Origin of the sequence: Streptomyces sp. NPDC001848, assembly GCF_042891915.1 — a bacterium.
Classification (GTDB): domain Bacteria; phylum Actinomycetota; class Actinomycetes; order Streptomycetales; family Streptomycetaceae; genus Streptomyces.
In genome coordinates this window covers 504,900-558,709 of record NZ_JBIATP010000003.1, presented here as the reverse complement: position 1 = coordinate 558,709, position 53,810 = coordinate 504,900, and the positions used below count along the sequence as shown (strand labels likewise).

Annotated in this window: 60 protein-coding genes and 1 pseudogene (1 of these 61 only partly in view); 34 read left to right on the top strand and 27 right to left on the bottom strand. The window is 71.3% G+C overall.

Going from position 1 to position 53,810, the window contains the following annotated elements:
* Positions 1-56: 56 nt before the first annotated feature.
* Positions 57-1,574 carry a glutamate--cysteine ligase gene (locus ACFYZJ_RS08925; RefSeq protein WP_388564474.1) on the top strand — a complete coding sequence of 506 codons (1,518 nt, stop codon included), beginning with the start codon at positions 57-59 and terminating at the stop codon, positions 1,572-1,574.
* A gap of 144 nt (positions 1,575-1,718) precedes the next feature.
* Positions 1,719-2,519 (top strand): CPBP family intramembrane glutamic endopeptidase, encoded by an 801-nt coding sequence (locus tag ACFYZJ_RS08920; RefSeq protein WP_388564471.1) that lies wholly within the window; start codon positions 1,719-1,721, stop codon positions 2,517-2,519.
* 49 nt (positions 2,520-2,568) lie between these two features.
* Here the strand turns inward: ACFYZJ_RS08920 and ACFYZJ_RS08915 are convergent, their stop codons facing one another.
* Positions 2,569-3,378, bottom strand: a complete 810-nt coding sequence (locus ACFYZJ_RS08915; RefSeq protein WP_388564469.1) for a PhzF family phenazine biosynthesis protein — start codon at positions 3,376-3,378, stop codon at positions 2,569-2,571.
* Positions 3,379-3,594: 216 nt separating this feature from the next.
* Here ACFYZJ_RS08915 and ACFYZJ_RS08910 point away from each other — a divergent pair, with 216 nt between their 5' ends.
* On the top strand, positions 3,595-3,978 hold the full coding sequence (locus tag ACFYZJ_RS08910) for a hypothetical protein (protein ID WP_388564467.1): 384 nt from the start codon (positions 3,595-3,597) through the stop codon (positions 3,976-3,978).
* Positions 3,979-4,069: 91 nt separating this feature from the next.
* Here ACFYZJ_RS08910 and ACFYZJ_RS08905 read toward each other — a convergent pair.
* Positions 4,070-4,219: pseudogene (locus ACFYZJ_RS08905) on the bottom strand (SAM-dependent methyltransferase); the annotation flags it as partial.
* A 720-nt stretch (positions 4,220-4,939) separates the two neighbouring features.
* On the opposite strand from ACFYZJ_RS08905, the gene ACFYZJ_RS08900 reads away from it, so the two are divergent.
* Positions 4,940-5,596: a PadR family transcriptional regulator gene (locus ACFYZJ_RS08900; protein WP_388564466.1), complete on the top strand. Its 657-nt coding sequence runs from the start codon at positions 4,940-4,942 to the stop codon at positions 5,594-5,596.
* Between the two features lie 69 nt (positions 5,597-5,665).
* On the opposite strand, the gene ACFYZJ_RS08895 is transcribed toward ACFYZJ_RS08900, so the two are convergent.
* Positions 5,666-6,094, bottom strand: coding sequence for an SRPBCC family protein (locus ACFYZJ_RS08895; protein WP_388564464.1), 429 nt, complete (start codon positions 6,092-6,094; stop codon positions 5,666-5,668).
* A gap of 271 nt (positions 6,095-6,365) precedes the next feature.
* On the opposite strand from ACFYZJ_RS08895, the gene ACFYZJ_RS08890 reads away from it, so the two are divergent.
* Together ACFYZJ_RS08890 and ACFYZJ_RS08885 are read left to right on the top strand one after the other, a co-directional pair.
* Positions 6,366-6,908, top strand: a complete 543-nt coding sequence (locus tag ACFYZJ_RS08890) for a Clp protease N-terminal domain-containing protein (RefSeq protein WP_388564461.1) — start codon at positions 6,366-6,368, stop codon at positions 6,906-6,908.
* Positions 6,909-6,954: 46 nt separating this feature from the next.
* On the top strand, positions 6,955-7,959 hold the full coding sequence (locus tag ACFYZJ_RS08885) for a DMT family transporter (RefSeq protein WP_388564458.1): 1,005 nt from the start codon (positions 6,955-6,957) through the stop codon (positions 7,957-7,959).
* On the opposite strand, the gene ACFYZJ_RS08880 is transcribed toward ACFYZJ_RS08885, so the two are convergent.
* Together ACFYZJ_RS08880 and ACFYZJ_RS08875 are read right to left on the bottom strand one after the other, a co-directional pair.
* Positions 7,956-8,084 (bottom strand): hypothetical protein, encoded by a 129-nt coding sequence (locus tag ACFYZJ_RS08880; RefSeq protein WP_388564456.1) that lies wholly within the window; start codon positions 8,082-8,084, stop codon positions 7,956-7,958. The genes ACFYZJ_RS08885 and ACFYZJ_RS08880 overlap by 4 nt on opposite strands.
* Before the next feature lie 155 nt (positions 8,085-8,239).
* Positions 8,240-8,920: a pyridoxamine 5'-phosphate oxidase family protein gene (locus tag ACFYZJ_RS08875; protein WP_388564453.1), complete on the bottom strand. Its 681-nt coding sequence runs from the start codon at positions 8,918-8,920 to the stop codon at positions 8,240-8,242.
* A gap of 36 nt (positions 8,921-8,956) precedes the next feature.
* On the opposite strand from ACFYZJ_RS08875, the gene ACFYZJ_RS08870 reads away from it, so the two are divergent.
* Positions 8,957-10,288, top strand: a complete 1,332-nt coding sequence (locus tag ACFYZJ_RS08870; RefSeq protein WP_388564450.1) for an aminotransferase class I/II-fold pyridoxal phosphate-dependent enzyme — start codon at positions 8,957-8,959, stop codon at positions 10,286-10,288.
* Here ACFYZJ_RS08870 and ACFYZJ_RS08865 read toward each other — a convergent pair.
* Positions 10,285-11,283 (bottom strand): DMT family transporter, encoded by a 999-nt coding sequence (locus ACFYZJ_RS08865; protein ID WP_388564447.1) that lies wholly within the window; start codon positions 11,281-11,283, stop codon positions 10,285-10,287. The genes ACFYZJ_RS08870 and ACFYZJ_RS08865 overlap by 4 nt on opposite strands.
* Positions 11,284-11,357: 74 nt before the next feature.
* Between ACFYZJ_RS08865 and ACFYZJ_RS08860 the strand changes: the two genes are divergently transcribed.
* Positions 11,358-12,266 (top strand): LysR substrate-binding domain-containing protein, encoded by a 909-nt coding sequence (locus tag ACFYZJ_RS08860; RefSeq protein WP_388564444.1) that lies wholly within the window; start codon positions 11,358-11,360, stop codon positions 12,264-12,266.
* 13 nt (positions 12,267-12,279) lie between these two features.
* Here ACFYZJ_RS08860 and ACFYZJ_RS08855 read toward each other — a convergent pair whose 3' ends face one another.
* Positions 12,280-12,747, bottom strand: coding sequence for a pyridoxamine 5'-phosphate oxidase family protein (locus tag ACFYZJ_RS08855; RefSeq protein WP_388564441.1), 468 nt, complete (start codon positions 12,745-12,747; stop codon positions 12,280-12,282).
* A gap of 135 nt (positions 12,748-12,882) precedes the next feature.
* On the opposite strand from ACFYZJ_RS08855, the gene ACFYZJ_RS08850 reads away from it, so the two are divergent.
* The gene (locus ACFYZJ_RS08850) at positions 12,883-13,536 is read left to right on the top strand and encodes a cysteine hydrolase (RefSeq protein WP_388564438.1); all 654 of its coding nucleotides are present in this window, start codon (positions 12,883-12,885) and stop codon (positions 13,534-13,536) included.
* A gap of 6 nt (positions 13,537-13,542) precedes the next feature.
* Here the strand turns inward: ACFYZJ_RS08850 and ACFYZJ_RS08845 are convergent, their stop codons facing one another.
* Both ACFYZJ_RS08845 and ACFYZJ_RS08840 read right to left on the bottom strand, forming a co-directional pair.
* Positions 13,543-14,043: a Rieske (2Fe-2S) protein gene (locus ACFYZJ_RS08845; protein ID WP_388564435.1), complete on the bottom strand. Its 501-nt coding sequence runs from the start codon at positions 14,041-14,043 to the stop codon at positions 13,543-13,545.
* Complete coding sequence (locus ACFYZJ_RS08840; protein WP_388564433.1) at positions 14,040-14,525, bottom strand: MarR family winged helix-turn-helix transcriptional regulator; 486 nt, start codon at positions 14,523-14,525, stop codon at positions 14,040-14,042. Before ACFYZJ_RS08840 ends, ACFYZJ_RS08845 begins: the two co-directional genes overlap by 4 nt.
* Positions 14,526-14,596: 71 nt before the next feature.
* Here ACFYZJ_RS08840 and ACFYZJ_RS08835 point away from each other — a divergent pair, with 71 nt between their 5' ends.
* Complete coding sequence (locus tag ACFYZJ_RS08835) at positions 14,597-14,824, top strand: CBS domain-containing protein (protein ID WP_388564430.1); 228 nt, start codon at positions 14,597-14,599, stop codon at positions 14,822-14,824.
* A 407-nt stretch (positions 14,825-15,231) separates the two neighbouring features.
* Here the strand turns inward: ACFYZJ_RS08835 and ACFYZJ_RS08830 are convergent, their stop codons facing one another.
* Both ACFYZJ_RS08830 and ACFYZJ_RS08825 read right to left on the bottom strand, forming a co-directional pair.
* Positions 15,232-15,792, bottom strand: coding sequence for a hemerythrin domain-containing protein (locus ACFYZJ_RS08830; protein WP_388564428.1), 561 nt, complete (start codon positions 15,790-15,792; stop codon positions 15,232-15,234).
* An 87-nt stretch (positions 15,793-15,879) separates the two neighbouring features.
* Entirely contained in the window at positions 15,880-16,683 is an 804-nt protein-coding gene (locus ACFYZJ_RS08825) for an acetate uptake transporter family protein (RefSeq protein WP_388564425.1), read from the bottom strand.
* Between the two features lie 332 nt (positions 16,684-17,015).
* Between ACFYZJ_RS08825 and ACFYZJ_RS08820 the strand changes: the two genes are divergently transcribed.
* Positions 17,016-18,656 (top strand): cytochrome bc complex cytochrome b subunit, encoded by a 1,641-nt coding sequence (locus tag ACFYZJ_RS08820; RefSeq protein WP_388564423.1) that lies wholly within the window; start codon positions 17,016-17,018, stop codon positions 18,654-18,656.
* A gap of 38 nt (positions 18,657-18,694) precedes the next feature.
* Here ACFYZJ_RS08820 and ACFYZJ_RS08815 read toward each other — a convergent pair whose 3' ends face one another.
* A complete protein-coding gene (locus ACFYZJ_RS08815) occupies positions 18,695-19,087 on the bottom strand; it encodes a cytochrome c oxidase subunit 4 (RefSeq protein ID WP_388564420.1) in 393 nt (130 codons plus the stop codon).
* Positions 19,084-20,802 carry a cytochrome c oxidase subunit I gene (ctaD, locus tag ACFYZJ_RS08810; RefSeq protein WP_388564417.1) on the bottom strand — a complete coding sequence of 573 codons (1,719 nt, stop codon included), beginning with the start codon at positions 20,800-20,802 and terminating at the stop codon, positions 19,084-19,086. Before ctaD ends, ACFYZJ_RS08815 begins: the two co-directional genes overlap by 4 nt.
* A 467-nt stretch (positions 20,803-21,269) precedes the next feature.
* Between ctaD and ACFYZJ_RS08805 the strand changes: the two genes are divergently transcribed.
* From ACFYZJ_RS08805 to ACFYZJ_RS08775, 7 genes are all read left to right on the top strand, one after another.
* Entirely contained in the window at positions 21,270-22,043 is a 774-nt protein-coding gene (locus tag ACFYZJ_RS08805; protein ID WP_388564562.1) for a HipA family kinase, read from the top strand.
* A complete protein-coding gene (locus tag ACFYZJ_RS08800; RefSeq protein ID WP_388564415.1) occupies positions 22,040-22,423 on the top strand; it encodes a DUF3037 domain-containing protein in 384 nt (127 codons plus the stop codon). Before ACFYZJ_RS08805 ends, ACFYZJ_RS08800 begins: the two co-directional genes overlap by 4 nt.
* A gap of 171 nt (positions 22,424-22,594) precedes the next feature.
* Entirely contained in the window at positions 22,595-23,356 is a 762-nt protein-coding gene (gene fabG / locus ACFYZJ_RS08795) for a 3-oxoacyl-ACP reductase FabG (protein WP_388564412.1), read from the top strand.
* Positions 23,357-23,374: 18 nt separating this feature from the next.
* A complete protein-coding gene (locus ACFYZJ_RS08790) occupies positions 23,375-24,133 on the top strand; it encodes an SDR family oxidoreductase (RefSeq protein WP_388564410.1) in 759 nt (252 codons plus the stop codon).
* 240 nt (positions 24,134-24,373) lie between these two features.
* Positions 24,374-25,957 carry an ABC transporter substrate-binding protein gene (locus ACFYZJ_RS08785; RefSeq protein WP_388564409.1) on the top strand — a complete coding sequence of 528 codons (1,584 nt, stop codon included), beginning with the start codon at positions 24,374-24,376 and terminating at the stop codon, positions 25,955-25,957.
* A 90-nt stretch (positions 25,958-26,047) separates the two neighbouring features.
* A complete protein-coding gene (locus tag ACFYZJ_RS08780; RefSeq protein ID WP_388564407.1) occupies positions 26,048-26,731 on the top strand; it encodes a uracil-DNA glycosylase in 684 nt (227 codons plus the stop codon).
* Positions 26,732-27,021: 290 nt separating this feature from the next.
* Positions 27,022-27,615, top strand: a complete 594-nt coding sequence (locus tag ACFYZJ_RS08775; RefSeq protein WP_388564405.1) for a hypothetical protein — start codon at positions 27,022-27,024, stop codon at positions 27,613-27,615.
* 3 nt (positions 27,616-27,618) lie between these two features.
* Here the strand turns inward: ACFYZJ_RS08775 and ACFYZJ_RS08770 are convergent, their stop codons facing one another.
* From ACFYZJ_RS08770 to ACFYZJ_RS08760, 3 genes are all read right to left on the bottom strand, one after another.
* Positions 27,619-28,074: a hypothetical protein gene (locus ACFYZJ_RS08770; RefSeq protein ID WP_388564404.1), complete on the bottom strand. Its 456-nt coding sequence runs from the start codon at positions 28,072-28,074 to the stop codon at positions 27,619-27,621.
* 112 nt (positions 28,075-28,186) lie between these two features.
* On the bottom strand, positions 28,187-28,699 hold the full coding sequence (locus ACFYZJ_RS08765) for a DinB family protein (protein ID WP_388564402.1): 513 nt from the start codon (positions 28,697-28,699) through the stop codon (positions 28,187-28,189).
* Positions 28,700-28,763: 64 nt separating this feature from the next.
* Positions 28,764-29,354: a TetR/AcrR family transcriptional regulator gene (locus tag ACFYZJ_RS08760; RefSeq protein WP_388564399.1), complete on the bottom strand. Its 591-nt coding sequence runs from the start codon at positions 29,352-29,354 to the stop codon at positions 28,764-28,766.
* Between the two features lie 103 nt (positions 29,355-29,457).
* Here ACFYZJ_RS08760 and ACFYZJ_RS08755 point away from each other — a divergent pair, with 103 nt between their 5' ends.
* Together ACFYZJ_RS08755 and ACFYZJ_RS08750 are read left to right on the top strand one after the other, a co-directional pair.
* Positions 29,458-30,654 (top strand): FAD-dependent monooxygenase, encoded by a 1,197-nt coding sequence (locus tag ACFYZJ_RS08755; protein ID WP_388564397.1) that lies wholly within the window; start codon positions 29,458-29,460, stop codon positions 30,652-30,654.
* Positions 30,651-31,562, top strand: a complete 912-nt coding sequence (locus tag ACFYZJ_RS08750; protein ID WP_388564394.1) for a Gfo/Idh/MocA family protein — start codon at positions 30,651-30,653, stop codon at positions 31,560-31,562. Before ACFYZJ_RS08755 ends, ACFYZJ_RS08750 begins: the two co-directional genes overlap by 4 nt.
* On the opposite strand, the gene lnt is transcribed toward ACFYZJ_RS08750, so the two are convergent.
* The 3 genes from lnt to ACFYZJ_RS08735 form a co-directional block, all read right to left on the bottom strand.
* Complete coding sequence (gene lnt / locus ACFYZJ_RS08745) at positions 31,480-33,078, bottom strand: apolipoprotein N-acyltransferase (RefSeq protein ID WP_388564392.1); 1,599 nt, start codon at positions 33,076-33,078, stop codon at positions 31,480-31,482. The two genes, ACFYZJ_RS08750 and lnt, sit on opposite strands and share 83 nt — an antisense overlap.
* Positions 33,079-33,153: 75 nt before the next feature.
* Positions 33,154-33,636: a nuclear transport factor 2 family protein gene (locus tag ACFYZJ_RS08740; protein ID WP_388564389.1), complete on the bottom strand. Its 483-nt coding sequence runs from the start codon at positions 33,634-33,636 to the stop codon at positions 33,154-33,156.
* A gap of 120 nt (positions 33,637-33,756) precedes the next feature.
* The gene (locus tag ACFYZJ_RS08735; protein ID WP_388564386.1) at positions 33,757-34,416 is read right to left on the bottom strand and encodes a hypothetical protein; all 660 of its coding nucleotides are present in this window, start codon (positions 34,414-34,416) and stop codon (positions 33,757-33,759) included.
* A gap of 283 nt (positions 34,417-34,699) precedes the next feature.
* Here ACFYZJ_RS08735 and ACFYZJ_RS08730 point away from each other — a divergent pair, with 283 nt between their 5' ends.
* Positions 34,700-35,440 carry an SDR family oxidoreductase gene (locus ACFYZJ_RS08730; RefSeq protein ID WP_388564384.1) on the top strand — a complete coding sequence of 247 codons (741 nt, stop codon included), beginning with the start codon at positions 34,700-34,702 and terminating at the stop codon, positions 35,438-35,440.
* 44 nt (positions 35,441-35,484) lie between these two features.
* On the opposite strand, the gene ACFYZJ_RS08725 is transcribed toward ACFYZJ_RS08730, so the two are convergent.
* A complete protein-coding gene (locus tag ACFYZJ_RS08725; protein WP_388564381.1) occupies positions 35,485-35,664 on the bottom strand; it encodes a hypothetical protein in 180 nt (59 codons plus the stop codon).
* 178 nt (positions 35,665-35,842) lie between these two features.
* Positions 35,843-37,105, bottom strand: a complete 1,263-nt coding sequence (locus tag ACFYZJ_RS08720) for a beta-ketoacyl-[acyl-carrier-protein] synthase family protein (protein ID WP_388564378.1) — start codon at positions 37,103-37,105, stop codon at positions 35,843-35,845.
* A gap of 66 nt (positions 37,106-37,171) precedes the next feature.
* Between ACFYZJ_RS08720 and ACFYZJ_RS08715 the strand changes: the two genes are divergently transcribed.
* Positions 37,172-37,789, top strand: a complete 618-nt coding sequence (locus ACFYZJ_RS08715; protein WP_388564376.1) for a TetR/AcrR family transcriptional regulator C-terminal domain-containing protein — start codon at positions 37,172-37,174, stop codon at positions 37,787-37,789.
* 243 nt (positions 37,790-38,032) lie between these two features.
* On the opposite strand, the gene ACFYZJ_RS08710 is transcribed toward ACFYZJ_RS08715, so the two are convergent.
* Complete coding sequence (locus ACFYZJ_RS08710; protein ID WP_388564373.1) at positions 38,033-38,908, bottom strand: undecaprenyl-diphosphate phosphatase; 876 nt, start codon at positions 38,906-38,908, stop codon at positions 38,033-38,035.
* A 351-nt stretch (positions 38,909-39,259) separates the two neighbouring features.
* On the opposite strand from ACFYZJ_RS08710, the gene ACFYZJ_RS08705 reads away from it, so the two are divergent.
* Genes ACFYZJ_RS08705 through ACFYZJ_RS08695 form a run of 3 tightly spaced genes read left to right on the top strand, consistent with a single transcriptional unit; the run spans position 39,260 to position 42,170 of the window.
* Positions 39,260-40,528 (top strand): Gfo/Idh/MocA family protein, encoded by a 1,269-nt coding sequence (locus tag ACFYZJ_RS08705; protein ID WP_388564370.1) that lies wholly within the window; start codon positions 39,260-39,262, stop codon positions 40,526-40,528.
* Positions 40,525-41,454 carry a PmoA family protein gene (locus tag ACFYZJ_RS08700; protein WP_388564367.1) on the top strand — a complete coding sequence of 310 codons (930 nt, stop codon included), beginning with the start codon at positions 40,525-40,527 and terminating at the stop codon, positions 41,452-41,454. The genes ACFYZJ_RS08705 and ACFYZJ_RS08700 overlap by 4 nt, the downstream gene beginning before the upstream one ends.
* Positions 41,448-42,170, top strand: a complete 723-nt coding sequence (locus tag ACFYZJ_RS08695; RefSeq protein WP_388564365.1) for a cupin domain-containing protein — start codon at positions 41,448-41,450, stop codon at positions 42,168-42,170. Before ACFYZJ_RS08700 ends, ACFYZJ_RS08695 begins: the two co-directional genes overlap by 7 nt.
* Before the next feature lie 6 nt (positions 42,171-42,176).
* Here ACFYZJ_RS08695 and ACFYZJ_RS08690 read toward each other — a convergent pair whose 3' ends face one another.
* Complete coding sequence (locus tag ACFYZJ_RS08690) at positions 42,177-42,647, bottom strand: winged helix-turn-helix transcriptional regulator (RefSeq protein WP_388564363.1); 471 nt, start codon at positions 42,645-42,647, stop codon at positions 42,177-42,179.
* Between the two features lie 115 nt (positions 42,648-42,762).
* Here ACFYZJ_RS08690 and ACFYZJ_RS08685 point away from each other — a divergent pair, with 115 nt between their 5' ends.
* Positions 42,763-43,932 (top strand): thiolase family protein, encoded by a 1,170-nt coding sequence (locus ACFYZJ_RS08685; RefSeq protein WP_388564360.1) that lies wholly within the window; start codon positions 42,763-42,765, stop codon positions 43,930-43,932.
* 50 nt (positions 43,933-43,982) lie between these two features.
* Here the strand turns inward: ACFYZJ_RS08685 and ACFYZJ_RS08680 are convergent, their stop codons facing one another.
* Complete coding sequence (locus ACFYZJ_RS08680) at positions 43,983-44,765, bottom strand: TVP38/TMEM64 family protein (protein ID WP_388564357.1); 783 nt, start codon at positions 44,763-44,765, stop codon at positions 43,983-43,985.
* Between the two features lie 340 nt (positions 44,766-45,105).
* On the opposite strand from ACFYZJ_RS08680, the gene tuf reads away from it, so the two are divergent.
* The 4 genes from tuf (at position 45,106) to ACFYZJ_RS08660 (ending at position 48,635) form a co-directional block, all read left to right on the top strand.
* A complete protein-coding gene (gene tuf / locus ACFYZJ_RS08675; protein ID WP_388564354.1) occupies positions 45,106-46,284 on the top strand; it encodes an elongation factor Tu in 1,179 nt (392 codons plus the stop codon).
* 60 nt (positions 46,285-46,344) lie between these two features.
* On the top strand, positions 46,345-47,190 hold the full coding sequence (locus tag ACFYZJ_RS08670) for a spermidine synthase (protein ID WP_388564351.1): 846 nt from the start codon (positions 46,345-46,347) through the stop codon (positions 47,188-47,190).
* A gap of 107 nt (positions 47,191-47,297) precedes the next feature.
* Entirely contained in the window at positions 47,298-47,735 is a 438-nt protein-coding gene (locus tag ACFYZJ_RS08665) for a DUF4442 domain-containing protein (RefSeq protein WP_388564559.1), read from the top strand.
* A 240-nt stretch (positions 47,736-47,975) separates the two neighbouring features.
* A complete protein-coding gene (locus ACFYZJ_RS08660; RefSeq protein ID WP_388564557.1) occupies positions 47,976-48,635 on the top strand; it encodes a DedA family protein in 660 nt (219 codons plus the stop codon).
* Positions 48,636-48,638: 3 nt separating this feature from the next.
* On the opposite strand, the gene ACFYZJ_RS08655 is transcribed toward ACFYZJ_RS08660, so the two are convergent.
* The gene (locus tag ACFYZJ_RS08655) at positions 48,639-49,172 is read right to left on the bottom strand and encodes a gamma carbonic anhydrase family protein (RefSeq protein ID WP_388564348.1); all 534 of its coding nucleotides are present in this window, start codon (positions 49,170-49,172) and stop codon (positions 48,639-48,641) included.
* 106 nt (positions 49,173-49,278) lie between these two features.
* Between ACFYZJ_RS08655 and ACFYZJ_RS08650 the strand changes: the two genes are divergently transcribed.
* Complete coding sequence (locus tag ACFYZJ_RS08650) at positions 49,279-50,043, top strand: acyltransferase (RefSeq protein ID WP_388564345.1); 765 nt, start codon at positions 49,279-49,281, stop codon at positions 50,041-50,043.
* 26 nt (positions 50,044-50,069) lie between these two features.
* Here ACFYZJ_RS08650 and ACFYZJ_RS08645 read toward each other — a convergent pair whose 3' ends face one another.
* Positions 50,070-50,927: an EamA family transporter gene (locus ACFYZJ_RS08645; RefSeq protein ID WP_388564343.1), complete on the bottom strand. Its 858-nt coding sequence runs from the start codon at positions 50,925-50,927 to the stop codon at positions 50,070-50,072.
* A gap of 93 nt (positions 50,928-51,020) precedes the next feature.
* On the opposite strand from ACFYZJ_RS08645, the gene ACFYZJ_RS08640 reads away from it, so the two are divergent.
* Positions 51,021-51,593 carry a helix-turn-helix domain-containing protein gene (locus ACFYZJ_RS08640; protein ID WP_388564340.1) on the top strand — a complete coding sequence of 191 codons (573 nt, stop codon included), beginning with the start codon at positions 51,021-51,023 and terminating at the stop codon, positions 51,591-51,593.
* A gap of 44 nt (positions 51,594-51,637) precedes the next feature.
* Positions 51,638-52,192, top strand: a complete 555-nt coding sequence (locus ACFYZJ_RS08635; RefSeq protein WP_388564337.1) for a YbaK/EbsC family protein — start codon at positions 51,638-51,640, stop codon at positions 52,190-52,192.
* Positions 52,193-52,204: 12 nt separating this feature from the next.
* Here the strand turns inward: ACFYZJ_RS08635 and ACFYZJ_RS08630 are convergent, their stop codons facing one another.
* Positions 52,205-53,335, bottom strand: a complete 1,131-nt coding sequence (locus ACFYZJ_RS08630) for a cation diffusion facilitator family transporter (protein WP_388564554.1) — start codon at positions 53,333-53,335, stop codon at positions 52,205-52,207.
* Positions 53,336-53,472: 137 nt separating this feature from the next.
* Here ACFYZJ_RS08630 and ACFYZJ_RS08625 point away from each other — a divergent pair, with 137 nt between their 5' ends.
* A protein-coding gene (locus ACFYZJ_RS08625; protein ID WP_388564334.1) for an ArsR/SmtB family transcription factor crosses the window boundary here: on the top strand, positions 53,473-53,810 show its 5' portion. The gene runs 52 nt beyond the window's last position; 338 of the gene's 390 nt are visible here — the first part of the coding sequence; the start codon lies at positions 53,473-53,475; its stop codon lies off the right edge, out of view.

Genomic DNA, 53,810 nt, shown 5'->3' with positions numbered 1-53,810 from the left:
ACCCCGGACAGCAGCGGCCGTAACGTCGGCCTGCCCATCTCAGGAGGGACGCTTCGATGGGAGAGAAGGTCGTGGCAGGGCCGTTCGACCTGTCCGATCGCCAGCACTACCGCGATAAGCTCAGGCAGTGCCTCGCGGGACTCGCGCGACTGCTGGAGGAGAAGCGGTTCGATCGCCCCAAGAACCTGATGGGTCTCGAGATCGAGTTGAATCTCGTCGGGCATGACGGGACTCCGAGAATGATGAACGCCCAAGTTCTGGAAAGGATTGCCAGCCGAGATTTCCAAACAGAACTCGCCAGGTTCAACCTCGAAGTCAACATAGCTCCACACAGGTTGGGCGGCCGCGTTTTCGACCGGCTCGCCGAGGAGCTGCGGATCTCGCTCGCTTATGCCGACCGCAAAGCGAACGAGCTGGATGCCTCGATCCTGATGATTGGGATTCTGCCGACGCTCGACCGGGACGACCTGGTCTCCTCGAACCTCTCCGCGGTCGACCGCTACACCCTGCTCAACGACCAGATCGTGGCCGCGCGCGGCGAGGACTTCCGGCTCGACATCGAGGGCGTCGAACGGCTCGAGTGCAGCGCGCGGTCCATCACGCCCGAGGCCGCCTGCACCTCCGTCCAGCTGCACCTCCAGGTCACCCCGAACCGTTTCGCCGACCTGTGGAACGCGGCCCAGGCGATCGCGGCGGCGCAGGTCGCACTCGGTGCCAACTCCCCGTTCCTGTTCGGACGTGAGCTGTGGCGCGAGTCCCGGCCGCCACTGTTCCAGCAGTCCACCGACACCCGGCCGCCGGAACTCCAGGCTCAGGGTGTGCGGCCGCGCACCTGGTTCGGGGAGCGCTGGATCACCTCGGCCCAGGACCTGTTCGAGGAGAACCTGCGCTACTTCCCCGCCCTGCTGCCGATCTGCGACGAAGAGGAACCCCTGCGCGTCCTGGACGACGGAGGCGTCCCGAAGCTCTCCGAACTCGTCCTGCACAACGGCACCATCTACCGCTGGAACCGCCCCGTCTACGGCATCGCGGACGGCGTCCCGCATCTGCGGGTGGAGAACCGGGTGCTGCCCGCGGGACCCACCGTCACCGATGTGATCGCCAACGCGGCCTTCTACTACGGCGTGGTGCGCGCCCTCGCCGAGGAGTCGCGGCCGGTGTGGACCAGGCTGCCGTTCGAGGCCGCCGCCGCCAACTTCGACGCGGCCTGCCGGTACGGCATCGAGGCACGCCTGCGGTGGCCGAAGCGCGGTCGGTACGGCGGAATCACCGAGGTGGCGGCCGTGGACCTGGTGCGGGAGGAACTGCTGCCGCTCGCCGAGGCGGGGCTGGACGCGTGGGGAGTCGAACCCGCCGACCGGGACTTCTACCTGGGAGTGATCGAGGAGCGCTGCCGGCGGCGGGTCAACGGCGCGAGCTGGCAGGCCGCCATGTTCCACCGGGCCCTGGAGCGGGGGCTCGACCGGGACGCCGCGCTGGCCGCGACGACCGTGCGGTACCGCGAGCTGATGCACGCCGGAGAACCGGTCCACACCTGGCCGGTCGGCTTACCGGAACCGGCGGGCGTGAGCTGAGGAGTCCGTTGCGGCCGGACCGACCGGCCGCACGGTCACCCTTCTCCGTCTCCCCACCACCAGGTCCCCGTGTTGAGCCCGTGCCGAGAGACAGCCGTATGGCAGAAGATGGGGACGAGGCGGGATCGCTCAACTGGAGGCGGAGTGCGGGTGGAGGCAGGGTCGGTGGCCGATTCCTATACGGCGGAACGGCCGACGCGATGGATGTTCCGTGCCGAGACGCTGCTGGTGCTGGGGCTCTCGCTCGGCGCGAGCGGGGTCTCCGCGCTGATCAGCTTTGTCGGATCGGTCACCAAACCGGGCGGGCTCAAGGACCAGGCGGCCACCATGAACGCCTCCGCCGCGCCCGGCCGCCCCTGGCTCGATCTCGCCTGGCAGCTCTTCGGGATCGCCACCGCGCTGGTCCCGGTCGCGCTGGTGGCGCACTTCCTGCTGCGGGAGGGCGCGTCCCTGCGCACGCTCGGCTTCGACCGCAGAAGGCCCTGGCCGGACCTCGGGCGCGGGGCTGCGATCGCAGCGGTGATCGGCTCGACGGGCATCGCTTTCTACCTGGCCGCGCGAGGGCTCGGCGCCAACCTCACGGTGGTGCCCGAGGCGCTGCCGAACGTGTGGTGGAAGTTCCCCGTACTGATCCTGTCGGCGATCCAGAACGCCGTCCTGGAGGAGGTCATCGTCGTCGGCTACCTGCTGCGCCGGCTGGGCCAGTTGGGCTGGACCCCCGGCACCGCCCTGGTGGCCAGCTCGGTGCTGCGCGGCTCCTACCACCTCTACCAGGGCATCGGCGGGTTCCTCGGCAACATGGTGATGGGCGTTGTCTTCGTCCATCTGTACCGCCGTTGGGGGCGGGTCGGCCCCCTGGTGGTGGCCCACTCACTGCTCGACATCGGGGCGTTCGTGGGCTACGCGCTGCTGGCGGGGAAGGTGGGATGGCTGCCGACGGCGTGAAAGGGCGGGGCAGGGGCGTACGAGGGCGTCGTACGCCCCTGGCGTGCCGTTACGCGAGCAGCTCGCCCTCGATGACGATGACCGCGTGGCCCGTGAGCAGCGTGCGGTCGCCGCGGAGTTCGGTGCGCACGCGGCCGGAGCGCGGGGAGGCCTGCAGACCGGTGAGGTCGGGGCGGCCGAGGCGCTCGGACCAGTAGGGGGCCAGAGCGGTGTGGGCGCTGCCGGTGACCGGGTCCTCGTCGATGCCGACGTTCGGGAAGAAGCAGCGCGAGACGAAGTCGTACCCGCGGGAGGGATCCTCGGCGCGGGCGGTGGCGATGACGCCGCGTGGTGAGTGGCGGGCGAGCGCCCGGACATCCGGGGCGAGGCCGAGGACGGTCTTCTCGTCGGCGAGCTCCAGGACCAGGTCACCGACGCTCGGGCCGGTGTCGACGGCGGCGTGGGGCTGCGCGCCGAGGGCCTCGGCCACGCCGTCGGGGATCTCGACGGGGGTGAGCGGCGCGGTGGGGAAGTCCAGTGTGATCGAGCCGTCGTCGCGTGGCGCGGCGCTGAGGACACCGCTGCGGGTGGCGAACCGTACCGGGCCCTCGTGCGCGCCCGTGGTGTGCAGGACGTGTGCGGTGGCCAGGGTCGCGTGGCCGCACAGGGCGACCTCGGTGGTGGGGGTGAACCAGCGCAGCGCCCAGTGGGCCTTTCCTCCCTCGGGCAGACGGTGTGCGAAGGCGGTCTCGGCGTGGTTGACCTCGCGGGCCACCTTCTGCAGCCAGTCGTCGTCCGGGAACGAGTCGAGGAGGAGGACCCCGGCCGGGTTGCCGGCGAACGGGCGGTCGGTGAAGGCGTCGACGATACGAATCCGCATGGGCCGACGTTAGAGGCGTGCGGCCCGGGCGGGACAAGGCCAATTCGGGGTGGCTGGACTGGTGTCGGCGGGCGGCGGGCGGCGGCCCGGATCCGGATTCCGGTTCCTGTCCTGTCTCAGCGAAGTTGGTCGTGCTCCGTCCGGTGACCTGCACGGACTGGAACGGCTGGATGCGTGGACCGGGTTCGCCGAGACGAAACGGCAGATCTTCGGCGGGTGCTGGCCGTCGAGGCCCTCGGGCAGCTGTACGCCGACAAGTTCGGTCTGTCAGTGATCTGCCTTCGCATCGGCAGCTTCGAGCCCATCCCTACCGAACCCCGGCACCTGGCGACCTGGCTGAGCCCGCGCGACGCCGTCGGCTACATCCGGGCCGCGCTGGCTGCACCGTCCTCCACCCGCTTCGTCACGGTGTACGCCGTCTCCGCCAATACCCGCCGCTTCTGGAAACTCCCCGACGTGACAGAACTGGCCTACGTGCCCGTCGACAACGCGGAAGTCCACGCTGCGGACATCCCCGGGGACCTTCCGGGCAGCCCGACCGCAGCCCAGTCCGGCCCCTGCGCCGAGCCCGAGTTCACCCTCAAGGACCTTCGGCCCTGACGCAGCAACCGTCATTCACCCCGCCCGGGGCCACACCACCTGGGATTCCAGGCGTCTCCGCCGAACTGGTCGCCGCAGGTCAGGGCCCCGCGAACACCTTCACAATGCGGTACTGGCTGCCGTCATCGAGCCGACGCAGCGCTGCCGGGATCGGCAGGTTCGCGAGGACTTCCTCGTATGCGGCTGCGGCTGGGCCGTCGTCGATGAAGATCGCTTCGCCGCCCGGCGCGAGTGCGGCCGATCGTGCTGAGCCTGCGGAGCCCCTATCCCTCACAGGTCGCGCGATGGCTCACCGACGAGATCATCAGGCCCGTGCGCAGCGCGACCGGAGCATCCTGCTGACGCGGCCGTCTGCAACCCGGGAACGCGCTCCTCCCTGCACAAGCGACCTTCACTGACTCCCTCAACCGACCCACAACTCTTGACTGTTCCTCCTTCCTCGGTGCCGTCGGGGACCTGGGCGCGAGCGCGGTCCCAGGCCTGCTCACCGAAGGGGACGCCGACGCGGTGCAGATGCTTCCGGAACGCTCGGTCAGCAACTCGGCGTAGCCCTCCGCGTCGAGCGGTACTGGGACGTATCCGCCGGCAGTGTCAACAGCCGGTCCCGGTCCCGTGCGCCCCAGCCACAAGCTGTGCCGGGTGGATCGACATCCTCGAACCGGCCCGTCACGCACTCCCGCAGCGGACGCCGACGGCGGCTGTGTACGGCGGCGGCGTACGACGGCTCTACGCAGGGCCCTGCCCGACTCACCCCAGCCCGTACGGCCGTTCAGCAACCCGGCGCCCACGGTCGCGCGACTGGGTTCGCTGAGACGGAAGCCGGAACGACTGGGTTCGCTGAGAGGACGACTGATCGGGTGAGGCGGGACATCCCGGGCTTCGGTAGGGGCTTGTCACACGAACAGTTCCGATATATCGTCGAGGCATCGCGACAGATCAACGATGGAATGGAGTGGTCGTGATGCGTTCCCGTGGACAGGACTTCGGATATGAGCGACACGGACACCACGGCGGCCCCGGACACCCCATGAGGGGCGGCTTCGACGGCCGGCGCGGAGCTTTCGGGCCCTTCGGGCCGGGTGGACCCGGTGGTCCCGGTGGTCCCGGCTTCGGCGGACCGGGCTTCTTCGGCCCGGGCGGCCCCTGGGGAGGGCGCGGCCGGGGTGGCCCCAGGGGCAGGGCGCGGCGCGGCGACGTACGCGCGTCGATCCTGGCCCTGCTCAAGGACCGCCCCATGCACGGCTACGAGATGATCCAGGAGATCGCCGAGCGTAGCGGCGGGGCGTGGAAGCCCAGTCCGGGCTCCGTGTACCCCACCCTTCAGCTGCTGGAGGACGAGGGCCTGATCACCAGTGAGAGCGAGGGCGGCAAGAAGCTCTTCTCGCTCACCGAGTCGGGTCGCGCCGCGGCCGACGAGGGCCCGGACGCCCCCTGGGAGGAGGCCTCGCGCGGCGTCGACTGGGAGGCGCTGCACGAGATCCGGCAGGCCGGCGTCGGTCTGATGGAGGCGTTCGGCCAGGTCTGGAAGACCGGTGACAAGGACCAGCGTGACAAGGCCCTCGCGGTCATCAACGAGGCCCGCAAGAAGCTGTACCTGATTCTCGCCGACGAGCACTGACGGCGCGATGAGGTGCAGGCGCCCCGCGGCGCGCGTCCGCGGGGCGTCTTCGCGTCGCCGGACGTTCCGTCAGGACACCAGTGCGCCCAGTCTGCGCAGCGACTCGTTCAGCGCGGCCGTCGCCGAGTCCTTCAGCTTGCCCGCCATGAGGGAGACCGCCGCGCCGGTGAACTCCCCGTCGATGCGCACCGCGGTGGCCTCGCCGTCCGGCGTCAGCGTGTAGCGGGTGGCGAGGTCCACGGCCATCGGACCCTTGCCGCGGATGGACAGCAGGCGCCCCGGGCGCAGTTCGTCGATGGTCCAGGTGACCTCGGCCGGGAAGCCCATGAGCTTCATGTTTTCCTGAAAGGTCCCGCCCACCTCGAGGGTTCCGGGGCCGCCCTTCGGAAAGCCGGTGTGGGTCGCGTTCCACTCGCCGTACGCCGACCAGTCCGTGAGCGTGGCCCACACCTTCTCCGCGGGGGCCTCGATGCGAGCTTCCGCGCTGACTTCGGCCATGCGACCACCCCTTCGCCTCGGCTGCTGCGCCGGGCGCAGCTGTGGTGTCGCGGAACGTAGCCGCAGGGTCTGCAACATTCAATACTGATGAACAGTCAGATACGGTGGGCCTCCCTCCCGCACGGCCGCGGGCGGGTTGACGTGCGGCCCGCTGAGGGGGAACGGCGCGATGTCATCCGTGAGGAGGAGGACCGGGTCAGCCATGCCCAACCAGTGTCGGACGCGCACATGCTGCCTGCTGGGGATGACGCGGGCCGCTGGGACTGATGGGGTGGAGGACGTGCCACCCCGTCATGTCCAGCAACCGGCCGCCGAACGCGGCACGCACCGGCCCCACCTCGATGCCAGGGTCACCGCTGAGCTGGCAGCGGTGCTCTCCGGCGCCCGCAGGAGGGCGCTGCGCGACGGGGACCGTCAGATCGACACCGCCCATCTGCTGCACACGCTGCTGGAGTCCGACCCCGAGGTGCGCGCCGTCTTCGACGGGCCGCAGGTGGCCCGGCTGCTCGGCTACCTCGTCCAGCGCGCCATCGGTTACGGCATGCGCTGGCAGACCACGGTCGAGGACTCGGGCGCGGTGCCCATGCTGAAGGAGCCGGACGGCTGGTCGCCCGCCGCTGCCACCGCCCTCGGCGCGGCGTACGGGCACGCTGCAGGTCGCGGCGACGCATGTGCACGAGGCCTCGACCTGCTCGCGGCGATGGTCGCGGACCCCGAGTCACGGGCGGTCGAAGTCCTCGGCCGCGCGGGCGTCGGCGTGAGGGCACTGACGGAGCGGATCGCGGCGGCGGGCGCGGTTCCGTCCAGCCGCTGAGACAGGAGCTATTGGGGGTGACGCTCATGTCGCGGCCTGCCATCATGTGCCGGTGCACAGATCTCGGGGCAGTCAGAGCAATCGCGGCAGAGGCGTCGGGCTGGGGCTCGCGCTCGCGTCGGCCGTCGCCTTCGGTGGATCGGGCGTCGCGGCCAAGCCGCTGATCCAGGCAGGGCTGGACCCCCTGCACGTGGTGTGGCTGCGGGTCACGGGCGCCGCCCTCGTGATGCTCCCGCTCGCCGTACGCCACCGTGACCTGCTGCGCCGCCGCCCCGGCCTGCTCGCCGGGTTCGGGCTGCTCGCCGTGGCCGGCGTCCAGGCCTGCTACTTCGCCGCGCTCTCCCGCATACCCGTAGGTGTCGCCCTGCTCATCGAGTACCTGGCGCCGGCGCTCGTCCTCGGCTGGGTCCGCTTCGTGCAGCGGCGTCCGGTCACGCGCGCCGCGGTGGCCGGCGTGGTCCTCGCGGTCGGCGGACTCGCCTGCGTCGTCGAGGTGTGGTCGGGGCTCGGCTTCGACCCCCTGGGACTGCTGCTCGCGCTCTGCGCCGCCTGCTGCCAGGTCGGCTACTTCGTCCTGTCCGACCAGGGCAGCGAGGCGGGCGACCAGGCCCCCGACCCGCTCGGTGTCATCGCGTACGGACTGCTCGGCGGGGCCGCCGTGCTCACCGTGGTCGCCCGTCCCTGGACCCTGGACTGGTCGGTGCTCGCCGGCACCGCCTACATGAACGGCACCCCCGTTCCGGCCGCCGCCCTCCTGGCCTGGATCATCCTGATCGCCACGGTCCTCGCCTACGTCACCGGCGTGCTGTCCGTGCGCAGGCTCTCGCCCCAGGTCGCGGGCGTCGTGGCCTGCCTCGAAGCGGTCATCGCCACCGTGCTGGCCTGGGTGCTGCTCGGCGAGCACCTCTCCGCCCCGCAGATCATCGGCGGTGCGGTGGTCCTGGTGGGCGCGTTCATCGCCCAGTCATCGGCGCCCGCGCAGGGCTCCGCGGAGCCGGTCGCGAGCGCCGGCTCGGAAAGGGAGTTGTCGGCCCGCAAGGCCGCCGCCTAGGCCGCCTGAGGCGGGCCCTCCGGAAACCGCGCCCGGCCCACCGCCGGGCGCACCCCGGGTGCGGCGGTGCGCGGGCGCAGCGGACGAGCCGCGGTCAGCAGCCCGGCGGCGACGCTCGGCGGCACGGCACTGATGCTCGGCTCGGTAGCGGGGCTCGCGCTCGCGGAGGCTTGCGGGGCCCGGGCGTTGCCGGAGGAACCGGTCCTCGTGTGACGGGGTGGGTGCGGCACCTGGCCGGAGTCCAAGGATTCCGGCCAGGTGCCGCACCCGTACGGCATCCTCAGAGGGCCGCGAGATAGTCCGGCACCTCGGTGCCGGGCGCCAGATCGGCCTCGGCGAGCGGGGCGCCGTACTCCCTGCGGACCGGGACCACGCCGGCCCAGTGGGGGAGCGCGAGGTCCTCGGGCTCGTCGTTCGCGCCGCCGGTGCGCAGCTTGGCGGAGACCTCGTCCAGGTCGAGGCGGATCACGGCGGTGGCGGCCAGCTCCTTCTTGTTGGCGGGCCGGGAGTCGCGTGAGCGGCCGGGCACGACGTGGTCGACCAGCGCGTCCAGGGCGGTCCGCTTCTCCTCCGGGTCCGTGACCTGGCGGGCGATGCCGTGCACCACCACGGAGCGGTAGTTGATCGAGTGGTGGAACGCCGAGCGGGCCAGAACCAGGCCGTCGACGTGCGTCACCGTCAGGCAGACCGGAAGCCCCGGGTCGGCCGCCCCGGTCATCCGCAGCGGGCGCGAGCCGGTCGAACCGTGGACGTACAGCCGCTCGCCGACCCGGCCGTACAACGTGGGCAGCACGACCGGCGCTCCGTCGCGGACGAAGCCGAGATGGCAGACGTAGCCCTCGTCGAGTATCGCGTGCACCAGCTCCTTGTCGTACGACGCCTTGTGCGCGGAGCGTGTGGGGACGGTCCGGTCGGTCGGTGTGTAGGCGGCGGGCGGTGACGGCTGCTGTGTCCCCTGCATGTGCACTCTCCATTGCACTAGTGCATAATCTTCTTTGTGCTAGGAGGATATCGGTTCACAGGGCGCCGTGCAGCGGAGATTGCGGCCGGCGTGGAACGCGCGGTGGGCACCGGGGAGCTGGAGCCGGGGCAACTGCTCCCGCCGCAACGGGAGTTGGCCCTTGAGCTGGGCGTCAATCCGAACACCGTCGCGGCCGCGTACCGCATCCTGCGTGAGCGCGGCGTCATCGAGACCGCCGGACGCCGCGGCAGCCGGGTGCGGCCGGTCCCGGCCACGACGGGCCGGGATCACATCCGCGTGGACGTGCCCGAGGGCGTACGCGACGTGTCGAGCGGCAGCCCGGATCCGGCGCTGCTGCCCCCGCTGACGGAGGTGTTCGCGGCGGCCGCCGCCGAGGGCGACCGGGCACCGGTGCTGTACGGCGACGTCGCCGTGGAACCGGAGCTGGCGCGCCTCGCGCGGGCCGCCCTGGACGCCGACGGGGTACCGGACGGCCCGCTCGCCGTCGTCTCCGGAGCGCTCGACGGCGTCGAACGAGTGCTCGCCGCCCATCTGAGGACCGGGGACGCCGTCGCCGTCGAGGACCCCGGCTGGGGCAGGACCCTCGACCTCGTACCGGCGCTCGGGCTGCGCACGGTTCCCGTCGGCGTCGACGACGAGGGCCCGTTGCCCGACGCGGTACGCGCCGCCCTGGAGGCCGGGGCGCGCGCCCTCGTCGTCACGGACCGGGCGCAGAACCCGACCGGCGCCGCGGTGAGCGCTCCCCGCGCCCGTGCCCTGCGTCGCGTGCTGCGCGAGCATCCGGGGATCCTGCTGATCGAGGACGACCACGGACACGGGATCGTCGACGTGCCCTTCCACCCCCTCGCCGGGGTCACCCGGCACTGGGCCCTCGTCCGCTCGGTCGCCAAGGCGTACGGCCCCGACCTGCGGCTCGCGGTGCTCACCGGGGACACGGTCACCGTGGACCGGGTGCGCGGTCGGCAGCGGCTCGGGCCCGGGTGGGTGAGCCGCCTCCTGCAGCGGGCGGTGGTCCGTCTGTGGACGGACGGCACGGTGGACGCGCGGGCGGTCGCGGCGGAGTACGGGGCGCGCCGCGGCGCGCTGATCGACGCGCTCGCCGAGCGCGGTGTCACGGCCCATGGCGTCACCGGCATGAACGTGTGGGTGCCGGTGCCCGACGAGACCGGCGCGGTCGCCCGGCTGCTGCACGCCGGCTGGGCGGTCGCGCCCGGCGCCCGTTTCCGGCTCAGTGCGCCGCCCGGCATCCGGATCACCGTCTCGACCCTGACCGCGGACGACACCGCGCCCCTGGCGGACGCGGTCGCCTCCGCCCTGGGCCCGGGCCCTGCGCGCAGCTACGTCTAGTGCCGTGACCGGGCCGTTGCCGGGGTTCGGCCGGCTCCCGGGTTCGGCTGGTCCCGGGTCTCCGCCTTCGGGCGGGACTGGGTCAGTGCCGCACCCGCCAGGACGATCACTGCACCGACCGGCGTCGACCAGGTCAGCGACTCGCCCAGGACCGCCACGCCCGCCGCGATGGCGACGACCGGGACGAAGTAGGTGACCATCTGCGCCGTCGTCGGGCCGACCTCGGCGACCATGCCGTACTGGAGCAGCATCGCCACACCCGTGCCGAGCGCGCCCAGCGCGGCGATCGCCAGCAGGGGCGGGATCGCGATGTGCGTCGGCAGGGTGGTGAACAGCGGGGTGACGGCGGCCAGTTGCAGCGTGGCCAGCAGCAACTGGCCGCCTGTGAGCGACAGATGCGAATGGCTGGAACCGGCCAGGGTGCGACGGACGTAGATCCAGCCCACCGGGTAGCTCAGCGAGGCGAGCAGGGCCAGCGCCGTGCCCGTCAGGTCCAGGCCGTGGAAGCCCTGCCAGGCGCCGAGCACCGTCAGCACGCCGAGGAAGCCGATGCCGAGCCCTGCCACCCGGCGCCGCGTCGGCCGGTCCTCCGACAGTGCCACCAGGGACAGGACCATGCCCCACAGCGGCGAGGTCGCGTTGCAGATCCCGGCGAGCGTCGAGGGGATCGTCAGCTCCGCGTAGGCGAAGAGGGAGAACGGCAGTGCGTTCAGGAGGAAGCCGGCCACTGCGAGATGTCCCCAGGTGCGGGCGGAGCGTGGCAGAGGTTCGCGCTTGACCGCCATGGCGACGGCGAGAACCGCCGTGCCGAAGACCAGCCGGCCGAGCGTCACCTGGAACGGGGCGTACGCCTCGGTGCCGACCTTGATGAACAGGAAGCTGAAACCCCAGATCAGCGAGAGGAGGCCGAAGCGGATCCGCCAGTCGAGGGCGGCCCGGCGGCGAGGGGTGGTGGTGGGGGCGGTGACGGTTCGCGGAGTGGAGACGGTGCTCATGTCCCCAACGATGGCGGAGGCAATCTCGTAGCACAATCGAGATTTCGCACCCGATATCTCGTAGCATTGCTTACATGTTGAACTTGGAGCGCCTGCGCACCCTCGACGCCCTCGCCCGGCACGGCTCGGTCAGCGGCGCCGCCGAGGGACTGCACGTGACCACCTCGGCCGTCTCCCAGCAGATGGCCAAACTGGAACGAGAGGTGGGGCAGCAGCTGCTGGCCAGGAACGGGCGTGGGGTGCGGCTCACGGACGCGGGCCGGCTGCTCGCCGAGCACGCGGCGCGGATTCTGTCGCAGGTCGCACTCGCTCATGCCGACCTGGAGGCACAGCGCGGGCGGGTGGCGGGCGAACTGCGCCTGTCGGCCTTTCCCACGGCGGCCCGTGGACTGTTCCCCACCGCGCTGGCCGCGCTGCGCGCCGACCATCCCGCGCTGCGGCTGCGCTCGAGCGAGCTGGAACCCGAGGAGGGGGTGGCCGGTGTGGTGCGCGGCGACCTGGACCTCGCGGTCGTCCTCGACTGGTACAACAAGCCGATGCCGCTGCCCGACGGCCTGGTGAAGGCGGCGATCCTGGACGATCCGGCGGATGTGGCGATGCCGGCCGGGCACCGGCTCGCCGACCGGGCGGAGGTCGGCCTGGAGGAGTTCGCCGACGACGAGTGGATCACCTGGGCCGATGGCGAGTTCTGCCACGAGTGGCTCATGTTCACGCTGCGCTCCAAGGGTATCGAGCCGTGCGTCGGGCACCGCGCCGGGGAGACGCACACCCAGCTCGGGCTGGTCGCCGCCGGGCTCGGGGTCTGCATCGCACCGCGCCTCGGGCGCGACCCGGTGCCGGGCGGAGTGGTGACCGTGCCCGTGCGGCAGCAGGTGCGCCGGCACGTCTACGTGGTCTGGCGGGCCGACGCCGACCGCCGCCCGTCGATCCGGGCGGCGGTGGAGGCGTTGCGCGCGGCAGGCGAAGCCGTGACGGCCGGGTGAGCGGGCAGGGGCCCTACGCGCCCAGCTTGCGGAAGTCCCAGGAGACGATCTTCGTCGGGGTCAGCCGGATCCAGGCATGGCGGCCGTCGTGCGGCATCTCCTCCAAGCCGAAGTTCTTGCGGGCGAACAGCATCTCCGGCACGTCGAGTTCCGCGCACAGCTCCCCGGTGCGCGGTATCTCGCCCACGAACTCCGCCGTGCCGGACAGCTCGGCGCCCCGCAGCTGTTCGTAGTCCTCACCCGTGTCGACCACGACGGCGATGCGCCGATCGCGGCGCAGATCCGCCCAGCGCTTGCTCCGCACGACCGAGTACAGCCACAGCGAGGTGCCGTCCCAGACGTACCACAGGGCGCTGACGTGCGGGGCTCCGTCGGCGGACACGGTCGCCACCCGGCAGGTGCGCTGGGTGGCGAGGAACTCGTCCAGCTCACCCGGCGTCATCATGATCTTCCGGCCCCGGCGCTGCGTGGTGACGGTCATGCGGCCCCCTCTTCTTCTCCCACGTCGTGTCAGAGAGATCCTCTGACATCACGTCAGAAAAGAATGGGTCGTCTTCCGTCCGTCCGCAATGGTCGTTACCCTCGCCGCCTCGGACCGTCGACGCCTGGGGGAGCCATGCCGTCGCGCCAGGACCTCAGGGACCTCCTGGACCTTCCGGCCACGGTGCTGCTCACCGTGGAGTGCCAGCAGGGTGTCGTGGGCCCGGACAGCGCCCTGCCCGAGCTGGCCCGCGAGGCGCGCTCCTCGGGGGTGCTCGCGAATGTCGCCCGGCTGGTCGCCGCAGCGCACGAGGGCGGGGTGCAGGTGATCCACGCGATCGCCGAACGCCGTCCGGACGGGCGCGGTGCCGGCCGCAACGCCCGCCTCTTCCGCGCGGCCGAACGGCTCCCCGTCCAGCAGCTGACCGGCACCACGGCGGTACGGGTCGCGGCGCCCATCGACGTGCGGGAGGAGGACCTCGTCGTGCGCCGGCTGCACGGACTGTCGCCCCTCGCGGGCACCGAGGTCGACGCACTGCTGCGCAACCTGGGCTGCCGCACCCTGATCGTCACCGGGGTCTCGGCCAACGTCGCGATCCCCAACACGGTGTTCGACGCCGTGAACCGCGGCTACACCGCCGTGGTGCCCGCGGATGCCATCGCGGGGGTGCCCTCCGACTACACCCCCGCGATGATCCGCAACACCCTCTCCCTGGTCGCCACCATCACGACCACCGGGGAACTGCTGACCTGCCTCGCACCACCGCGCCGGGCGGTCCGGGGCGATTGAGGGGCGTCAGGCCAGCTTGATCTCGTCGCCGGAGACGGCGATCTTCGCGGCGGGCAGGGGCTGGGTCGCCGGGCCCTTCTTCACGCTGCCGTCGGTCGCCGAGAACTGGCTGCCGTGGCATGGGCAGCTGATCACGCCGTTCGAGATGTCCTTCACGGCGCAACCCGCATGGGTGCACTTGGAGGAGAACGCCTTGAACGTGCCCGCCGACGGCTGGGTCACCACCACGCCCTGGTCGGCGAAGACCTTGCCGCCGCCCTCGGGGATGTCCGAGGTCTTCGCCAGGGCCGTGCCGCCGGAACCGGCCGCGGCGCCGCCGCCCCCGCCCGTGGTGGCGGTGCTCGCACTGCTGTTGCTGTTGTCCTGTGAACCGGACGGACTCGACGACGACTTGTCGTCCGAGCCTCCGCACGCGGTCAGCGCGACGGCGAGCCCCGTCACACCGACCGCCGCCACGACACTGCGGCGGGCAGGCGCCGAGACGGGCTGAAGCGATTCGCTGGTCATGCTGACGTTCCCTTCCACGGACGTTCCGTAAATCTGTACGGAGGTACGGTCGGCGGGCACCGCCCGTTCAGACCCCGACGAGATCCTGACCTGTCCGGGATGAGGTAGGCGTAAAACACGCCTGTCGTTCCGCTGTCAGATGGACACACGGCCCGGACCGCCGCCCCCGGCCGGCGCCGGGGCCGATACGGGGCGGGGGTGAGAGGGTTCCCGACGAGACCGGCCAGGCGGGTGGTCTCGTCCGTGAGGTCCAGCCCCAGGTCGTCCGCGGCATCGGTCAGTGCCCTGAGTGCCAGGACCAGGCCGGCGCGCTGCTGTGCGGGCAGGCGCTCCACCAGGGTGCGGATCTCGGCACGTCGGTGACTGAGGACCCGGTCGACCAGCTCAGCTCCCACGGGCGTCAGCCGCAGGACGACCTGGCGGCGGTTGTCGGGGTTGACGCGTCGGTCGATGAGATCGAGGGATTCCAGGCGTTCGACCATGCGGAGCGCGGTGGAGGAGTTGACGCGATCCCTCCGACCGCACTCCGCTCGGACACCTGGCCGTCCCGGCGGTGACCGCCCACCCCGACGAGACCCCGCGCGCCCTGGCCAACCGCATGGCCCGGCACGACGTCACCCGTCTGCTCGTCGTCACCCGCGACGAGCGGCCCCGGGTGGAGGGCATCATCAGCCTGCGCCATCTGCTCACCGCCCGGCTCATCGACCTCCACGAGGAACACCACGCCGAACGTGTCCTCACCCTGAGGCCCCGGCGCGTCCCTGCACCAGCCACGAACTGACCCGTTCCGCCTCACTGAGCCCGAGTGGTCTCCACGGTCCGCCTGGTCGTCGTGGCGGGTTCCTTCCTCGAAAAAACTGCTCACGCTGCCGGTCGACTTCGACTAGCCACGGACCGTTCGCGGCACAGCTGCTGCTCAACGGACCGGGCCAGGGCGTGTTCTGCTCGCCGAACACGCCCTCGACCACGGGTGCCTCCGGTGTACCGGGGCGTCGTGGCGGGCATGGCACTGGTCTCGGCACGCGCCCCGGCCCTGCGCGGCGGCCGTCGTTCCGCATACGACGGCTCTGCGCCGGTTCGGCCGGCCGCCACGGCCGAACCCCGGGAGACGGCACAGCACGGCACAACGCGTCCTCGCAACGTCGGCGCGTCCTCGTGACGTCGACCGGAGTTGCACCTGGCCCGGAGTCACTGACGGCCGCGGCGTGTCACGAGGTCGCGCAGACGGTCCCAGGGGCCCCGAACCTGTGCGGTCGCCTTGACCAGGAGGGCCGGTTCCGGTGCGCCCGGCCGTGGCCGGGTGGGTGCGGCAGCCTCCGTGTCGCCGGCCTTCGCGCCGAGATCCCGCAGGACTTCAGCGGGACACACCGCTTGCAGGCGTGGGAAGAGAAGCTGCTCCTCCTGGACGACGTGTTCGGTCACCCGGCTGATCACGGACAGCAGGAGGTGCCCGAACTCCACACTGTCCGCTTCCTGAGCCTCCAGGGAGCTCAGCAACTCCTCGATCCGGCGGTGTTCGGCGAGTTCGCGGTCCGCCCAGGCATCGCCGTCCACCACGAACCGGCGCACCGCGGGATACAAATGCTCCCGCTCCGCCACCGCGTGGCGGACCAGACTCATGCCGACCTGCTCGACGAGGGTCTTCCGTTCGTCGCTGCCGGGCGCCGAGGAACGGATGCGGTCGAATAGTCGCTGGATCCGCCGGTGGTCCGCCGTCAGTACCTCGATGATGCCGCTGCGACTGCCCACTCCCACTCCCTGTGGCGTCCTGCCCCGTTCGGTGTCGTGCGCCAGGACCGAGCCGCGGGACCACGGCCGCAGTGCTTGGCGCGACGGTCACTGCCCGGCCCTGAGGCCCGGCATGCCGGCGGCGTACTCGAAGGGACGTGTCATCCTGTGGCCGGGCAGGTTGCCCCGCAGGCTCCACCGGCCCAGCGGCAGGATGACCCGGCCGCCGAAGGACTCCTCGAGCATCATCGCGCCCGCGGTGTAGAACGCGGCGGCCGAGGAGGCGACCAGCACCCAGCCTCCGGCGGTGATCACACTGCTCGTGGTGGCCAGGATGCCGGCAGCCTGCAACGCCGATCCGGCGGCGAGGAGAGCCAGGGTGAGGAACATCCCCAGGTTCCTGCCCAGCGCTCCCAGCGCCCCGAAGAGGGTGGTCAGGGACAGCCCGATCCACCAGAAGCCGAACGCCTCGGTGAGAGTGGTGTCGAGCGGCAGCAGACCGCCGGCCACCATCAGTTGCATCACGCCCCACGCGAGCCAGAAGGCCCCCCAGGTGCCGTGCATGGCCGTGGCGACGGCGTCACGCGCCCGGTAGGCCCACATGCCGGCGGCGAGCTGGGCCACACCGCCGAAGAAGATGACCAGCGGCGCCAGGATGATCGGCGAGATGATCTTGTCGCCCCACCATCCGGCCAGGTTCGACGCCACCATGAAGGTGGCGGTGGCGTAGCCGAAAAGGCCCAGGATCGACGGGGCGGCGATGGGGGTGAGCATCACGCGGCTGCGAGCGAGCCACGCCTCGTATTCCGCGGCGTCGTTCGTCGTGGGTCCCGGAGGCGCCTCGGACGTCGGTCCCTGCCCGCCGGGAGTGGAGGCTCCGGGACGCGGCTCCTGTCCCTGGTGTTCGGCCATGGCGATTCACTCCTTCCGGTCTGCCTGCGGGGTCGTTCGCTCGGCAGACGGCGAAGCAGGCACAGCCTGCCCTCACCTCCAGCAAAACCCGGACGCGCCGAGCGCGCACGGCGGGGCGCCGGTGCCTCGCACATCGGCGACGCGCCTGCCGCTCCGCCCGGCACCCGGTCGCCGCTGAAACGCGTGTGCCCACGGCACGCCTGCGCCCTGTGCCTCGGGGTCACGATCAAGATGGGATGACGCGGCACTCGGGGCTCGTGGCGTGCCGTGCGGCCGGCCGAGCCGCGCGGCACGCCGGTGCGGCGACGGGACGTGGAGGAGCGTGGTACGGCGTGCTGGTGCGGCGACACAGGGCGAGGCTGGAGGCGAAGGCCAGGCAGGCGGCGTTCCAGGCCTACGTGGTGATGGACCGTCGTGCACCCGTCTCGGAGCTGGCCGGACAACTGCTGCGCAAGGCGTTCCCCGACCACTGGTCGTTCCTCCTCGGTGAGATCGCGCTCTACAGCTTCGTCGTGCTGGTCCTGACCGGCAGTTACCTGACGCTCTTCTTCGATCCGAGCCTGGCCCAAGTGACCTACGCCGGTTCGTACAAGCCCTTGCGGGGCCTGCTGGTCACGAAGGCGTACGAGTCGACGCTCCATGTGAGCTTCGACGTGCGCGGTGGCTTGCTGATCCGTCAGATGCACCACTGGTCCGCCCTCGTGTTCGTCGCGGCCATCGGCGTCCACATGCTCAGGATCTTCTTCACCGGCGCGTTCCGCCGGCCGCGAGAGCTGAACTGGGTCATCGGCGTGACCCTGTTCCTGCTCGCCCTCCTGGAGGGCTTCTGCGGTTACTCCCTCCCGGACGACCTGCTGTCCGGCACGGGGCTGCGCACCGCCCACACCATCGTGCTGTCGATCCCGGTCGTCGGGACGTATCTGGCCTTCTTCGCATGGGGTGGCTCCTACCCCGGGCAGGTGCTCGGTCAGCGGCTCTACATCGTGCACGTGCTGTTCGCGCCCGGCCTGCTGATCGCCCTCATCGCCGTGCATCTGGTCATGGTGGTCTACCTGAAGCACACCCAGTGGGCGGCACCCGGGAAGACCAACCGGAACGCGGTGGGACAGCCGATGTATCCCTCGTTCGTCGCCAGGTCGACCGGCCTCTTCCTGATCGTCTTCGGCGTCACCGCGCTGCTGGCCGCGGTCGCACAGATCAATCCCGTGTGGGCCTACGGCCCCTACCGGGCCGACCAGGTCTCCACCGACGCCCAGCCGGACTGGTACGTCGGTTTCCTGGAGGGGGCGTTGAGGCTCATGCCGGGCGTGGAGACGAACGTCGCCGGCCACACCTTCATGTGGAACGTCCTGCTGCCTGCGGTCGTCCTGCCCGCGCTGCTGTTCGTCGTGCTGTACCTGTACCCCGTCTTCGAGCGATGGGTGACCGGGGACCTCGTGGAGCACCATCTGTGCGACCGGCCGCGCGACCGGCCGGTACGGACCGGGCTCGGTGTGGCGGGCATCGTCTTCTACGCCGTCCTGCTGATGGCCGGCGGCAACGACGTGATGGCCTATGAGTTCGGTGTCTCCGTCAACGGCCTCACCTGGCTTTTCCGTATCGCCGTCATCGTCGGCCCGGTTCTCGCCCACCTCCTCACCAGGCGCCTGTGTCTGGCGCTGCAGCTTCATGAGCGGCGGCTGTACCGGGAGGGTGAGGAGACGGGTGTGGTGCGTCAGGACCTCGCGGGCGGCATGGGGGAGCGCCATGTTCGTCTCGACCGGGAGCGGCGCTACCGCCTGCTGGTGAGGGAACTTCCCCGGCCGCTCGAGCACCCTGGCCGTCAGGCACCGATGCGCCGTCGCCTCAAGGCGTCGCTGAGCTCGTGGTACTACCGGGACCGGGTGGAACTGCCCACCACGGCGGAGGAACGTCTGCAGATCACGGGTCGCACAGCGGATCCGGTGTCGGGCGGAGTCGAGGGACAGGAGTGAACGGTCCGACTCGGGGGACCGCAGGGAGTGCATCTGCCTCAAGGGCTCTCTCGAGTCCCGAACTGGAAGACCATGCCGAAGACGCCGGGCCATAGGAGACCGAAGCCGACGAGGATGATCCACACGCCGTAGACGATGCCGATGGCGATCACCGCCGCGCCCAGCGCGGTGACGACCGGGTAGACGCTGTGCGGCGGGAAGAAGTCGATCGTGCCGCTGCGCTCACGGACGTCGGAGTCCGGCCGGTCCTCGGGGCGCGGACCCTTGCGCCGGTAGTTGATCAGGCAGAAGAACGCGATCACCGACGACATGCCGAACGACACGCTCAGCGCGGCGATGCCCGCGGGCTCGCGCGCGAACCAGGTGTACGCGGCGTCGGTGAGCATGAAGAACAGCGCCACACCGGCGAAGAGGTAGCCCTCGGACTTCATTCGCTCTGCTCTCCCAGGGGGTCGGGGGTCGGCTCCACCGTGCCGCGTTCCGGCGCACCGAGTTCCTGACGCACCTCGGGGTGGTGCAGATCGAACGCAGGGGAGTCGGACCGTACGCGGGGCAACGCGGTGAAGTTGTGCCGGGGCGGGGGACACGAGGTCGCCCACTCCAGGGAGCGGCCCCAGCCCCAGGGATCGTCCGCGTCGACCCTGGGGGCGTACCGCGCGGTCTTCCACACGTTGTACAGGAAGGGCAGGGTGGAGACACCGATCAGGAAGGCGCCGATCGTGGAAACGGTGTTCAGGGTGGTGAAGCCGTCGGTGGGCAGATAGTCCGCGTAGCGGCGGGGCATCCCGATCTCACCGAGCCAGTGCTGGACGAGGAAGGTCGCCTGGAAACCGATGAACAGCGTCCAGAAATGGATCTTCCCCAGGCGCTCGTCGAGCAGCTTGCCCGTCATCTTCGGCCACCAGAAGTAGAAGCCGCCGAACATCGCGAAGACGATCGTCCCGAAGAGCACGTAGTGCAGGTGCGCGACGATGAAGTAGCTGTCGGTCAGGTGGAAGTCCAGGGCCGGTGAGGCGATGATCACGCCGCTGAGACCGCCGAGCAGGAAGGTCACCAGGAAGCCGGCCGACCACAGCATCGGCGTCTCGAAGGACACGCTGCCCCGCCACATGGTGCCGATCCAGTTGAAGAACTTGACCCCCGTCGGCACACCGATCAGGAACGACAACAAGGAGAAGAACGGCAGCAACACTGCCCCGGTGGCGAACATATGGTGAGCCCACACGGTGGCCGACAGCACCGTGATGGTGATCGTCGCGCCCACCATCCCGACGTACCCGAATACCGGCTTTCGGCTGAACACGGGGATGATCTCCGTGACCACGCCGAAGAACGGCAGCGCCACGATGTAGACCTCCGGATGGCCGAAGAACCAGAACAGGTGCTGCCACAGCAGTGCCCCGCCGGTGGCGGAGTCGAAGATGTGGGCGCCATAGGCTCGATCGGCCACCAGGGCCAGCAGGATCGCGGTGAACACCGGGAAGGCCAGCAACACGAGGATCGACGTGAACAGGATGTTCCAGGTGAAGATCGGCATCCGGAACAGGGTCATCCCCGGGACCCGCAGGGACAGGATGGTCGCGATGAAGTTGACGGCGCCGAGTGTGGTGCTCACGCCCGCGACCGCCAGGCCCATGGCCCACAGGTCGCCGCCGTGACCGGGGGAGTGGACCGCGTCGTTCAGCGGTGAGTAGGCGAACCAGCCGAACGCCGCCGGACCCTGATCGACGAAGAACCCGGAGACGACGATCAGCCCACCGAACAGGAACAGCCAGTACGACAGTGCGTTCAGGCGGGGGAAGGCGACATCGGGGGCGCCGATCTGCAGCGGCATGACAGCGTTCGCGAACCCGGCGAACGTGGGGGTCGCGAACAGCAGCATCATGATCGCGCCATGGATCGTGAACAGCTCGTTGTACTGCTGATTGGTGACGATCTGCAGTCCGGGGCGGGCCAGCTCGGCACGCATGATCATCGCCAGCACGCCGGCGAACAGGAAGAACCCGAACGAGGTGAAGAAGTACAGGTGGGCGATCTTCTTGTGATCGGTGGTCGTCAGGTAGTCCCTGATGCGCTCCGCTGCAGGGACCCGAGGCTCACGGGTGGCGACCTGCGGCTCGCCCGGCCCTGGCCGTGTCTGTGACATGAGCGCCCTCCACGCGCTGAACCAGTCCGCCGGTCATCACCGGGTCGGTCGTTCCGCCGAGAGAGGCGGTAGGTCTGGATCGGCCGGGCGGCCTGGCGCGGATGTACCGACTGCGGCCGCCGACATCGGCGTACTGGGAGCATCAACATGCCAGAGATGACCGCTGACAGCGTGTGACGCGGCGGCGCCATCCGGGTTCACCCACCGTCCGGCGGAGGGTGACGGCAGTGCACGCCGTTCTCCTGCAACTCGCCACCCCGGCCACGGCCAGGTCGTGACGGCGGTGGCAACACCACGACGGCTCGGCGATCCCGTTCGGCAGCGCACCGTCCTCCACGTCTGCTCGTCGGCTGTCACGCTCGGTTACTATGCTCACTTCGTACCGGAGGTCGGAAGTACCGGAAGCAAGGGGCGCACAGCCGTTGATGGGCTGCTCGGAGGCAAGAAGAGTCGTGGGGCCGGGGACAATGCTGAGGCGGATCACTGTGACCCGCTACATCACACCCCTGCGTGAGGGCGGTTCCCTGCCGGGGCTCGTCGAGGGCGACGATCTCGGGACCTACGTCATGAAGTTCACCGGCGCCGGACAGGGCCGCAAGACGCTCGTCGCCGAGGTCGTCAGCGGCGAACTCGCACGCCGGCTCGGCCTGCGCGTGCCCGGTCTGGTGACGCTCGGCCTCGACCCGGTGCTGGGCCTCGGCGAACCCGACCAGGAGGTGCAGGACCTGCTCAAGGCGAGCGGCGGGCTCAACCTCGGCATGGACTTCCTGAGCGGCGCGATCGGCTTCGACCCGCTCGCGTTCGGGGTCGGGCCGAAGGAGGCCGGGAGGATCGTCTGGTTCGACGCACTGGTGGGCAACGTCGACCGCTCCTGGCGCAATCCGAACCTGCTGATGTGGCAGGGCGACCTGTGGCTCATCGACCACGGCGCCACCATGATCTGGCACCACAACTGGCCCGGCGCCGAGGCCTCCGCCGCGCGCCCCTACGACGCCTCCGACCACGCCCTCGCCCCCTTCGCGCCGGACGTCGCGGCTGCCGCCGCCGACCTCGCGCCCCTCGTCACCGAGGAGCTGCTGGCCGAGGTGACCGCCCGGATCCCGGACGACTGGCTGACCGGCGAGCCCGGCTTCGACTCCCCGGAGGAGCTGCGCCGCGCCTACGCACGGCCGCTGCTCGCCCGCGCCGCCGTCATCCACGAGCGCATCCAGGGCCTTCGGACCCGGCAGGGGGACAAGTGAGCGAGCGGGACGTCTTCGAGTACGCGCTGCTGCGGGTCGTACCGCGGATCGAGCGCGGCGAGTGCATCAACGCGGGCGTACTGGTCTACTGCCGCGCCAAGTCGTTCGTGGCCGCCCGCACACACCTCGACGAGAGGAAACTGTTCGCCCTCGACCCGGACGCGGACGTGGCGGGCGTGCGGGCCGCGCTCAGTGCCGTCGAGGGCGTGTGCGCGGGGGGCGCCGCGGCCGGGCAGGCGGCAGGTGACGACGCCGGGCGGCGTTTCCGCTGGCTGATCGCGCCCCGCTCCACGGTCGTGCAGCCCGGGCCCGTGCACACCGGGCTGACCGCCGACCCGGCGGCCGAGACGGAGCGGTTGCTGGACCTCCTGGTGAGGTAATGGATCACACGCGCCGGGTGTGCCGTTGACACCGGGTGCCAGGGCTTCTAGCGTCACGTCTGCTGAAGGTACTAAGCGGTCGCTCACTGAAGGCGTACCGTGAGCCGCAGACGCTTTTCAGCAGACGTTCCCAAGGTGTTCCAGGCTTTCCAAGGGCGAGGAGAAGCAGCAATGTCCACCACCGATCAGCGGGTCGCCGTCGTCACCGGCGCCGCGCGCGGCATCGGCGCCGCCACCGCCGTACGACTGGCCGCGGAAGGCCGTGCCGTCGCGGCGATCGACCTCGACGAGGCCGCGTGCAAGGACACCGTCGAGAAGATCACCGCCGCCGGTGGCAAGGCCATCGCCGTCGGCTGCGACGTCTCGGACGAGGCCCAGGTCGAGGCGGCCGTCACGCGGATCGCCGAGGAACTCGGCGCGCCGACCATCCTCGTCAACAACGCGGGCGTGCTGCGCGACAACCTGCTGTTCAAGATGAGTGTCTCCGACTGGGACACCGTCATGAACGTCCACCTGCGCGGCGCCTTCCTGATGTCCCGGGCCTGCCAGAAGTACATGGTCGACGCGAACTTCGGGCGCATCGTCAACCTCTCCTCGTCCTCCGCGCTGGGCAACCGCGGCCAGGTGAACTACTCCGCCGCCAAGGCCGGTCTGCAGGGCTTCACCAAGACCCTGGCCAAGGAGCTCGGCAAGTTCGGCATCACCGCGAACGCCGTCGCCCCGGGCTTCATCGCCACCGAGATGACCAAGGCCACCGCCGAACGCGTCGGCATGGGCTTCGAGGACTTCAAGGCCGCGGCCGCCACCCAGATCCCGGTGGCGCGCGTGGGCGAGCCCGAGGACATCGCCAACGCGATCGCCTTCTTCACGGGTGAGGCCGCCGGATTCGTCTCCGGCCAGGTGTTGTACGTGGCCGGCGGACCGCTCGACTAGGGCCGGGGAGACGCACCCATGACTGAACTGCCCGCACTCTCCGGCAAGGTCGCCCTCATCACGGGCGCCAGCCGCGGCATCGGCTACGGCATCGCCGAGGCGTTCGTCGCCCGCGGCGACCGCGTCTGCATCACCGGGCGCACAGAGGAGGCCCTGAAGGAGGCCGCCGAGAAGCTCGGCGCCGACCGCGTCATCGCCGTCGCCGGCAAGGCGCACGACGAGGACCACCAGGCGATCGCCGTGGAACGCACGATGGAGGCCTTCGGCCGGGTCGACTTCCTGGTCAACAACGCCGGGACCAACCCGGTGTTCGGCCCCATCGCCGACCTCGACCTGAACGTGGCCCGCAAGGTGTTCGAGACCAACGTCGTCTCGGCGCTCGGCTTCGCCCAGAGGACCTGGCACGCCTGGCAGAAGGACAACGGCGGCGCCATCGTCAACATCGCCTCCGTGGCCGGCCTGAACGCCTCGCCGTTCATAGGGGCGTACGGCATCAGCAAGGCCGCGATGATCAACCTGACCCTGCAGCTCGCGCACGAGTTCGCACCCAAGGTGCGGGTCAACACCATCGCGCCGGCCGTGGTGAAGACGAAGTTCGCGCAGGCCCTGTACGAGGGCCGCGAGGAGGAGGCCGCCGCGTCCTACCCGCTGGGCCGGCTCGGCGTGCCCTCCGACATCGGTGGCGCCGCCGCGTTCCTGACCTCGGACCAGTCCGACTGGATCACCGGCCAGACGCTGGTGCTCGACGGCGGTCACTACCTGAACGCCGCGGTCTGACGGGACGGGGCCCTCGACACGGGCCCTCGACACGGGTCTGCGACACGGGTCTGCGACACGGGTCTGCGACACGGGCGCCCCTTGACACAAGGGGCGCCCGTGTCGAAGTACACGAGGCACTCGGACCGATGACAACGTCGTCATGAAACGCGCAGGTCACAGCCGTCGCCGAACCGGTTCCGCCGGCGGGGTGCTGCGGTATGGTCTGCCGCCGACCCCTGGTACGGCGGATCGAGGAGTGTGCGCGTGTTCAACCGGAACCGTCTGCGTCGGCTGGCGGCGATCACGTCCCTGTCCCTGGTGGCCGGCTGCGGTGCGCTCTCCTCGGAGTCCTCCGGCGACAAGGGGCCGATCGTCGTGGGCACCACCAGCGCGCCGAGCACCCTCGATCCCGCCGCGTCCTGGGACAGCTCCTGGGAACTGTTCCGCAACGTCTACCAGACCCTGCTGAACTACCCCGACGGCGCGGTTCTGCCGGGACCCGACGCCGCCCAGAGCTGCGGGTTCACCGACCGGACGAACCTTGCCTACCGCTGCGTCCTGCGCCAGGGGCTGACGTTCTCCAACGGGGACAAGCTCGACGCCCGGGCCGTGAAGTACTCGATCGACCGGATCAAGCGCATCAATGTGTCCGGCGGTCCGGCGGGCCTGCTCGGCAGCCTGCAAGGGGTCGAGGTGAGAGGCGACCGGGAGGTCGTCTTCCACCTCAACGAACCGGACGCCACCTTCCCGTTCGTCCTCGCCACCCCGGCCATGTCGATCGTCGACCCGGCCGACTACCCCGCCACGCGGGTGCGCGAGGACGGCGGGATCACCGGGTCGGGGCCGTACGCGCTGCAGTCCTACGAGGAGGGCAAGGAGGCCCGGCTCGTCGGGAACAGTCGCTACAAGGGCTACGCCGACCGCAAGAACGACGCCGTCACCATCCGCTACTTCCAGGACTCCGCCGGCATGGTCGACGCCCTGAAGAACCACAGGATCGACATCACCTACCGTGGTCTCGCCTCCTCCGACATCGTGGCCCTCCAGCGCCACGGGTCGACGGGCGGCATCCAGCTCGTCGAGAACCCCGGCATCGAGATCAGCTACCTGGTGTTCAACCCGAAGGACCCGTGGGCCGGCAAGCTCGCCGTCCGCAAGGCCGTCGCCCAGGTGGTGGACCGGGCCGCGATCGCCCACAACGTCTACAAGGACACCGTCGAACCCCTCTACTCCATGGTCCCGGCGGGCCTCACCGGGCACACCACGCCCTTCTTCGACGACTACGGGGACCCCAGCACCGCCAAGGCCCGCGAGATCCTCTCCGCAGCGGGCATCACCGGGCGGGTCCCGCTGACCCTGTGGTACACCACCGACCGGTACGGCTCCGAGACGGGCCCGGAGTTCCAGGCGCTCAAGCAGCAGCTCGAGGCTTCCGGCCTGTTCCAGGTCACTCTCAGGAGCCGCCCCTGGAAGACGTACGTGTACGGCTACCAGAAGGGCGAGTACCCGGTGTTCGGCCGGGGGTGGTTCCCCGACTTCCCGGACCCCGACAACTACATCGCGCCCTTCGTCGGTCAGCAGAACGCGCTGGGCACGCCCTACCCGTCGCCGGAGATCACCAAGGTGCTGCTGCCGCAGTCGCGGCGCGAGAGCGACCGTGCCAACGTGGTCAAGGAGTTCGAGCAGGCCCAGCAGATCCTGGTGGACGACGCCCGGCTGCTGCCGCTGTGGCAGGGCAAACAGTTCCTGGCGGCGAGCGAGGACATCTCCGGCGGGGAGCGGGCGCTGGACCCGTCGACGATCATGATGATGTGGGAGTTGTCCCGGAAGACCAGCTGGTAGCGCGCCCCCGGTAGGGGGCCGGAAGCCGGTTGTCAGTGGTCGCCTGTAGGTTCCGTACCTGGAAGTGACCGCACATCGGAGGAAGTTGACGTGACCGACATCGCCATGCTGCCGGAGTCCTGGCGGGGCGTTCTGGGCGACGAACTGCAGCAGCCCTACTTCAAGGAGCTCATGGAGTTCGTCGAGGACGAGCGTGCCAAGGGTCCCGTCCACCCTCCGCGCGAGGAGGTCTTCGCCGCGCTCGACGCCACGCCGTACGAGAAGGTGAAGGTGCTCATCCTCGGCCAGGACCCGTACCACGGCGAGGGCCAGGGCCACGGTCTGTGCTTTTCCGTGCGGCCCGGCGTGAAGACCCCGCCCTCGCTGCGCAACATCTACAAGGAGATGCACGAGGAGCTGGGCACGCCGATCCCGGACAACGGCTATCTGATGCCGTGGGCGGAGCAGGGCGTGCTGCTGCTGAACGCGGTGCTGACGGTGCGCGGCGGAGAGGCGAACTCGCACAAGGGCAGGGGTTGGGAGAAGTTCACCGACGCGGTGATCCGTGCGGTGGCCGGGCGGCCGGACCCGGCGGTGTTCGTGCTGTGGGGCAACTACGCGCAGAAGAAGCTGCCGCTGATCGACGAGACGCGGCACGCGGTGGTCAAGGGTGCCCACCCCTCGCCGCTGTCGGCGAAGAAGTTCTTCGGCTCCCGCCCGTTCACGCAGATCAACGAGGCGGTGGCCCGGCAGGGACACGAGCCGATCGACTGGACGATCCCGAACCTGGGCTGATGGCCCGGGCGGCGGGGCAGGGCGGCCGGCGCGCAGGCGGAGAGTGCGGCGGTGACCTCCGCCTGCGGGCGGTACGGGGACACATGCGGCGATCGCCCACCACGGTCCCGCCCGGTGCGATGCGGCCGCCGCATTCGCCCGCGCCACATCGGGCCGGGGCGCGGCCGAGCCGTTCGCGGGCCGCCCCCTGGCGTCACCGGCTTGGCCCAGTGCCGTACGGAGCTGCCTGAGCCTCATTGCCCGTGGCGGCGGTTAGCGTCGTGACGACGGTGACGAGCGTGGAGGGCGCGGTGGCGAAGCGACAGGAACAGGCGGCGCCGGACGCCGTCATGACCCGCATCGGACAGGTCGTCATGCTGCACCACGCCGGCGACCGTGAGGAGGCTCGGGACCGCTTCCTGGGGCTGTGGGCGGAGATCGGCGAGGACGGCGACCCGCTGCACCGCTGCACCCTGGCGCACTACTTGGCGGACACCCAGGACGACCCGGCCGACGAGCTCGCCTGGGACCTCAGAGCGCTGTCCGCCGCCGAGGAGCTCACCGAGGAGCGCCCCGCCGACCAGGAGGGCGCTCTCGCCGCACACGCGTTGTACCCCTCGCTCCAGCTCAACCTGGCCGCCGACTATGTCAAGCTCGGCCGCCGCGAGGCTGCCCGCGCCCATCTGCGCCTGGCCCGAAGCGCGGTCGGCGCGCTCGGCGACGACGGCTATGGCGACGGCATCAGGGCGGCGATCGGCCGCCTGGAGCGACGGCTCGCGGCGGAGCAGGCGGAGCTGGCGGAGGAGGCGGAGGAGCCGCCACCCGGCCGACCCTGCAACGGTCCAGGGCCAGGTCCCGGGGACGCCCCCCGAGAACCCCCGGGGCCGCCGAGACAGCGGCCCTAGGGTTCACCGCCCGTAGGTGTCCCGGCAGATGGTCGCCTCGGGGCTGTCCGGTTTCCATCCCCCGTACGTGCGGCCGAGCGCGCACACGCCCGTGCCCTTGGGGAACGCGTCCGAGACGGCCGGCGGTACCTCGACGTGGGGCGCCGGGCTCTGCTGCGCAGGCGGGGCGGCCGCGGTGCGGTGCGGGGCTGCCGGTGCCGGACGGTCCGCGCGGTGCGGGGTGGCCGCGGTGGCCGGGGGCGGTGACGGGTGGGGGGAGGGGCCGACCAGCTCCAGCGCCTCCCGCGCCGGCGCCTGGACGACGCGTGGTTCCCCGCTGCCGTCCGGGCGCGGCGATGAGGGACGCGAGGACGCGGGCGGCGGGCCGGGATCCGGTGGCCGCTGGACGGTCACACAGCCGGCGAGGGCCGAGACGGCCACGGAGACCAGGAGCGTTGCGGTCGTCGTCGTTCGGTGCACCCACGCAACTCTGCTGCGTCCGCGCCGCTTTGGGGAGCGTACGGGCCCAGGTTGCCCCGCACGGGTGATCCGAGTCCCCGTACGGAGGGGCCCGCGCTCGCCGCGGGTGACGTCAGTCGCCGGTGGCTCCGTCGATCCGCTCGCGGATCAGGTCGGCGTGGCCGTTGTGGCGGGCGTACTCCTCGATCATGTGGGTGTAGATCCAGCGCAGGCTGAAGCGTTCCTCGGTGAACCTGCTCGTGCCCTGTGAGAGGTCGTCCAGGCCGAAGCCGGCCGCGTTGCGCCGGGCGATCCCGATCTCGGCCTGCCAGGTGGCGTACGCCTCCTGCCAGGTGTCGGCCTCGGTCAGGTGGAACTCGCCGTCGCGGTCCTCGTCGCTGTAGTAGATCGGCCCGGGGTCGTCACCGACGAGGACCTTGCGGAACCAGCCCCGCTCCACCTCCGCCATGTGCCGCACCAACCCCAGCAGGGAGAGCTCGGAGGGCTCGACGGAGGCGGTCCTGAGCTGCGCGTCGGTGAGGCCCTCGCACTTCCACGCAAGCGTCCGGCGGTGGTAGTCGAGCCAGCCTTCCAGCATGGTGCGTTCGTCGGCGTTCAGGGCGGGTTCACGGCGCTCGGCAGTCATGCCGCCCATCCTGACCCAGGTCGCCCGCCCCTCTCCATCACATTTTTCGGCGGGGCCGGCCGGGTCAGCCACCGAGCATCCCGTCGAGCAGTTCCCGCAGCCCGGCGCGCACCTCGTCCAGGCTGGGCACCTCCGCGGTGAAGGTCCCGGCCACGCACGAGAACATCAGCCCGTCCAGCCAGGCCACCAGCGACAGCATGTGCCGGGCCGGGTCGGCCGAGCCCAGAGCCGCGAGGAGAGCGGCGAGCTGGTCGCGGAATCGGGCCCCGGCCGCGTCGAAGTACCGACGCAACTCGGGGCGGCGGGTGGCCTCCAGGGCCAGTTCGTACCGGGCGAGTGTCAGATCGCGGTTGCGGGTCAGGGAGCGGTGGGCCGCCAGTGCAAGGCCGTCGACGAGCGCGCCGAGCTCGTCCTCCGGGTCGGGCATCTCCTCCGGGGCGAGCACTCGGGCCTCCCGTTCCGCGAGGCGCCGCACCGCGAGTTCCAGGAGCGCCAGACGGGTCCGCGCCAGGTTCGAGGTGGAGCCCTGGGGCAGCTGAGCCGCCTCGTCGACGGCCCGGTGGGTCAGGCCCCGCATCCCGCGCTCGGCGAGCAGGGCGAGCGCGGTGTCGGCGACGAGGTCGGCGCGGGGGGCGCCCGTGGTGCGGGGGGACATGAAGGCCAACCTACCCGGCGCACTACTTCTGTAGTACGCTCGACACGCCCGGGAACTACGCCTGTAGTGACGGGGAGGGGCACCGTGGACTTGAGGAGGAGCCATGGCACAGCAGCCGCGTGCGATCGTGATCGGCGGCGGCATCGGTGGCCTCACCGCCGCGGCGGCCCTGCACCTGCGCGGGCTGCGGGTCACCGTGCTGGAGCGCGCTGCCTCGCTCGAACCGGTCGGCGCGGCCATCTCGCTGGCCCCGAACGCCCTGCGCGCCCTGGACGTCATCGGTATCGGCGACGCGCTCCGCGACCTGGCCGCCTGGCAGGGCGACGGCGGGCTGCGCACCCCCGGTGGCCGCTGGCTCACCCGGACCAGCGCCGCTGCCGCCGCCGAGCGCTTCGGCGGCCCCCTCGTACTGCTGCCCCGGGCCACCCTCATCGACGGCCTGGCCGCCCTGCTTCCGCCGGACGCCATCCGCACGGCCACCGCGGCGAGCCTCGCAGACCCCGGCGAAACCGACCGCCCGGCCCGGGTCACCACCTCCGACGGAGACCTGGAAGCAGAACTGGTCGTGGCCGCCGATGGCATCCACTCCGGCGTACGCCGGATCCTGTTCCCGCACCACCCTGTGCCCGTCTACTCCGGATTCACCACCTGGCGCGTCATGATCCCTGTGCCGGGGCCCGAGTTCGCCTCCCACGAGACCTGGGGCCGAGGCCGCATCTGGGGCACGCATCCCCTGAAGGACGGCCGGGTATACGCCTACGCGGCGGCCGTCGTGCCCGCCGGGCAACGCGCGCCCGACGACGAGAAGGCAGAACTCCTGCGGCGGTTCGGCGACTGGCACGAACCGATCCCCGCCGTCCTCGCCGCCGCCCGTCCCGAGGACGTCCTGCGCCACGACGTCCACCACCTCGCCGAGCCGCTGCCCGCCCATCACCGCGGCAGGGTCGCCCTCCTCGGCGACGCCGCGCACGCCATGCCCCCGACGCTGGGCCAGGGCGGCAACCAGGCCATCGAGGACGCGATCGTGCTCGCCCACCACCGCGACGACCTGGCCGCGTACACGGCCGCCCGACTGCCCCGGACCACCGCCCTCACCCGCCAGGCCGTCCGGACCGCCCGCCTGAACATGATGAGCGGCCGCGCCGGGATCGCCGTACGCAACGCCGCGATCGCCGCGCTGTCGAAGGCCGCACCCGCCCTGCTCCTGCGCGGCTTCGAGGGCATCGCCGACTGGCGGCCGCCGCAGCCGCCGTATGCTTCGGACCAGGCACCCGTCGGCAACCCCCAGGAGCGCCCGTGAAGGTCGGCTGCATCGGACTCGGCGACATCGCGCAGAAGGCCTATCTGCCGGTGCTCGCACTGCAGCCGGGGGTCGACCTGCACCTGCAGACCCGCACCCCCGCCACCCTCCACCGCGTCGCCGACAGCCTGCACCTCCCGCACGAGCAGAGGCACGCCGACCTCGACGCGCTGCTCGCACGGGACCTCGACGCCGCGTTCGTGCACACACCCACCACCACCCACCCCGAGATCGTCACCCGCCTCCTCCGGGCGGGCATACCGACGTACGTCGACAAGCCGCTCGCCTACGAACTCGCCGACTCCGAGCGGCTGGTACGGCTCGCGGAGGAGCGGAACGTGAGCCTCGCGGTCGGCTTCAACCGGCGTTACGCCCCCGGATACGTGCAGTGCGCGGACCATCCGCGCGAGCTGATCCTGATGCAGAAGAACCGCGTCGGACTGCCCGAGGAGCCGCGCACGATGATCCTCGACGACTTCATCCATGTCGTCGACACGCTGCGGTTCCTGGTGCCCGGCACGGTCGACGACGTGACCGTGCGGGGCCGCGTGGAGGGCGGGCTGCTGCACCACGTGGTGCTCCAGCTGTCCGGCGACGGATTCACCGCGCTGGGCGTGATGAACCGGCTGAGCGGTTCGGCCGAGGAGATCCTGGAGGTCTCCGGACAGGACACCAAGCGGCAGGTGCTCAACCTCGCCGAGATCGTCGACCACAAGGGCCAGCCGACCGTGCGCCGGCGCGGCGACTGGGTGCCGGTGGCCCGTCAGCGCGGCATCGAGCAGGCGGCGCTCGCCTTCCTCGACGCCGTCCGCGCCGGCAAGGTGCTCAGCGCCAGGGACGCACTGGCGACACACGAACTGTGCGAGCGGGTCGTGACCGCGGTGCGGGAGCGCGCCGTCGCGCCCTGAGTGTCCGGAGTCCCTCGGCCACACCCAGTCCGGCGATCACCAGCAGGGCGCCGTGCACCGGCCAGTCGCCGAAACGGACGTACGGGGTGATGCCGTGGGCGGTCGGCACCTCGTACACCGCCCACGTGCTCCGGTCGGTGCCGAGCCAGGAGCCGACCCGTTCCCCGCTCGGACCGTAGACGGCGGAAACCCCGGTCAGCGTGGCGTGCACCATCGGGCGGCCGGTCTCCGCGGCCCGCAGCGCGGCCAGCGAGGCGTGCTGCTCGGGCGCCCAGCTGTGCTGGAACGTCGACGTCGACGACTGGGCGAGCAGCACATCCGCACCGTCCTCCGCGAGATGGCGGCTCATGTCCGGGAACGCGGACTCGAAGCAGACCATCGGGCCGACGCGCAGCCCGTTCCCCACGTTCATCACCACCTGCTCGGTGCCGCGCCTGCGGTCCTCGCCGGCCGCCTTGCCGACCGAGGTGGCCCAGCCGAGCACGGACCGCGCCGGTATGTACTCGCCGAACGGGACGAGCCGCATCTTGTCGTAGCGGTCGCCGGTCGGACCGTCCGGGCCGATGAGCACGGAACTCTTGTAGATGCCGGGGCGGTCGGAGCGGCGGGCGTCGACGTTGACGAGAACGTCGGCCTTCACCTGCCGGGACAGAGCCGCGACCCGGCGAGCCAGATCAGGCCGCTGCCCGAGGTCGAAGCCGACGCTGCTCTCACCCCAGACGACCAGGTCCACGTGCTGCCCGGTGAGTTCGCGGGTCAGCCGCTCCTCCACGGCGAAGCGTTTCATGCCGCTTCCGGTGCCGTCCACGATTCCGGGCTGCACGACCGCGATCCGCACCCGACCGTCGATGTCGGGCCGCGGCGACCAGACCCAGGCCGCCGAGGTCACGGCGGCCGTCGCGACCAGCCCGGCCAGGGCCGGCAGGCGCGACTCCCGCACGGACACCAGCACCGCCAGGGCGACGTTGACGGCCACCACCAGGAAGCTCAGCAGCCACACCCCGCCGACCGAGGCGAGCCGCAGCGCGGGCTGCACCTGCCACTGGCTCGACCCGAGCAGCCCCCATGGGCCGCCGAGCCCCTGCCAGGAACGGACGAGCTCCACCATCAGCCAGCCCGATGGCAGGACGACCAGAGCGGCGCCGATCCGCCCTGGCGAGGGCAGTTCCGCCAGGAACCGCCGCACCAGCCAGCCCCAGGGTGCCCACAACGCTCCGAGCAGCGCCGCGATGACGAACGTGAACACGTTCAGGCTCGGTAGCAGCCAGTGGTGCACGGCCGTCATGAACCCGAAGCCGCCGAGCCAGCCGTCGTACGCGGCCCGCTTGCCGGTCGGCGCCGTACGGATGAGCAGGATCCACGGGACCAGGCAGACGTATGCGAACCACCACCACGACGGCGCCGGAAAGGCGAGCATCGGCAGGGCACCGGCGACCACGGCCGCGGCACCGCGCCACCACCGGGAGGTGAGCCAGTCGCTGAGCCTCCGGATGCGGCGCTTCCCTCCCCAGATCATGTCTCCAGTGTGCGCGCCCCGGAGGAATCTTCGACAGGGGGCCTCTGCGTGCGGCGCGGGCTGCCCGTTTGCCGATCAGGTGGACGGACGTGGGGTGCGGCGCCACTTCTCCTGGACGACCACCGCGCGCAGCCGCCAGCCGTCGTCCGTGCGCAGGAACGTGAACGCGTACCGTCCTCCGCAGACGAAGTCCGGCTCCGGCGCCCCGTCGTCCTCGTCCCCGCCCCCGCTCGCCAAGCGCATCGGATTGACGTAGTCCGCCCACACCCGGGCCGTGTCGCCGACGTCCCGCTCCAGCACCCCGAACCGGATGCGCCGGTTGACGATCAGGTGCTGGCGCATCGGGAACAGCCGCATGGTCTGCTCCAGCCACCCGGCGACCTGCCGGACATCCCCCTCGATCCCGCCGGCCGAGCGGTAGTCGGCGCGCCCGTCCCCGGTGAACAGCTCCCGGTACGCCTCCCAGTCCCCGTCGTCCACGGCCGCCGCGTACTCGGTGACGAGTCCGTCGACGGCCAGCCGGTCCATCACGGTCGCGAGCTCCACGCGCTGGGTCATCGGCTCAGTGTCGGGGACGGGAGAGGCATGGCCAAGGGGTGTGCGGGGGCGGGTTCGGACGTGGGCCCGTGCGAACCCGCCCCCGGCCGGTGCTTGAGTCGGGTATTCCGGGCTGTGCCGTCACCACTCGTCGTCGTGGTGGCCGACCACCCGGAAGCTGCCCACGACACCGTCGTCCGGGAACCCGAAGCCGCCGTAGCCCCCATGGCCCCCGAATCCGCCGAAGCCCTCGTGGTCCTCCTGGTCACCGTAGCCCTCGTGCGTGGTGCGGGTCACCACCCCGAAGGTGTCGCCGTGGGGGCCGACGACGGCGACCGGGGGCCCGTTGTCACAGGTGAACCCGCGGAAGACCTCGACGGTCTTGTCGCTGTCGTTGAAGATGCTGAAGCTGCTGGAGCCGAGCCCGCTGGCCGCGACGATGCAGCCGTCCTCGGCGGCGGGGAACGTCCGCTCGTTGAACTCGATTCTGCCCTCGTGCCTGCGTTCGTGGCCGCGGCCCTCGCCGCGCTCGTGGCCCTCGCCGCGCTCGTGGCCGCCGTCGCGGCCCTCGTGCCGCTTCTCGTCCGCCTTGCCCTTCTCGACGGGAGCCGGTGCGGCGGGAGCGGGGTGCTGGACCGGCGGGGCCGCCCGGTGGACGTGCGCGACGGCCGGTTTGGCGGCCGGTTTGGTGGCCAGGGTGGGCTCGTCGGGTCCGGCGGCCGATGCATAGGTGATGCCGGTGGTGGCGAGGGCGGTCGCGCCTACTAGGGCGGCGGCCACGGCGAAGGTACGCGTGGGCATGTCATTTCCTTCTGTCGCAGAGACGCCGGCCGGGCAGCCGAACTGCGACGAACGTATAGACACTGCACATAACTGTCATATCGGACAAGCGCAAGGTGTGATCCGACGGGGCCGGTCGGGTGTAAACGCGGCACCAGGCGCATACCGGTGGCCGTCTGCCTGTCTTTCCGTCAAAGGCGGGGTGCATGGGCAGAACTGACCGCCAGGCAGGTGGGAGTCGGACGTAGGGGGGGCGCGCGTAGGATGATCCACTCCGGCACGGCTCGGCAGGGGGAGGCGACAGATGACACGTCCCGTGACGGTGGTCACGGGCGGCAGCCGCGGGATCGGCGCCGCCACCTGCGTGCGGCTCGCGACGGACGGGCACGATGTGGCACTCGGGTATGTCCGTGACGCCGAGGCCGCGGAGCGGACCGCGCAGGCCGTACGGGCGGCCGGGGCGCGGTGTGTCACCGTGCGCGTGGACACGTCCGACGAGGCCGACGTCGACCGGCTCTTCGAGACGGCCGCCGACACTCTCGGGCCGGTTACCGGTCTGGTGAACAACGCCGGGGTGACAGGGCCGTTGGGTCGGTTGGTGGACACCGACACGGCTGTTCTGCGGCGGGTGGTGGAGGTCAACCTCCTGGGCGCGCTGCTGTGTTCGCGCCGGGCCGCGCGGGAGATGGCGGCACGCCGGAGCGGTGTCATCGTCAACGTCTCGTCGGGAGCGGCGACGCTGGGAAGTCCCGGTGAGTACGTCCACTACGCGGCGGCCAAGGCGGCGGTGGACGCCCTGACGATGGGCCTCTCCAAGGAACTGGGACCGGACGGCATCCGCGTCAACGCGGTGGCGCCCGGGGTGGTCGACACCGAGATCCACGCGGCGATGGGCGACCCGGACCGGCCCCGGCGGATGGCGGCGGCGATCCCGCTGGGCCGAGCCGGCCGCGCGGAGGAGATCGCTGCGGCGATCGCCTGGCTGATGTCCCCGGAGTCCTCGTACACGACGGGCGCCGTGCTGAGGGTGGCCGGCGGGCGGTGACGTCTCGACCGGCGTCCGTCTCCGCGCGGCGGCGGCGGCCCGCGTCAGGCCGCCTCTATGACCTGGCCGCGTATCGCCGCCGCCCACTCGACGACCAACAGCTCGTACTCCGCGCGCTCCTCGGCCGACAGGGAGCCACCCGCACGCATCCACAGCGCGCGGATCCGCTCGTTCAAGTCCTCGGCAGAGCGCGTGGAACCAGGGCTCATGGGTTCGGGGGACATGCCGACAAGCCTAGGGGCAGGGACTGACAGCGCGCTACCGTCCGGCTACGCGTGCGGTATGTGGTTGGTCACGGTCCTTTCCGTGGTGGGGGATTGGGGGATTCTGTCGTCTTCCACGCCTTGCAATGCTCGATCAATCCGCGGCGACCTTCCATGGACAATGGTGCGTTCGCGTGGGTCATGGTGTGGTCGAGGCCATACGGGACGCCTGGTGTCGTGCGCTGGTGACGATGAGTGAGACATTCTGCCCACCGAAGCCGAAGGAGTTGCTGAGTACGGCCTCTTGGGAGACGTCTCGTCGCTCTGCGACGACATCGAGATCGATGTCGGAACCGACGCCGGCCGCGGTGATGTTGCGGGTCGGCGGGATGACGCCGTGCTCCACGCTGAGGATGGCGATGAGCGCTTCGATCGCACCCGCCGCGCCGAAGAGATGGCCGAGGGCCGCCTTGGGGGCCGTCACGGTGGCGCGGCCGAAGACCTCCCTGATCGCGTGCGCCTCGGCGACGTCGCCGACCGGAGTTCCGGTGGCGTGGGCGTTGATGTGGCTGATCTGTTCGGGAGCCAAGCCGGCTTGTGCCAGGGCCTTCCGCATGGCCGAGATCTGACCGGAGCCGTCGGGAGCGGGCGCCGTGATGTGGTGAGCGTCGGCGGCGATGCCGGCGCCCGCGAGTACCGCGTGGACGCGCGCGCCTCGGGTGCTTGCGTGCTCGGCGCTTTCGAGCACCACGACAGCGGCGCCTTCACTGAGGACGAATCCGCTGCGGTCCGCGGCGAACGGCCGTGACGCTGAGGCGGGTTCGGCGGTGTGCCGTGACAGTGCTTGTGCCTGGGCGAATCCGGCGACGGTGATCGGGGTGATCGCTGCCTCGGTTCCGCCAGCGATGACCACGTCCGCCTCGCCGGCGCGGATGAGCCTGGCTCCCAGGGCGATCGCCTCGGCCCCGGAGGAGCATGCCGAGACGGGCGTGTGGACCCCGGCCCGTGCGCCGTATTCGATACTGATCAGCGCCGCCGCTGCATTCGGCATGAGCATCGGGACCGTACGTGGCGAGACCCGCCGCGTCCCGGCCGCCTCCAGTACGTCGTCCTGCTGCAACAGCGTCTGCACGCCACCGATGCCTGTGCCGATCGCTGATGCGAGCCGGTCCGGGTCGATCCGCGGGGCACCGGCATCGGCCCAGGCTTCGGCCGCCGCGGCGAGGGCTGCCTGCTGCGAGCGGTCGAGCCGCCTGGCCTGCACCGGCGGCAGCGCCTCGGCGGGGTCGACCGCCATCGTCCCCGCGACGGTGTCGGGCAGGCCGGCGTCCTCGTGGCCTCGCAGGGCGCCGCCGCGGATGCCGGACTCGCCGGCAAGCAGGGCCTTCCAGGTGGACTCCACGTCTGCACCGAGTGGTGTGATCGCGCCGAGTCCGGTCACGACGACTTCTGTCCGTTGCATGCGCTTCGACCTTTCTTGTATGCGATACAAGCGGGCAGACATTGTTGTATCACATACAATTTGCGCGTGGAGAAGAAGCGAACCGAAGCTCGATCAACGTCGGCTCGATCGCGTGACCGCGGTCGCGCGACGAGGCGCCGGCTGATTGAGGCAACTGCACGGCTCTGCAAGGAGCGGCCCGGCGCCGAGGTGAGCGTCGCGGAGATCGCGAACGCGGCAGGCGTCTTCCCCAATCAGGTCACGTACTACTTCGGCTCCAAGGACTCGCTGCTCGTGCACGCCGCCTTTCTCGGCTTGCTGCACGACGCCCGACGGATTGAGCGCATCGGTCGCCAAGCCCCCGATGCGGCGACATTTCGGCGCAACATCGCCCGCGCCGTGCTGGCCATGCCCTCGCTCCCATCGGTCGCGCGAGCACTCGCCGCCGGGATCTCCAAGCCTGAACTCGCCCCCGTGGTCGACCGGCACCTCCAGTTGCTGTTCCGGCAATCCGAGCGCTTCGTGCGCCAGCTCATCGACGGTCGCGGCTGGAGGGCCCGTCGACCGCTGGACGTGGAGGCCAGGACGTTCTGGAGCACCGCGCTCGGCGCAGTGCTGCTCGTCCGCGCCGGGGCACACGGCACTGTCGCCGACCTCGACCTCGCCGGAGCATTGACCATCCACGACGAACCCGAGCGCGGCTAGGGACTTTCGTTTGGATCAGGCCGGATCAGGAGCGGGGCCATGGGGGTGCCCCGTCCGCGCGAGCGTGTTCGAGCGTGGGGGAGTCGGCGAGTGACGACAACGCCGCGCTGGGGTCCCCCACACCCTCAAGGCGGTGGGGGAGCGCCTGCCAGGCCCCGCGAGCCCGGCATGAGGAAGTCGGCCGCACGGGCGGCTGGATACCGCGATTGACCTCTCGCGGCAACCAGAGATCAACTGCCCTCCTCACCCCGCGGATTCGGCGGCAAGCGGACTGAGAAAACCCCCACTGACCAGCGCAGTGATGGCCACACCGAGGACGATGCGGTACCAGACGAACGGCATGAACGACTTCGACGAGATGAACTTCATGAACCACGTGATGACCGCGTACCCCGACACGAACGCGATCACCGTCGCGAACAGCGTCGGCCCCCAACTCACACGCCCCGCCTCCGCCGCGTCCTTGAGCTCGAAGGCCCCCGAGGCCAGCACCGCGGGAATGGCGAGCAGGAAGGAGTAGCGGGCGGCGGCCTCGCGTCGGTAGCCCAGGAAGAGGCCGCCGCTGATCGTGGCACCGGAGCGCGACACGCCGGGGACCAGGGCCATCGCCTGGCAGGCGCCGTAGATCAGGCCGTCCTTGATGCCGAGGTCCTGCAGCGTCTTGCGCTGCTTGGGCGCCCGATGCCGACCGCCCGTCTCGTCGCGTGCCGCTGGGCGGTCCGCGATGCCGAGGACCAGGCCCATGACGATCAGCATCGTCGCAGTGAGCCGCAGATCGCGGAACGGACCCTCGATCTGGTCCTTGAGCGTGACGCCCAGCACGCCGATGGGTATGGAGCCGACGATCACCAGCCAGCCCGTCCGCGCGTCCTGGTTCTGCCGCATCTTCTTGTCGAACAGGGAGCGGAACCAGGCCGAGAGAATGTTCGCGATGTCCTTGCGGAAGTAGATCAGCACCGCGGACTCCGTGCCGATCTGCGTGATCGCGGTGAAGGCCGCCCCCGGGTCCTTCCAGCCCGCGAAGGCCGCGGTCAGCCGCAGGTGCGCGCTGGAGGAGACGGGGAGGAACTCGGTCAGCCCCTGGACGAGCCCGAGGATGAGGGATTCAAGCCAAGACATGACGTGATGCGGTCCAAGAGCTGATCGTTGAGGCGACGACGGGCACACCGAGCCGCGGCATGCCGCAGGACCTGGGCACAGCCGGTGAGCGAGTGTGGTGGGCAGCGTAGCGTCCCGACATGACGATGCCATCACCGGGGCTTTGCCTGCGCTTGGTGCGGACCGGTGGATCGCCGCGCGGGCAGGCCTCGTGTCCTGGGTGAACGTCACACGTCCGTGGTGTTGACCGGCCAGTCGGGCGCCGCTTACGTTCAAGCGCAGGGAAAGCGCTTGCTGCCCCCCGGGTCCTCGGGAGTCAACACGCGTTGGCCAACGTCAGACGTCACGTCCGATGGAGCGCTGATCACGTTCATGCCCACAGACCACCACGCGTCCGCCACCGACGATGCCACAAGTCCACAGAGCACGCCCGACCCGAACCCGCACCGAGCCGTGATCCCCAAGCCCCGCGCGGACCGCCCGTTGCCCCCGTACGCAGGCCGCCGTATCAAGGCCGCGATCGTCGGCACGGGCGGCATCGCGCGTTCCCACCTGTCCGCGCTGGCCGGTCTCGCCGAGGAGGGCGAGACCGAGATCGTGGCCGCGGTCGACATCGACGCCGAGGCGGTCGAGCGCTTCTGCGCGGAGGGCGGCATCCCGCACGCGTACACCGACCTCCACCAGATGCTGGAGGAGCAGCGGCCCGACCTGGTCAGCATCTGTACGCCGCCGACCCTGCACCGGGAGCAGACCATCGCCGCGTTGCGGGCCGGCGCCTGGGTGTGGTGCGAAAAGCCGCCGGTGCCGACGCTGGCCGACTTCGACGCCGTGGAGGCGGAGGAGGGCACGGACGGCGGCCCGTACGCGGCGATCGTCTTCCAACACCGCTTCGGCTCCGGCTCCCGGCACGTGCGGCGGCTGCTCGCGGAGCAGGCCCTGGGCCGCCCGCTGGTCGCGCACTGTCAGACGACCTGGTACCGCAACGCCGCCTACTACGCCGTGCCCTGGCGCGGCCGCTGGCATACCGAGGGCGGAGGCCCGGCCATGGGCCACGGGATCCACCAGATGGACCTCCTGCTCGACCTGCTCGGGCCGTGGAGCGAGGTGCGGGCCATGGCCGGGCGCCTGGTCCACGACGTGGAGACGGAGGACGTGTCGACGGCGCTCGTGCGGTTCGAGAACGGCGCTCTCGCGACGATCGTGAACAGCGTGCTCAGCCCGGACGAGGTCAGCCGCATCCGCATCGACTGCGAGCGCGCGACCGTGGAACTCAAGCACCTGTACGGGCACAGCAACGACAACTGGCGCATCACCCCGGCCCCCGACGTGCCCGAGAAGGAGGCCGAGGCCTGGCGGGACTTCGGCGAGGACGTGCCGAGCTCGCACCTGGAGCAGCTGCGCGAGCTGGTCGCGAGCATGCGCGCGGGCGAGCGGCCGCGCAGCAGCGGCGCCGACGGGCGGACCAGCCTGGAGCTGATCACCGCGCTGTACAAGTCGGCGTTCACCGACACGACCGTCCGCGCCGGGGAGATCGGCCCCGGGGACCCGTACTACACGGCCCTGCACGGAGGGGCGCCCGGCTGGGCGCCGGTGGTGGCGGAGGCGTCCTCGGTGACGCCGAGCGAGGAGGTGTCCGCATGACCGCGACCCTGCGCATCGTGCACGCGCACGGCGACCGCATCACGCTCACCGAACCGACGACCGGTGTCGAACTCCTCTCCTACGTGTACGGCCCCGAGGCGGCCTGGGAGGCGCCCAAGCCGTATCTGCACCCGATCCGTACGCTCGCCGGTGACGTCGTCACCGACTACCGGCCCAACGACCACCGCTGGCACAAGGGCCTGCAGCTGACCGCCTCACACCTGTCCGGGCAGAACCTGTGGGGCGGCAACACCTATGTGCCCGGCGAGGGCTACCTGGAGCTGCCGGAGCGCGTCGGCTCCATGGCGCACGTCGCCTTCGACGACGTCGACGCGGACGGCGACCGAGCGGTGATCGCCGAGCGGCTCACCTGGCACCCGTACACCGGCGAGCTGTGGGCCGAGGAGGAGCGCCGTATCGAGGTGCACGACGTCGACCTCCCCTCCCGGAGCTGGGCGCTGACCTGGACCTCCGCGATCACCAACCGCCGCGACGAGCCACTGTTCTTCGGCAGCCCGACGACGGCCGGCCGGGAGATGGCCGGCTACACGGGCCTGTTCTGGCGCGGGCCGCGCGCCTTCCGCGACGGACGGGTCGTCGCGCCCGACGTGGAAGGCCCAGGGCTGATGGGGCGCCAGGCCCCCTGGCTCGCGTACTCGGGCGAGCACGACGGCACCGACGGGCACGCCACCCTGGTCTTCGCGCACGCCCCCGAGAACGACCACCTCGGCGAGCGGGGCGCCCACCCCGCCCACTGGTTCGTCCGCAACGACCCCTTCGCCGCCGTCGCCCCCTCCTGGGCGTTCTACGACGAGCTGGAGCTGGCCCCGGGCGACACGCTGCGGCGCCGCTACCGGGTCGTGGTCGCGGACGGCGCGTGGGAGCGTGAAGAGGTCGCCAAGTACCTCGAGGAGCATCCGTGGTGAGCGCAGCAGAGTTCACGGGGCTGCCGGGCGCCGTCGCCGTCTCGCACCTGTCCGTCTACGACTGGCCGGCGAGCGACGGGGTGTGCGGCGGCACCCCCCACATGCACCTGACCTGCTCGGAGGCGTACGTGGTCACGGGCGGGCGCGGTGCCGTGCAGACGCTGACGACGTCCGGGTACGAGGTCACCCCGCTGGAGCCCGGCACCGTCGCCTGGTTCACTCCGGGCACCATCCACCGGCTGGTCAACGAGGACGATCTGCGCATCACCGTCCTCATGCAGAACAACGGGCTGCCGGAGGCGGGTGACGCCGTCCTGACCCTGCCCCCGCGGTACCTGACCGACCCGGAGACGTACGCCGCCGCGACCGTGATCCCGGCCGACGCCCCCGAGGAGGAGCAGGAGCGGATCGCCCGGGCCCGTCGCGACCTTGCCCTGGAGGGCTACCGGACGCTGCGCGACGCGGCCGGCCCGGAGCCGCTCGCCGCCTTCCACCGGGCCGCCGCCGCGCTCGTCCGGCCGCGGCTTGCCGAGTGGCGCGAGCGCTGGGAACGGGGTGCGCGGGCCGCCGCCGCGGCCACCGGTGACCAGCTCGACCGCCTGGAGCACGGCGACGCCTCCCACCTCGCCGACGCCGTCGCACGCGCCGAACAGCCGTCCGCCTACGGGAAGTTCGGGATGTGCGGGCGGCTCGACGTGTACAAGGGGACCGTGTAGGCAGGTCTACGCAGCGGCGGGGCCGGACACCGTCCAGCCCGGCGCCTGCGGGTGCGCCGTGAGGTCCTCGTGGCGGACTTCCTCCCCGCAGGCGGAGCAGGTGACGACCGGGACGAGTTCGTTGCCGCAGCTGTGTTCGATCACCATGGGGCGATCGCCGTCTTCCCTCAGATGGCGGTCGCCCCATTCCTTGAGGGTCATCAGGACCGGCTCCAGTTCCAGGCCGGCCGGCGTGGCCCGGTACTCGTAGCGCTGGGGGCGCTCGCTGTACAGCTTCTTCGTCAGGATCCCCGCCTCCACCAGACGCTTCAGCCGTGCGGCCAGGATGTCGCGCGGTGCGCCGATGTTGCGCACGAGCTGGTCGAAGCGTCGGTTGCCGAGGCACACCTCGCGCAGGACCAGCAGGGAGTACTTCTCGCCGACCAGGGCCAGGGTGTCGGCGATCGAGCAGGGGCGCGGGTCTCTGGAAGCGGCCATACGCACAGTCTAGGGCAGGGTTTGATTTCCCAACCCCGCGCGTTATGGTGGGTCCAGATTTCCTACTCACCGGTAATCGCCGCACCGGCACCCGCCGGGCAAGGAGGCCCGCACCATGCGTGACGCCGTCATCGTCGAAGCCGTACGCACCCCGGTGGGCAAGGGCAAGCCGAACGGCGCCCTCGCCCACGTCCATCCCGTGGAGCTCCTCGCGCACACCCTGCGCACCCTCGTCGAGCGCTCCGGCGTCGACCCGGCGCTCATCGACGACGTCATCGGCGGCACCGTCGACCAGGTCGGCGAGCAGGCCATGAACACCACCCGGTACGCCGTCCTGTCCGCCGGTTTCCCGGAGACGGTGCCCGCGACCACCGTGGACCGCCAGTGCGGTTCGTCCCAGCAGGCCGTGCACTTCGCCGCCCAGGGCGTGATGTCGGGCGCGTACGACATCGTCGTGGCCTGTGGCGTGGAGTCCATGAGCCGCGTCCCGATGTGGTCCAACGTGCCCGCCGGGAAGGATCCCTTCGGCCCCGGGGTCGCCGAGCGCTACCCGGAAGGCCTGGTTCCGCAGGGCGTCAGCGCCGAGCTGATCGCCGCCAAGTGGTCGATCGGGCGGGAGCAGATGGACGCTTTCGCCGTCTCCTCGCACCGCAAGGCGGCGGCGGCCTGGGACGCCGGGCTGTTCGACGCGGAGACGGCTCCCCTGGAGGGCCTCACGCGTGATGAGTGCATCCGCCCCGGCAGCACGACCGAGATCCTCGCCGGGCTCAAACCCGCCTACTACGACCCGGCGTTCGCCGAACGGTTCCCGCAGATCGAGTGGAACGTCACCGCCGGCAACGCGAGCCCCATCAACGACGGCGCCTCCGCCGTACTGATCACCTCCAGCGAGACCGCGGCCCGCCTCGGACTGCGCCCGCTCGCCCGCCTGCACAGCTTCGCGGTCACCGGATCCGACCCCGTGCTGATGCTCACCGGGGTCATCCCGGCCACCGAGAAGGTGCTGCGCAGGGCGGGGCTCACGCTCGACGACATCGACCTGTTCGAGGTGAACGAGGCCTTCTCCTCGGTGGTTCTGGCCTGGCAGCAGGAGACGGGCGCCGATCCGGCGAAAGTCAACGTGCACGGCGGGGCCATCGCCGTCGGCCACCCGTTGGGCGCGAGCGGCACCCGCCTCACGACGACGCTCGTGCACGCACTCCGCGCGCGCGGCGCCCGTTACGGCCTGCAGACGATGTGCGAGGCGGGCGGCCTCGCCAACGCGATGATCCTCGAAGCGGTCTAGAAGCGATCTAGAAGCGGGCCGGCGGCGGTCTACAAGCGGTCCAGAGGCGTCTAGACGCGCCTGAGGTGGTGGCGCTTCCGCCAGGCCACCACCGCGCCCGCCACCGCCGGTACGGCGATGAAGCCGAGCGCGATCAGGAAGGCAGGGGAGGTCGGCCTCGCGGCGCGGGCGCCGGCGACGACGTACGCGGCGGTGTTCGGGACCGACCCCAGAGCCGTCGCGAGGAGGAACGGCGCCCAGCGCATCCGGGAGACGGCCGCACAGTAGTTGGCCGCCGAGAACGGCACCCCCGGGAACAGCCGGGCCGCCATCATCGAGCGGAAGCCGTGTCGGCTGAGCTGTCCGTCCGCCGCCCTCAGCCAGCGCCCGCGCAGCAGCGGGCGCAGCGCGTCCTGCCCGAGCACCCGGCCCAGCCCGAACGCGATCCCGGCCCCGAGCACGGTGCCCGCGAGGGCCGCGCCCGTGCCGAGCTGCGAGCCGAACACAGTGCCCGCCGCCAGGTTCAACAACGGGCGCGGCACGAACGCGACCGTGCACAACCCGTACGCCACCGCGAAGACGACGGCCGCCGCGGCACCTCCGAGCTGCGGTGGCCGGCCGTGCGCCAGCAGTCTTTGCGGCTCGAACGCCAGCACACACGAAGCCGCCGCCGTGAGCAGCACGACGAGCAGGAACAGGCGCGCCCAGGGCGACAGCAGCAGTCTGGTGCAGCGGGCCGTGAATCCGAGCGGTGCGACGGCGGCGGCCGGTGGCGCGGTGAGCTCCGTTGCGGCGGCCCGGGGAGAGGCCGTGGCGGTGGCGGTGCCCCCAGAGCGGGTGGTGGCATCGAGCATCCGTCGACAGTAACCGGACCATGTGTGTGATCGCCGTATGGTTCGTCTCGCGGGGTCACTGGTTCCGGCAGCCGTCGTCCCGCCGAACTCGCCCCGCCCGGAAAACCATTCGACGTGAGTGGGCCCTTCGGCGATGCTCTACGACATGTTCCGGTACGCCTTCGTCCTCGCAGCATCCGCCGCAGCGGATGCCCCGAAGGCTGCCGTCCTCATCCTCGTGGCCGCTGTCGACGGCGCCCGAAGCTGACCCTTCCCGGATCGTCCGGCGGACCCCGCAGGGGGAGGGTCGGCGAGTCCTTGGGGGTCCCCGCTTTCTTTCGAGAGGCTACGAGGTACAGCCATGCCCAAGACGGCATACGTGCGCACCAAACCGCACCTGAACATCGGCACCATGGGCCACGTCGACCACGGCAAGACCACTTTGACCGCCGCCATCACCAAGGTCCTCGCCGAGCGCGGCAACGGCGGCAGCACCCGATACGTGCCGTTCGACCGGATCGACCGCGCCCCGGAGGAGGCGGCGCGCGGCATCACCATCAACATCGCGCACGTCGAGTACGAGACCGACACCCGGCACTACGCGCACGTGGACATGCCGGGCCACGCCGACTACGTCAAGAACATGGTCACCGGGGCCGCGCAGCTCGACGGGGCGATCCTCGTCGTCTCCGCGCTCGACGGAATCATGCCGCAGACCGCCGAACACGTGCTGCTCGCCCGGCAGGTGGGCGTCGACCACATCGTGGTCGCGCTCAACAAGGCCGACGCGGGCGACGACGAGCTCACCGACCTCGTCGAGTTGGAGGTCCGCGACCTGCTCACCGAGCAGGGCTATCCGGGGGAATCCGTACCGGTCGTGCGCGTCTCCGGACTCAAGGCCCTTGAGGGCGACCCGCGGTGGACCGCGGCGATCGACGCGCTGCTCGACGCGGTGGACACGTATGTGCCCATGCCCGAGCGGTACGTGGACGCGCCGTTCCTCCTGCCGGTGGAGAACGTGCTCACCATCACCGGCCGCGGCACGGTCGTCACCGGCGCCGTCGAGCGCGGCCGGATCCGGGTCGGCGACCGGGTCGAGGTGCTCGGCGCCGAGGTGGAGACGGTGGTCACCGGTCTGGAGACCTTCGGCAAGCCCATGGACGAGGCACAGGCGGGGGACAACGTGGCGCTGCTGCTGCGCGGGGTGCCGCGCGACGGGGTACGTCGCGGGCACGTCGTCGCGGCGCCCGGCAGCGTGGTGCCGAGTCGGCGTTTCACGGCGCGGGTGTACGTGCTGTCGGCCCGCGAGGGCGGTCGTACGACGCCGGTGTCGACCGGTTACCGACCGCAGTTCTACATCCGTACCGCCGATGTCGTCGGGGATGTCGACCTCGGGGAGACGGCCGTCGCCCGCCCCGGTGACACGGTCACGATGACGGTGGAGCTGGGCCGTGAGGTCCCGCTGGAGCCGGGGCTCGGGTTCGCGATCCGCGAGGGTGGCCGGACGATCGGTGCCGGCACGGTGACGTCCGTCGTCTGACGGTGCCGGCCGAGCGGGTGCGGGGAGGCCGCGCTCTTCCCGCACCCGCACAATGGAGCCGTGAGCGAGCCCATACCCGTCACCCGTACCACCGACCACGGCACCGCCAAGCTGATGCCCGATGTCGATCGCGAGCGGGCCTGGCTCCTCACGGTCGACGGGGCGCCGCAGTCGTACGTCGATCTGGACGCCCCGACACACCTGGAGTTCGAGTACGCGCGACGGCTCGGCCATGTGCTGGACACGGTCGCGGAACCCGGGCGGGCGCTGGACGTGGTCCATCTCGGCGGGGGCGCGCTCACCTTGCCGCGCTACGTCGCGGCGACCAGACCCGGCTCACGGCAGGACGTGGTCGAGGCCGACCGGGGCCTGCTGGACCTCGTCGTGGAGCACCTGCCGCTGCCCGCCGGTTCCGGCGTCACCCTGCACGCGGCCGACGCCCGTGCCTGGCTGGAGGCCGCCCCTCCGTCCTCGGCCGACATCGTGATCGCGGACGTCTTCGGCGGCTCCCGCGTCCCCGCCCACCTCACGACGGTGGCGTACGCGCGCGCCGCCGAGCGGGCGCTGCGCCCGGACGGCGTCTATCTGGCGAACCTCGCCGATGCCGCGCCCTTCGCCTTCCTGCGCTCCCAACTCGCCACGTTCGCCACGGTGTTCCAGGAACTCGTGCTGATCGCCGAGCCTGCGGTGCTGCGCGGCCGCCGCTTCGGCAACGCCGTGCTCATCGGTGCGCACCGGCCGCTGGACACGGCCCCGCTCGCCCGCCGATCCGCTGCCGACGCGTTCCCGGCCCGCGTCGAACACGGCGCGGCGCTACGGGCCTTCATGGCCGGCGCCGGGCCGGTGCACGACGAGAACGCCGTCCCGTCGCCAGAACCTCCCGACGGAGCCTTCAGCATCGGCTGACCGGGCGCTGCGCCCGGTGTCGCGGGCCAGGACCGGAAGGTGTGGGGCCGGCCTCCTTCCCGCCGTCGCTACTCATGGGTAACATGCCGCTCATGAGCGCAGACCAGATGTCGATCGGCGAGATGCTCGCCGCCACGGTGCCGATGGCCAGGACTCTGAACCTGGAGTTCCTGGAGACCACCCCGGAGAAGGCCGTGGTGGCCCTGCCGGACCGGAGCGACTTCCACAACCACGTCGGCGGGCCGCACGCCGGAGCGATGTTCACGCTCGGGGAGTCGGCGAGTGGCGCGATCGTGCTGGCCGCGTTCGGGGAGCAGCTGTCGCGGGCCGTGCCGCTCGCCGTGAGCGCCGAGATCGCCTACAAGAAGCTGGCGATGGGGCCGGTCACCGCGACCGCCACCCTCGGCCGCCCCGTCGCCGAGATCGTCGCCGAGCTGGACGCCGGTCTACGCCCCGAGTTCCCCGTCTCCATCGCCATCCAGCGCGAGGACGGCGCCGTCACCGGCGAGATGACGGTCGTCTGGACCCTGCGCCCCAACGGCTGACGCCGCACGCCGCCGTACCGCGAAGCGCCCCGGCCGGCCCCGCACCCCTGGCGGGGCCCTTCCTTCCGCGTCACCTGACACACGGGAACACCCTGAGCGCCACATTCGCACACGACCACCGGTGCGATCTCCGGGACGGCGGCACATCCGGTCGAGCCGGTAGGCTTCACGGCGTGTGCCGTGCCCGCCGGGTGGGCGCACGCCGTGGAAGGCAAGGACGCGAATCGGGAGGAACCGGCGGTGCACGTCCAGGAGTGGCTCGACACGGTCCCCGCGGGCGCCGTCTACGCCGTAGTGGCCCTGGTCATCGGTCTGGAGAGCCTGGGCATCCCGCTGCCGGGCGAAATCGTCCTGGTGTCGGCGGCCCTGCTGTCCTCCCAGCACGGCTCCGTCAACCCGGTGGTCCTGGCGGCCTGCGCGAGCCTCGGCGCCGTCGTCGGCGACTCCATCGGCTATGCGATCGGCCGCAAGGGCGGCCGACCACTGCTCGCCTGGCTCGGGAGGAAGTTCCCCAAGCACTTCGGCGAAGGCCATGTCGCGACCGCCGAGCGGTCCTTCGAGAAGTGGGGCATGTGGGCGGTCTTCTTCGGCCGGTTCGTCGCCCTGCTGCGGATCTTCGCCGGTCCGCTCGCCGGGGTGCTGCGGATGCCGTACTGGAAGTTCCTGACCGCGAACCTCCTGGGCGGCGTGGTCTGGGCGGGCGGCACGACCGCGGTCATCTACTACGTGGGTGTCGTCGCCGAGTCCTGGCTGAAGAAGTTCTCCTACCTCGGGCTGGTGGCCGCGGTGCTGATCGGCCTCGTCTCGATGCTGATCGTGAAGCGCAAGGCGGGCAAGGCGAGCAGGGCGGCGGCGGGGACGCAGGAGACGGAACCGGAGACCGTGCCGGCCTCCGAGTGAGCCTCACCTCTCCTCGTGCACCTCGCGGTGCGCCCGCGCCAGGTCCGCGTACATCGTGCCGTTCAGTGTGACGACCTCCCGCTCCTCGGCGGTCAGCTCCCGCTTGACCTTCGCGGGGACGCCCGCCACCAGTGAGCCCGGGGGCACCCGCATGCCCTGCGGGACCAGGGCCTGGGCGGCGACCAGGGAGCCCGCGCCGATCACCGCGCCGTTGAGGACGGTGGCGCCCATGCCGATCAGGCAGTCGTCCTCCACGGTCGCGCCGTGGACCACCGCGTTGTGCCCGATGGAGACCCGTTCGCCGACGGTGACCGGGAAGCCCGGGTCGGCGTGCAGGGTGCAGTTGTCCTGGACGTTGCTGCTCGCGCCGACGGTGATCCGCTCGACGTCGCCGCGCAGAACCGCGCCGTACCAGACGCTCGCGCCCGCGTGCAGCGTGACGTCCCCGAGCACCACCGACGTGGGGGACACGAACGCCTCCTGATCCACCTCGGGATCCCTGCCGCCGATCCCCGTTATCAGCGCCTTCCGCGTCATGGCCGCCTCCTCGTGGTCGGTACACCGGCACGGTACGCCATCGGTGGGGCGAAGATCACAGGTGCCCGGACGTACGGCCGCACTCCTGGCCGATTACGGTAAGCGGGTGCTCAGGAGCAGGAACACGTTCTCATCATGGCGTCGTGGCCTCGGCCAGCGCGCCGTCCACGCGGCCTGGGCCTGGGTGCAGCGCATCGGGTCGGTGACCGCGGAGCACCCCGGGCGCTTCCGGTTCGGCGCGATGGGAACCGGTACCAGACTCGCCTTCCCGCTCGGCACCGTCTTCGGCGAGCCCTGGATCCACCTGGGCGCCCACTGCATCATCGGCGAGCAGGTGACGCTGACCGCCGGGCTCATGCCCGACCTCGACCTCGGACCGGACCCGATCCTGCGCATCGGTGACGGTGTGGTCCTCGGCCGGGGCAGCCATGTCATCGCCGACACCTCGGTCACGATCGGCCGCGACTGCTACTTCGGGCCGTACGTCTATGTGACCTCCACCAACCACTCCTACGACGATCCCCATGAGCCGATCGGGAAGCAGTGGCCCCGGATGGAACCGGTGGAGATCGGGCCGGGCTGCTGGATCGGCACCGGCGCGGTGATCCTGCCGGGCGCGCGGATCGGGCGGAACGTGGTGGTGGCGGCCGGGGCGGTGGTACGGGGCGCCGTACCCGACCATGCGGTGGTGGCGGGGGCCCCGGCGCGGGTCGTACGACGCTGGACGCCCGATGCCGGCTGGCAGCCGCCGCTCAGGACCCCGGCCCCGGTCCCCATCCCGGACGGTGTCACGCCCGAGCAGCTGCAGGCGCTGGCCCAGCTGGACGAGGAGGCCGTCGCCCGGCTCGCCGAACTGGAGGCCGAGTCCTGAGCCGGAGCGCCGGACCTTCGGGGCTCTCAGCCGGCTGCGAGGAGTACCGTGCCCACCAGGGCCAGGCCCGCGCCCGCCGCCTGCACGGCCCGCAGCCGTTCGCTGAGGAAGCCGCGCGCGGCGAGCGCCGTGACCACCGGATAGAGCGAGGCGAGCACCGCCGCCACGGTGACCGGGCCGTGCTGGGCGGCGATCGCGTACGTGCCGTTGGCCGCCACGTCGGCCAGCCCGACGAAGGCGAGCGCGGGCAGGGAACGCCAGGGGAGACTGTCGTCGGGAAGCGCCGGGGTGCCCCGGCGCAGGGCGGCGTACAGGGCGGCTCCGCCTCCGGCGACGTTGGCCGCGCGCTGCACGAACAGTGCCAGGAACAGTCCCGTGACCGTGGTCGACGCCTCCGCGATCAGCGCGAACACCGTGCCGAAGCCGAGCGCGGCCACCAGTGTCAGCCAGATCGCCTTCCGCTGCACCGGGGCACCCCTGAGCTGGGGGCCGCCCGCGAGCACGACTCCGGCGACGGCGACCAGGATGCCCGCCACCTGCAGCACCCCGGGGCGCTCGCCGAGGAGGAGACCCACGCCGACGGGGACCGCCACGCTCAGGGTGGCGAGCGGGGAGACCACGCCCATCGGGCCGAGGGCGAGCGCCTGGTAGAAGGAGAGCAGGGCGATCGGGCCGATCAGGCCGGCGGCGAGCGCGAACCACAGCCGTGGCCCCGCCTCGCTCCAGCCGCCCGTGGCCACCACGATCGCCCCCAGTACGGCTGCGGCGATCGTCTGCGAGACGACGACGACGGTCAGCGCCGGCATCCTCCGCGTCAGCAGCCCGCCGCCGAAGTCGGCCAGGCCCCACAGAAGGCTCGTGGCCAGGGCGAAGAGTGCTGTCATGGGCGGCCTCGCAGTACAGTTCAGTGAACGATCAGGTGCACCCCATCATAGTTCAATCAAGTCAACTCTGTCATACAGAATATTGGACGGAATGTGTCGGACCTCGACCTGCTGACCCAGTCCCTGGCGCGCAACGTCAAGCGGTGGCGCACCGAGCGGGGCTTCACGCTGGACGCGCTGGCCGCCCGCGCCGGGGTCAGCCGCGGCATGCTCATCCAGATCGAGCAGGCCCGCACCAATCCGAGCATCGGCACGGTCGTCAAGATCGGCGACGCGCTGGGCGTCAGCATCACCACGCTGCTCGACTACGAGCAGGGCCCCAGGGTCCGCATCGTCCCGGCCGACCAGGCCGTACGCCTGTGGCACACCGATGCCGGCAGCTACAACCGCCTCCTCGCCGGCACCGAGGCGCCCGGTCCGCTGGAGATGTGGGACTGGCGGCTGATGCCCGGCGACCGCAGCCCCTCGGACCCGCACCCCGTCGGCACGGTCGAACTCGTCCACGTCACCGCGGGCGAGCTGACCCTCACCGTCGACGGCGTCGCGTACCGCGTCCCCACCGGAGCCAGCGCCTCCTTCGAGGCCGGCACGCCGCACACGTACGCCAACGACGGTGACGTCCCGATGGAGATGGTGATGGCGGTCTCGGTGCCGCCCGTGCGCTGAGACGCCCGGCGGGCCGGTGGCGTCCCGGCTGTTAACGTGCCGTCATGCGCGCGCCCATCGGAGACTTCGACCACGCCACCCCGGCCCCCGACTGCCTCGACGAGCTCACCGCCCCCGTCGCCGACGCCGTACGACACTGGAGCGGCAGCGTGCCCGCCGAACGGATCGTGTACGTCGACACCGAGCCCGACCGGGCCGACACGACGACCTTCGTCGAGCACTACGGCAAGGAACTGCTCGACCAGTCCGCCAACTGCGTCGTGGTCACGGGCAAGCGCGGCGGCGAAGCGACGCTGGCCGCCTGCGTGGTCCTCTCCGCCACCCGGGTCGACGTCAATGGTGTGGTGCGCCGCCAACTCGGCGCCCGCAAGGCCTCGTTCGCGCCCATGGACGTGGCTACGGGCGAGACCGGCATGGAGTACGGCGGTATCACCCCGATCGGACTGCCGGACAGCTGGCCGGTGTTGGTGGACTCCAGGGTCGTCGACCTGCCGTACGTCCTGGTCGGCAGCGGCCGGCGCCGCGGCAAGCTGCTGGTGCCGGGCAAGGCGTTCGCCGAACTGCCGCACGCGGTGGTGCTGGAGGGCCTGGGCGTCTGACCGGCGCCGCGATCAACTCGGGGTGTGGTGGGCCAGGGCCAGATGCGGGTCCGCCTCGCCAGGGGCCGGGGCCGGGTCCGCGTGCACCAGGGCCGCGGTGAGCCTCGGAACCGCGTGCAGCAGGGCGTGTTCGGCCTCGACCGCGATGGCGTGCGCCCGCCGTACGCTCACCTCGCCGTCGACCACGACCGCCACTTCGGCGCGCAACCGGTGTCCGATCCAGCGCAGTCGCAGCTCACCCACTTCCCGCACACCCGGCACCTCCTTCAGCGCCCGCTCCGCGCGGTCCACCAGGGCCGGGTCGACGGCGTCCAGCACCCGCCGGAACACCTCGCGCGCCGCGTCCCGCAGCACCAGCACGATCGCAGCCGTGATCGCCAGCCCCACCACCGGGTCGGCGAGCTGCCACCCGAGCGCCGCCCCGCCCGCGCCCACCAGCACCGCCAGCGAGGTGAAGCCGTCGGTACGCGCGTGGAGTCCGTCCGCGACCAGCGCGGCCGAACCGATCGCGCGGCCCACCCGGATGCGGTGACGGGCGACCCACTCGTTGCCCGCGAAACCGATGACGGCCGCGACGGCGACGACCGGGATGTGATGCATGGGGCGGGGGTCCAGCAGCCGCTCCACCGCCGTCCAGGCGGCGAACGCGGCGGAGGCGGCGATCGTCAGCACGACCACGAGGCCGGCGAGGTCCTCCGCGCGGCCGTACCCGTAGGTGAAGCGGCGCGTGGCCGCACGCCGGCCGAGGACGAACGCGATGCCGAGCGGCACCGCGGTCAGCGCGTCGGCCGCGTTGTGCACGGAGTCCCCCAGCAGCGCCACCGAACCGGAGAGCACGACCACCACCGCCTGCGCCAGCGCGGTCGCCCCCAGCACGGCCAGTGAGACCCACAGCGCCCGCAGCCCGCGCGCGGAGGACTCCAGCGCCGCGTCGAGCTTGTCGGCGGTTTCGTGGGAGTGCGGTGCGAGGAGGTGGCGGAGGCGGGAGAGCGGGCCGTGCGGATGCTCGTGGTCGTGCCGATGGGGGTGCGGATGCGGGTGGTCGTGAGGATGGGCCTGGTGGCTGTGCGCATGTGCCGGGCCGTGCTCATGCCGCACGTGGTCGTGCCTCAAGTGGCTGTGACCCTCGTTGTCGTGCCCCATGTGCGCGTATTCCACATGGTCGTGCCCCATGTGCGCATGCCCCATGTGCCCGTTCCCCATGTGCTCGTGTCTCATCCAAGGCCCCTTCCGCCGCGCGGCAGTGGACGAGTACCCGTCCAGGGAGCCATTATGTGCGTATGAGCGCACGCATGCACCTATCATCTGCACAGGGTGCGCAGCCGCGCACGGGCGGCACCGCGGGCGACCACCCCCGCACGCCCGGCGAGGAGCAGTTCGCGTTGGCCGCCGAGCTGCTGGCGCTGCTGGGCGATCGCACCCGGCTGGCCCTGCTGCACGCCCTGAGCGGCGGCGAGGCGGACGTCTCGACGCTCACTGAGGCGTGCGGCGCGGCCCGGCCCGCCGTCAGCCAGCACCTGGCGCGGCTGCGGCTGGCCGGTCTGGTGGACACCCGCAAGCAAGGCCGCCGCGTGATCTACTCCCTGCGCGACGGGCATCTGCGCCGGGTCGTGAACGA

Coding starts and splice junctions, on each gene's coding strand:
- ACFYZJ_RS08925 (WP_388564474.1), top strand. CDS start 57: ATGGGAGAGAAGGTCGTGGCAGGGCCGTTCGACCTGTCCGATCGCCAG.
- ACFYZJ_RS08915 (WP_388564469.1), bottom strand. CDS start 3,378: ATGCGGATTCGTATCGTCGACGCCTTCACCGACCGCCCGTTCGCCGGC.
- ACFYZJ_RS08900 (WP_388564466.1), top strand. CDS start 4,940: ATGCGTTCCCGTGGACAGGACTTCGGATATGAGCGACACGGACACCAC.
- ACFYZJ_RS08895 (WP_388564464.1), bottom strand. CDS start 6,094: ATGGCCGAAGTCAGCGCGGAAGCTCGCATCGAGGCCCCCGCGGAGAAG.
- ACFYZJ_RS08875 (WP_388564453.1), bottom strand. CDS start 8,920: ATGCAGGGGACACAGCAGCCGTCACCGCCCGCCGCCTACACACCGACC.
- ACFYZJ_RS08865 (WP_388564447.1), bottom strand. CDS start 11,283: ATGAGCACCGTCTCCACTCCGCGAACCGTCACCGCCCCCACCACCACC.
- ACFYZJ_RS08860 (WP_388564444.1), top strand. CDS start 11,358: ATGTTGAACTTGGAGCGCCTGCGCACCCTCGACGCCCTCGCCCGGCAC.
- ACFYZJ_RS08855 (WP_388564441.1), bottom strand. CDS start 12,747: ATGACCGTCACCACGCAGCGCCGGGGCCGGAAGATCATGATGACGCCG.
- ACFYZJ_RS08850 (WP_388564438.1), top strand. CDS start 12,883: ATGCCGTCGCGCCAGGACCTCAGGGACCTCCTGGACCTTCCGGCCACG.
- ACFYZJ_RS08845 (WP_388564435.1), bottom strand. CDS start 14,043: ATGACCAGCGAATCGCTTCAGCCCGTCTCGGCGCCTGCCCGCCGCAGT.
- ACFYZJ_RS08840 (WP_388564433.1), bottom strand. CDS start 14,525: ATGGTCGAACGCCTGGAATCCCTCGATCTCATCGACCGACGCGTCAAC.
- ACFYZJ_RS08825 (WP_388564425.1), bottom strand. CDS start 16,683: ATGGCCGAACACCAGGGACAGGAGCCGCGTCCCGGAGCCTCCACTCCC.
- ACFYZJ_RS08815 (WP_388564420.1), bottom strand. CDS start 19,087: ATGAAGTCCGAGGGCTACCTCTTCGCCGGTGTGGCGCTGTTCTTCATG.
- ctaD (WP_388564417.1), bottom strand. CDS start 20,802: ATGTCACAGACACGGCCAGGGCCGGGCGAGCCGCAGGTCGCCACCCGT.
- ACFYZJ_RS08805 (WP_388564562.1), top strand. CDS start 21,270: ATGCTGAGGCGGATCACTGTGACCCGCTACATCACACCCCTGCGTGAG.
- fabG (WP_388564412.1), top strand. CDS start 22,595: ATGTCCACCACCGATCAGCGGGTCGCCGTCGTCACCGGCGCCGCGCGC.
- ACFYZJ_RS08790 (WP_388564410.1), top strand. CDS start 23,375: ATGACTGAACTGCCCGCACTCTCCGGCAAGGTCGCCCTCATCACGGGC.
- ACFYZJ_RS08765 (WP_388564402.1), bottom strand. CDS start 28,699: ATGACTGCCGAGCGCCGTGAACCCGCCCTGAACGCCGACGAACGCACC.
- ACFYZJ_RS08760 (WP_388564399.1), bottom strand. CDS start 29,354: ATGTCCCCCCGCACCACGGGCGCCCCCCGCGCCGACCTCGTCGCCGAC.
- ACFYZJ_RS08755 (WP_388564397.1), top strand. CDS start 29,458: ATGGCACAGCAGCCGCGTGCGATCGTGATCGGCGGCGGCATCGGTGGC.
- lnt (WP_388564392.1), bottom strand. CDS start 33,078: ATGATCTGGGGAGGGAAGCGCCGCATCCGGAGGCTCAGCGACTGGCTC.
- ACFYZJ_RS08740 (WP_388564389.1), bottom strand. CDS start 33,636: ATGACCCAGCGCGTGGAGCTCGCGACCGTGATGGACCGGCTGGCCGTC.
- ACFYZJ_RS08735 (WP_388564386.1), bottom strand. CDS start 34,416: ATGCCCACGCGTACCTTCGCCGTGGCCGCCGCCCTAGTAGGCGCGACC.
- ACFYZJ_RS08730 (WP_388564384.1), top strand. CDS start 34,700: ATGACACGTCCCGTGACGGTGGTCACGGGCGGCAGCCGCGGGATCGGC.
- ACFYZJ_RS08725 (WP_388564381.1), bottom strand. CDS start 35,664: ATGTCCCCCGAACCCATGAGCCCTGGTTCCACGCGCTCTGCCGAGGAC.
- ACFYZJ_RS08720 (WP_388564378.1), bottom strand. CDS start 37,105: ATGCAACGGACAGAAGTCGTCGTGACCGGACTCGGCGCGATCACACCA.
- ACFYZJ_RS08710 (WP_388564373.1), bottom strand. CDS start 38,908: ATGTCTTGGCTTGAATCCCTCATCCTCGGGCTCGTCCAGGGGCTGACC.
- ACFYZJ_RS08705 (WP_388564370.1), top strand. CDS start 39,260: ATGCCCACAGACCACCACGCGTCCGCCACCGACGATGCCACAAGTCCA.
- ACFYZJ_RS08700 (WP_388564367.1), top strand. CDS start 40,525: ATGACCGCGACCCTGCGCATCGTGCACGCGCACGGCGACCGCATCACG.
- ACFYZJ_RS08690 (WP_388564363.1), bottom strand. CDS start 42,647: ATGGCCGCTTCCAGAGACCCGCGCCCCTGCTCGATCGCCGACACCCTG.
- ACFYZJ_RS08685 (WP_388564360.1), top strand. CDS start 42,763: ATGCGTGACGCCGTCATCGTCGAAGCCGTACGCACCCCGGTGGGCAAG.
- ACFYZJ_RS08680 (WP_388564357.1), bottom strand. CDS start 44,765: ATGCTCGATGCCACCACCCGCTCTGGGGGCACCGCCACCGCCACGGCC.
- tuf (WP_388564354.1), top strand. CDS start 45,106: ATGCCCAAGACGGCATACGTGCGCACCAAACCGCACCTGAACATCGGC.
- ACFYZJ_RS08665 (WP_388564559.1), top strand. CDS start 47,298: ATGTCGATCGGCGAGATGCTCGCCGCCACGGTGCCGATGGCCAGGACT.
- ACFYZJ_RS08655 (WP_388564348.1), bottom strand. CDS start 49,172: ATGACGCGGAAGGCGCTGATAACGGGGATCGGCGGCAGGGATCCCGAG.
- ACFYZJ_RS08645 (WP_388564343.1), bottom strand. CDS start 50,927: ATGACAGCACTCTTCGCCCTGGCCACGAGCCTTCTGTGGGGCCTGGCC.
- ACFYZJ_RS08635 (WP_388564337.1), top strand. CDS start 51,638: ATGCGCGCGCCCATCGGAGACTTCGACCACGCCACCCCGGCCCCCGAC.
- ACFYZJ_RS08630 (WP_388564554.1), bottom strand. CDS start 53,335: ATGGGGCACGACAACGAGGGTCACAGCCACTTGAGGCACGACCACGTG.